Source organism: Delftia sp. PX-1 (assembly GCF_055797465.1).
On the sequence record NZ_CP184763.1, the window covers coordinates 6,295,001 to 6,351,836 of the forward strand.

The window sequence follows — 56,836 nt, forward strand, 5'->3', positions numbered from 1 at the left end:
AGCCGCCGCCAAGGCCTGTTCCAGAGCGTCGACGAAGAGGCTGGCCACGTCGCAGCCGGTCTGGTCATGGATCTCCTGGAAGCAGGTGGGGCTGGTCACATTGATCTCGGTGATGCACTGGCCGATGACATCGACACCGGCCAGCAGCAGTCCACGCTCCATGAGGAGGGGACCGATCTCTTCGGCCATGGCCTTGTCGTGCTGGCTCAGAGGCTGGGCCACGCCCTTGCCGCCCGCTGCCAGGTTGCCGCGCACTTCGTTGCCCTGGGGAATGCGTGCCAGGCAATAGGGAACAGGTTTGCCGCCGATGACGAGCACACGCTTGTCGCCCTCGGTGATCTCGGGCAGGAATTTCTGCACCATGACGCTGCTGGCACCGCCCTGGTTCAGGGTTTCGATGATGCTGCCCAGGTTGCGGCCGTCGGCGCCCACGCGGAAGATGCCCATGCCGCCCATGCCGTCCAGCGGCTTGAGGATGATGTCCTGATGCTCTTCATGGAAGGCGCGGATGTCCTGCGCGCTGCGCGTGACCAGGGTCGGGCCGATGAATTGCGGGAATTCGAGGATGGCCAGCTTTTCCGGATGGTCTCGCAACGCCCTGGGCTTGTTGAAGACCTTTGCGCCTTCGCGCTCGGCCTGTTCCAGCAGGTGCGTGGAGTAGAAGTATTCGGAATCGAAGGGCGGGTCCTTGCGCATGAGGATGGCGTCGAAGCCCGCCAGCTCCTCCAGGCCTTCCTTGGAGATTTCAAACCACTGCCGGGCATCTCCCGTGAGCTGGATGTGCCGCACCTGGGCGACGACCTTGCCGCCGCGCTGCCAGGAAAGCTGCCTGGGTTCGCAGGCCACGATGGAGTGGCCGCGCCGCTGCGCCTCGCGCATCATGGCGAAGGTGGTGTCCTTGTAGGTCTGGAACGATTCGAGCGGATCGGCGACGAAGAGGATTTGCATGGGTTGTGTGCAGAAGGCGGCGGCCCGTGCCTCGCCTGTATGGGAGGCGGAAGTGGGGTGCCCGGGCCTGGGCCGCGTATCAGTCAGCCCGTGCACGTCGGTAATGTTGCACAAATAGCGCCAGGCTGCCCGCGACCACGCCCCAAAACGCCGAGCCGACTCCGGCTATCACCACGCCGCTGAGCGTCACCAGAAAGGTGATCAACGCAGCCTCCCTGTGTTCCTCCCCCTTGAGAGCTGTCGCCAGGCCGCTGCCTATGGAGCCCAGCAGGGCCAGTCCCGCTAGGCAGACCACCAGTTCCTTGGGGAAGGCGGTGAGCAGTCCCGTGACCACGGCGCCGAAGATGCCGATGACTATATAGAAGAGGCCACAGATCGCCGCCGCCGTGTAGCGGCGGGATTTGTCCTCATGGGCCTCGGGGCCCATGCAGATGGCAGCGGTGATGGCACTGAGGTTGAGCGCGTAGCCACCGAAGGGGGCCAGCACCAGGGTGGCGATGCCCGTCATGCTGATGATGCGGGAGATGGGCAGGTCGTAGCCGGTGGCACGGATGACGGCCACGCCGGGCAGGTTCTGCGAGGCCATGGTGACGACGAACAGGGGCAAGGCCAGGCTCACCAGGGCGGGCACCGAGAACTGCGGCATGGTGAAGACTGGCCAGGCAAGGCCTGCATGCACGGCGGACCATTGCATTTGCCCGTTGAGCGCCACCCAGGCGATGGAGGCCACCAGCGTGGCGATGACCGCATAGCGCGGTGCCAGGCGGCGCGACAGCAGATAGGTCAGCAGCATGACCAGCACCAGGGGCAGCGCATCCCTGGCGGCGGCAAAGGCCTGCATGCCGAAGTTGGCCAGTACGCCCGCCAGGAGGGCGGCAGCGATTTCCATGGGGATGCGGTTCATGACGCGCTCGAACCAGCCTGTGGCTCCCACCAGGATGATCAGCCCCGCGCTGATGATGAAGGCGCCAACGGCCTCGCCCATGGAAAAGCCCCCGGCAAGCCCTGCCGTGGCAAGGACGGCTGCGCCTGGCGTGGACCAGGCGACCATGACCGGCATGCGCAGTATCAGCGAGGGCAGCAGAGAGCACAGGCCCATGCCCAGTCCCAGCGCCCAGATCCAGGACGTGATCTGCTCGGGCGTGGCATGGAAGGCCTGGGCGGCCTGAAAGACCAGGGCCACCGAGCTGGTGAAGCCCACGAGCACGGCCACGAAGCCGGCTGCGAAGGCAGAGGGACTCAAGTCACGGAAAAAGCGCATCGCGCGATTCTGTCACCACAGCCGCCGACCGTGCGATGCGCTGGCGACGCCTACAGCTCGATCTTGGAGCCCAGCTCCACCACGGAGTTGCTGGGCAGGTGCAGGAAGTCGGAGACACGGCTGGCGTTGCGGTGCATCTGGGCGAACAGCTTTTCGCGCCAGGGCGCCATGCGGTGGCTGATGCGCGGGATGATGACATCGCGCGACAGGAAGTAGCTGGTCTCCATGGCGTCGAGCTGGCAACCCCGGGGGCGCAGCAGGGACAGTGCCGCCGGCACGTCCGGTTCGTTCTTGAAGCCGTAGTTGATGATGACCTGCCAGCAGTCGCTGCCCAGCGCCTCGATCTCGGTGCGCTTGTCCAGGCCCACCCAGGGAATTTCATGGTTGCGCACCGTGACGAAGATGTTCTGGTTGTGCAGCACCTTGTTGTGCTTGAGGTTGTGCAGCAGGGCGTTGGGTACGGTGCCCGGTTCGCCGGAAAGAAAGACGGCCGTGCCCGTCACGCGCGCCGGCGGATGGCGCCAGACCGATTCGAGGAAGCTCTTGAGGTCGATGGCATCGGCCTGCAGCTTTTCGTGCAGCAGCTCGCGGCCCTTGCGCCAGGTCATCATCAGCGAGAACACCGTGCCGCCAATCAGCAGCGGGAACCAGCCGCCGTCGAACAGCTTGAGCAGGTTGGACGAGAAGAAGGCCAGGTCCACCAGGAAAAAGAATCCGGTGGCCGCGATGCACAGGGCCAGCGGGTAGTTCCAGCGGTAGCGGATCACGAAGAAGGTCAGCGTGGTGGTGATCAGCATGTCCAGCGTGACCGCAATGCCGTAGGCGGCCGCCAGGTTGCCGCTGGAGCGGAACAGCACCACGGCCAGCGCAATCGCCACGAACAGGCTCCAGTTGACCAGGGGCATGTAGATCTGGCCGGTCTCGCGCACGCTGGTGTGGCGCACTTCCAGGCGCGGCAGATAGCCCAGCTGTATGACCTGGCGCGTGACGCTGAAGGCGCCCGTGATCAGGGCCTGCGAAGCGATGACCGTGGCCATGGTGGCCATCAGCACCAGGGGCAGCAGCGCCCAGGCCGGGGCCATCATGTAGAAGGGATTCTTCACGGCGGCCGGGTTGGCCAGCAGCAGCGCACCCTGGCCGAAGTAATTGAGCGTGAGGGCAGGCATGGCCACGGAGAACCAGGCCAGGCGGATGGGCTTCTTGCCGAAGTGGCCCAGGTCGGCATAGAGCGCCTCCGCCCCGGTCACGCACAGCACGACGGCGCCCAGGATGATGAAGCTGGTGCCGGGGTTGTCCCAGATGAAGCGCACCGCGAAGTGCGGGCTGATGGCCGCCAGGATTTCGGGATGGCCCGCGATCTGGTGCACCCCCAGCGCTGCGATGGTGGCAAACCAGACCAGGGTGATGGGGCCGAAAAACCGACCGATCCCCGCCGTGCCGTGCTTCTGGAACCAGAACAGCAGGAACAGGATGACCAGGGTCAGCGGGATCACCGCCTTGGTGAAGTGCGGGGACACCACTTCCAGGCCTTCGACGGCCGAGAGCACGGAGATGGCCGGCGTGATCACGCCATCACCATAGAACAGCGAAGTGCCGAAGATGCCGATGAGCAGCAGCACGTTGCGCAGGCGGGGCTTGTCCTTGACGGTCTGCGAGGCCAGGGCCAGCATGGCGACCAGGCCGCCTTCGCCGTTGTTGTCGGCACGCAGCACCAGGACCACGTACTTGAGCGAGACGATGACCGTCAGGGTCCAGAACAGCAGCGACAGGACGCCGTAGATGTTCTCCTGGGTGAACGGCACATGGCCGGAGCCGAAGACCTCCTTGACCGAATACAGCACGCTGGTGCCGATATCGCCATAGACCACGCCGATGGCGCCCAGGGTGAGCGCGGCCAACGAAGATTTGGTTTTCTGCACAGGTCTATGCGCCATCCCGTGGGGAGATGGCTTCAGTCAATTGAAAATGCCGGCATTGTCCGCTGTCCTGATGACGAGCGCATCGGACAGCACCCCGATCAGTCGTAGATTTCCGCGTTGGGGTTGGTCGCCTCCAGCTCATAGCTGGCCGCCAGCATGGCGACCCGGGCCACCACGCCATACATGTAGAAGCGGTTGGGCATGCTGGCACCCGGGCGCGCGCCGATCTGGGGCAGCTGGGTGCTGTGCTGGAAGGCCAGCGGCACGAAGCCGGCGCCGGGCGCGTTGAGGTTTTCGTCCACATCGCGTTCGGGATGCATGCGGTAGAAGCCGCCGACCACGTAGCGGTCCATCATGTAGACCACGGGCTCGGCCACGGCGTTGTTCATGCGCTCCTGGGTGAGCACGCCTTCCTGGATGATCACGTCGTGCACGGTCTGGCCGTCCTTGATCATGCCCATCTTGTTGCGGCTCTTGCGCGGCAGCTCGGCCAGCTCCTTGGCATCGCGCACGGTCATCACGCCCATGCCATAGGTGCCGTTGTCGGCCTTGACGATGGCAAACGGCTTTTCCTTGATGCCGTACTCCTTGTACTTGCGGCGCACCTTGGCCAGCAGCACATCGACCTGTTCGGCCAGGCCTTCCATGCCCACGCCATTGGCGAAGTCGATGCCTTCGCTGCGCCCGAACAGCGGGTTGATCAGCCAGGGATCGATGCCCAGCAGCTTGCCGAAGCGCTTGGCCACTTCCTCATAGCTCTGGAAATGGCGGCTCTTGCGGCGCACGCTCCAGCCTGCATGCAGGGGGGGCAGCAGGTATTGCTCGTACAGCTCCTCGACGATGCCCGGGACGCCGGACGACAGGTCGTTGTTGAGCAAGATGGTGCAGGGATCGAAATCCTTGAGACCGATGCGGCGCTTGCTGCGGATCACCGGCTCCAGCGTCACCGTGTCGCCATGCGGCAGGGTGACGGTGGTGGTCTTCTTCACATCGGGGCTGATGGAGCCGATGCGCACGTTCAGACCGGCCATGTTGAAGATGCGCTTGAGCTGCACCACGTTGGCCAGGTAGTGCGTGTTGCGCGTGTGGTTCTCGGGAATGATGAGCAGATTGCGCGCTTCGGGGCAGATCTTCTCGATCGCCGCCATGGCCGCCTGTACGGCCAGCGGCAGCATTTCGTCGGTCAGGTTGTTCCAGCCCCCGGGGAAGAGGTTGGTGTCCACGGGTGCGAGCTTGAAACCGGCGTTGCGGATGTCCACCGAGCAATAGAAAGGCGGCGTGTGTTCCATCCATTCGAGCCGGAACCAGCGCTCGATCGCCGGCATGGAGTCGAGGATGCGCTGCTCAAGCTCGTTGATCGGGCCGGTCAGGGCCGTGATGAGATGTGGAACCATAAAGACCCTCTGGGTACGACGGTGGGGGGCAATTGTAGAGATTGGACCATGGTCTAGGTGTTTTCCCCAGTCTTTGCAGCGTCAGCGGCGCCAGAAAGCCGGCGAAAGCAAGGCCATGAAGCTGAGGATTTCCAGGCGTCCCAGCAGCATGGCCAGGGTGCAGACCCAGGTCTGGAATTCGGTGAGCACAGCATAGTTGGAGGACGGGCCCACCGCGCCCAGGCCCGGCCCCATGCAGTGCACGCTGGCCAGCACGGCGGAGAAGGCGGTCACCGGGTCCAGGTCGGTGAGCAGCAGCACCATGCTGAGTGTGATCACGGTGGCGCCATAGACCAGCATGAAGGCCAGCACCGAGAAGATCATGCGGTTGTCCACCACGCCGGTGCCCAGCCGCACGGGCTGCAAGGCGCGCGGATGCGCAAGCCGCGTGAGTTCACGCCGCGCCTGCTTGAGCAGGATGAGCATGCGCACCATCTTGACGCCGCCGCCCGTGGAGCCCGCACTGGTGGCCACACCCGACATCAGCAGCATGAGCACGGGCGCAAAGACGGGCCAGGTCAGGTAGTCCACCGTGGTGAAGCCGGTCGTCGTGGCCACCGAGACCACATGGAAGAGACCGTAGCGCAGGGCCTCCACGGGCCCGTACACGCCCTTGGCCCACAGCAGCAGCGCCACGATCAGCCCGCCCCCCAGCAGCACGGCCAGCGTGGCGCGCATTTCCGGATCGCGCCAGAAGCCGTCCCAGCGGCCCTTGCGCATGGCCACGAAGTACAGCGCGAAGTTGCAGCTGGCCAGCAGCATGAAGACCAGGGCGGTCAGTTCGATCAACGGCGAGTCGAAATACGCAAAGCTGGTGTCATGCGAGGACAGGCCACCGAGGCTGACGGTGGCGAACATGTGCATCAGCGCATCCAGCGGCGACATGCCTGCCGCCCAGAAGGCCAGCAGACAGGCCAGCGAGAACACGCCGTACACGCCCCACAGGCCCTTGGCGGTCTCGGTCACGCGCGGCGTCAGCTTGGTGTCCTTGATGGGACCAGCGGCTTCGGCACGGAACAGCTGGGCGCCCCCCACGCCCAGCAGGGGCAGGATGGCCACGGCCAGGATCAGGATGCCCATGCCGCCCAACCATTGCAGGAAGGTGCGCCAGACATTGATGGACACGGGCAGCGCATCCAGCCCCGTGAGCACGGTGGCGCCGGTGGTCGTCAGGCCCGAGACGGCCTCGAAATAGGCATGGGTGAAGCTGATGCTCAGCCCCACATGGCCCATGCCCAGCACCAGGGGCAGCATGGCGCACAGCGGCAAAACCACCCAGACCAGGGTGACGAGGATGACGCCGTGGCGCGGCTGCAGCTCGCGCCGGAAGTGGTCCAGGCCTATCCACAGCGACAGCCCCGCCGCCGCCGTGATGCCGATGGCCCAGGGGTAGATGCGCCAGATGCCGTCGTCGGTGAACCAGGACACTGCAAAGGGCAGCAGCATGGACAGCGCAAACATGACCATGAGCATGCCAAGCACGCGCAGGACGGGTAACAGGTCGCGCATGGTGTCGGCTCAGAAGAAGGTGGCGCTGACGCGAAACAGGTTCTCCACGTCCCGTACCAGCCGCTTGTGGGGCAGGAAGAAGATCACGTGGTCGCCGCTCTCGATCACGGTGGTGCTGCGCGGGATGATGACCTCGGGCTCGGCACCGGCCGCGATTTCGTCGGCCGGCACGCCTTCGGGTATGCCGCGCACGATGAGGCCGATGTGGGCATCCTCGGGCACGCGCAGGTCCTCGACCTTGCGGCCGACCACGCGCGAGCTTTTGCGGTCGCCGCGCGCCACGATCTCCAGCGCCTCGGCCACGCCCCGGCGCAGGCTGTGCACGGCCTGCACGTCGCCGCGGCGCACATAGGCCAGCAGTTCGCCAAGCATGGCCTGGGCCGGCGACAGCGCAATGTCGATCTGCGTGCCGTGCATCAGGTCGGCGTAGGCACGCCGCGTGATCAGCGACAGCACGCGCCGCGCGCCCATGCGTTTGCCCAGCAGGCTGGCCATGATGTTGTTCTCATCGTCGTCGGTCAGGGCCAGGAACAGGTCCACGTCCTCCACGCTTTCATCGGCCAGCAGGTCCTCGTCGGTGGCATCGCCGTGCAGCACCAGCACCTCGGCCGGCAGCAGCGAGGCCAGGTCCTGGCAGCGCTGCTCGTCGGGCTCGATGATCTTGATGTGGAAGCGGCCCGGCACGCGCGACAGCTGCAGCGCCAGGCGCTGGCTGACCTGGTCACCGCCGGCGACCATGATGCGGTAGACCGGGCGCGAAGGCCGGCCGGCAGGCTGGTGGATGGCACGCAGCACCTCGGCCACATGCTCGCGCGCGGCCAGGATGAAGACCTCGTCGCCGGGCTCGATGCGCGTGTTGCCGTCGCAGCGGACGAAGCGGTCGGGCTCGTCCAGGAAACGCCGGTAGATGGCCACGATGCGCATGGCCAACTCGGGCATGCAGTCGCGCAGCTCGCCGATGTGCTTGCCGACGGCGGGGGCGCCGTCGCGCGCGCGCACCGAGGCCAGTGCGGCCCGCCCGCCCGCGAAGGCACGCACCTGCATGGCTTCGGGAAACTCGATGAGCTTGCTGATGTAGTTGGTCAGCGATTCCTCGGGGCAGATGATGCGGTCGACGCCAAAGCCTTCCTTGCCCAGCAGCGCCTCGTCCTCGCCAAAGCCCGAGGAGCGCACGCGCGCGATGCGTGTGGGAATCTCGAACAGGACCTGGGCCAGCTTGCAGCACACAAGGTTGGTTTCGTCGAGCGCGGCGCAGGCGATCAGCAGGTCCGTGTCCTTGGCACCGGCCTCGGCCAGCACATGGGGATCGATGCCGCTGCCCACGACGCCACGCAGGTCGAAGCGCGACTCCAGCTCGCGCAGGCGCCGTGCGTCGGTGTCGATCACCGTGATGTCGTTGCGTTCGGACACCAGGCTTTCTGCCACGCTGTAGCCCACACGGCCGGCGCCAAGAATGATGATTTTCATGGATTCATTGCAGTGCTGCGGTGCCGGCGCGGGGCATTCCGGCGCGCAGCACGGCTCGGTCAGGTGCGGACTTCGCCTTCACCCAGCACCACGTATTTGAGCGAGGTCAGACCTTCGATGCCCACAGGACCGCGCGCATGGAACTTGTCGGTGCTGATGCCGATTTCCGCGCCCAGGCCGTACTCGAAGCCATCGGCAAAGCGCGTGCTGGCATTGACCATGACGCTGGCCGAGTCCACTTCGCGCAGAAAGCGCTGGGCGTGCATATGGTCGCGCGTCAGGATGGCGTCCGTGTGGTGGCTGGAGTAGCGGTTGATGTGGGCGATGGCCTCGTCCACGCCGGACACGATCTTGACGCTGATGATGGGCGCCAGATATTCCTCGCTCCAGTCCTGCTCGGTGGCCTCGGCCAGTTGAGCACCGGCCACAGACTTCAGGATGGCCAGCGATTCGGGGCAGCCGCGCATCTCCACGCCCTTGGCGGCGTAGATGGCGCCGATCTTCGGCAGGAATTCGGCGGCCACGCCGCGCGCCACCAGCAGGCTTTCACTGGCATTGCAGGGGCTGTACTTGTTGGTCTTGGCGTTGTCGGCCACCTTGACGGCCATGGCGATGTCGCAGGGATCATCGACATAGGTGTGGCAATTGCCGTCCAGGTGCTTGATGACGGGCACCTTGGCCTCGCGGCTGATGCGCTCGATCAGGCCCTTGCCGCCGCGCGGGATGATGACGTCCACGTAGTCGGGCATGGCGATGAGCTGGCCCACGGCCTCGCGGTCCGTGGTCTGCACCAGCTGCACGCCGTGCTCGGGCAGGCCGGCTTCGGCCAGCGCCCTGGCGACGAGGGCAGCCAGCGCCTTGTTGGAGTCGATGGCCTCGGAGCCGCCGCGCAGGATGCAGGCGTTGCCGCTCTTGATGCTGAGGCTGGCCGCCTCGATGGTCACGTTGGGGCGGCTTTCGTAGATCATGCCGAACACGCCGATCGGCACACGCATCTGGCCTACGCGGATGCCGCTGGGCATTTGCTTCATGCCGATGATCTCGCCGATCACATCGGCCATGGAGGCCAGCTGCTCACATCCCTGGGCACAGGTTTCCAGCACCTTGGGCGTCAGGCGCAGGCGGTCCACCATGGGAGCGGACAGGCCGTTGGCCACGGCGCGGTCGAGGTCACGGGCGTTGTCGGTCTGCAACGGCTCCACGTTCTCCCGCAGCAGGCGCGCCAGCGCCAGCAGGGCGCGGCTTTTGACGGCAGCCGAGGCTCGGGCCATCTGGGCGGAGGCCACTTTGGCCTGAACGCCCAGGTTGTGGGTGTATTCGACGATATTGAGCGCGTTCATTCCGAGATTCTCGCCGAGTTGCGCCCATTTGCGCACCGAGAGCGGGCATGCCCCGCGCCAACATGCGGCTGGGATGCGTCCTCGCACGGCCACCAGAGGGCAAACCCCGCGTTCCGGCGGCCGGCAGGATGTCGCGGCCACCCTACACTGCTGCCCAGTACGCAGAGGTTTTCCCGCCATGTCCACCAGCCACGACACTCTTCTCGCCGCCCAGCAGCTCGCACAGTTGCGCGCGGGCTTCGCCCAACTGGCACAGCAGCAGCTGCCGGCCGCCGTGCTCGGGCAGCAGGCCAGGGCTTCCTCGGAGTTGCTGCAGGCCCTGCCGCCGCGCTACGGCGAAGTGCTGCTCAATCTGCTGGACCGATTGGAATCCAGCGCGCTGTTCAGCGAGGAAAGCTGCTCCTTCAGCCAGAAGGACCTGCTGGACAACCTCGAGACCTGGGCCACCAAGGCCCAGGCGCAGCTGGAAAAGACGCGCTAGGAACGGTACGTCAGCCCTTGGCGCCGGCCTGGGCCAGGTCCATGGCCAGGCGGCGCAGGGCCTGCCAGCCGTCGCGGGGCCAGCCCTCGAAGGCCAGGCCCTTGACGATGCCGTCCACCGCGTGGGCCGATTGCAGCAGGCGCGCGGCCTGGGCGTCGGTGATGCGCGGCAGCAGGCGCTCGAACAAACGCTCCTTGACGCCCCAGACGCGCTGGGCGCGCAGGGCCATGGGCAGGGGCTGACCTGCGGCCATGGCGTCCTTGACGCGGCAGATGGAGCGGATGTCCTCGGCCAGGGTCCAGTGCACCAGCACCTCGGCCGTGCCCTCGGCCTGCAGGCCGTCGAGCATGCGCGAGACGCGCGCCAACTGGCCGGACAGCACGGCCTCGGACAGCTTGAACACGTCGTAGCGCGCCACATTGAGCACTGCCTGCTCCACCTGCGCCTGGCTCAGCTCGCCGGCGGGGTGCAGCAGGGCCAGTTTCTGGATCTCCTGGTGTGCGGCCAGCAGGTTGCCCTCGACGCGGTCGGCAAAGAACTGCAGCGTGCGCTGGCCTTCCTCGCCGGGTGCCACGCGCTGGCCCTGGGCTGCCAGGCGCTGGGCAATCCAGGCCGGCAGCTGGCCGCGCTCTATGGGATCGATCTGCAGCGTCATGCCCTGGGCTTCCAGCGCGCTGAACCAGGCGCCGGTCCTGGTGGCCTTGTCCAGGCGCGGCAGCATGACCAGGGTGAGCGTGCTGTCATTGCCGCGCGCCGCCTCGGCGATCTGCTGCAGCGCGGCGCCGCCGTCCTTGCCGGGCTTGCCCGAGGGAATGCGGATCTCGATGATCTGCCGATCGGCAAACAGCGACAGCGAGCCACCGGCCGCCAGCACGGCGCTCCAGTCGAAATGGGCGCCGGCCACGGTGTAGCTGCTGCGCTCGGTGTAGCCCGCGGCGCGCGCGGCGGCACGGATGGCGTCGGCAGCCTCCTGCTGCTGCAGCGGCTCGTCGCCGTGCAGCACGTAGAGCGAGCGCAATCCCTTGGCCAGATGGCCGCCGAGCTGGTTCAGGGCAAGCTGCATGGGGCTCAGGTCAGGCTCTTGACGGCCGACAGGCGGCGCAGCAACTGCTGGACGATGTCGGTACGCATGTCCTTGTAGAGCATGGCCTCCTCGGCCTCCTTGGACAGCGCATTGGTTTCGTTGTACGTCACGTCGCGCTGCTGCAGGATCTCGGTCTCGGGGATCGGCTCGTCTCCATTGGGCGTGCGCAGCTTGAAGCGCACGCGCAGGCGCAGCTGCAGCTCGCGCACCTGGCCCAGCGCGTTCATGCCGACGATGACCCGCTCCTGCCGCTCGCTGATGATCTGGAAGATCGCATCCGCATCGTCGGGCGATGCCGGATCGCGCAGCACGGTCAGCTTGTCGCTGGCACTGGCCAGGTTGCGCGACAGCTCCCGCGCCACCGGAGAGCCCCGGCCCGCCTGGATGTAGAGCGAGCGGAACACGAAGGTCGGCACCCCCCGCAGGCGAAAGCCGCAGGCCCCCAGCAGCGGAGCCAGGGCCAGGGCGGTGAGCAGGGTACGTTTTTGCATATCAGTTCTCCAAGGCGCTTGCGCCACTCACAGCCCTTGCAACGGTCGCGCCCAAAGCGAGGGACACCGAGCAAGGGCCGCCCCGCAGCGAGGGTGTCGTCCCCCCCCCGAAGCGAGAGGGGGAAGGCGCGCAGCGCCTCAGGGGGCATGCCATGGCCTAGACCACGACGTTGACCAGGCGGCCCGGCACCACGATCACCTTCTTGGGCGCCGCGCCATTGGTGAACTTCTGGCATTCCTCGTTGGCCAGGGCAATGCGCTCGATCTCGGCCTTGTCGGCCGTCGAGGACACGAGGATGGCCCCGCGCAGCTTGCCATTGACCTGCAGCACCAGAGAGATCTCGTCCTGCACCAGGGCCAGGGGATCGACCTGGGGCCAGGGCGCGTCCAGCACATCGCCCAGGTGGGCGGCGTAGCCCAGTTCGCTCCACAGCACATGGGCCAGGTGGGGCGTTGCCGGATAGAGCACGCGCAGCAGGATGCCGAAGCCTTCGATCAGCGCCACCTGGGCGCCCGCGTCGTCGTGGGACTTGAAGTCCTCCAGCGCGTTGATCATCTTCATGGCGCCCGAGACCACGGTGTTGTACTGCATGCGCTGGTAGTCGTACTCCACCTGCTTGAGCACGGTGTGGATCTCCAGGCGCAGCGCCTTGGCGGCCTTGCCGAATGCCACGTCGTCCAGCGACTTGGCGCCGGCCACGCTCTGCACGGCGCCGGCCATGTCCATCTGCGACAGTTTGGCGCCGAAGTTGTAGACGCGGCGCAGGAAGCGGTAGCTGCCTTCGACGGCGGCATCGTTCCACTCCAGCGTCAGCTCGGGCGGCGCGGTGAACATGGTGTACAGGCGCGCGGTGTCGGCGCCGTACTTCTCGATCAGCTCCTGCGGATCGATGCCGTTGTTCTTGGACTTGGACATGGTGCCCACGCCCTCGTAGTCGATGTCCGTGCCCACGGGCAGCAGGCCGTCGGCGCTGTCCACCTCGGCCTTGAGCCTGGCGCCCACGATCTTGCCGGTCTCGTCGAACACATGCTCGACATCCTTGGGCCAGAAGTACTCCTTGGCACCCTTGGCCGTGCGGCGGCTGTAGATGTGGTTGAGCACCATGCCCTGGGTCAGCAGCTTGGTGAAGGGCTCATCGACCTTGACCAGGCCCAGGTCGCGCATGACCTTGGTCCAGAAGCGCGCGTACAGCAGGTGCAGGATGGCGTGCTCGATGCCGCCGATGTACTGGTCCATGCCGCTGCCGCCGGTGGCGGCATGCTGGTCCCGCATCCAGTAGTCCGTGCCCTTGCCCACCATCTGCTCGCTGTTCCTGGCGTCGCAATAGCGCATGAAGTACCAGGACGAGTCCACGAAGGTGTCCATGGTGTCGGTCTCGCGGCGCGCGCTCTTGCCGCAGCAGGGGCAGACCACGCCGGCGTGGAAGGCTTCGCTCTTGACCAGGGGGTTGCCCGAGCCATCGGGCACCAGGTCCTGGGGCAGGACCACGGGCAGGTCCTTGGCAGGCACGGGCTGGGCGCCGCAGTCCTCGCAGTGGATGATGGGAATCGGCGTGCCCCAGTAGCGCTGGCGGCTCACGCCCCAGTCGCGCAGGCGCCAGGTGGTTTTCTTCTCGCCAAGGCCCTTGGCGGCCAGCAGTTCGGCCACCTTGTCCACGGCAGCCCCATGGGGCAGGCCGTCGAGTTCGCCGGATTCGATGCAGACAGCGCGCTGCTTGTCGCCGTACCAGTCGGCCCATGCCTCGGTGCTGAAGGTCTCGCCCTCGACCGCGATGACCTGGCGGATGGCGATGCCGTACTTCTTCGCAAAGGCGAAGTCGCGCTCGTCATGCGCGGGCACGCCCATGACGGCGCCGTCGCCGTAGCTCATGAGCACGTAGTTGCCGACCCAGACCTCGACCTGGGCACCCGTCAGCGGATGGGTGACGAACAGGCCCGTGGGCAGGCCTTCCTTTTCCTTGAGCGCGAGTTCGGCCTCGGTGGTGCCGCCCTTCTTGCATTCTTCGATGAAGGCCGCGAGCTTGGGCTGCGATGCCGCGGCATGCTGGGCCAGCGGGTGCTCGGGCGCCACGGCGCAGAAGGTCACGCCCATGATGGTGTCGGCGCGCGTGGTGAACACGTACAGGCGGCCGTCCTGGATGGGCTGGCCGTCGGCGCCACGGATGTCATGGGTGAAGGCGAAGCGCACGCCCGCGCTCTTGCCGATCCAGTTTTCCTGCATCAGGCGCACTTTTTCAGGCCAGCCGGTCAGCGTGGCCTTGTCGCCGCCCACCTGGACATGGTCCAGCAGCTCCTGGGCGTAGTCGGTGATCTTCAGGTAGTAGCCGGGGATTTCGCGCTTTTCGACCGGCGCGCCCGTGCGCCAGCCGCGGCCGTCGATGACCTGCTCGTTGGCCAGCACGGTCTGGTCCACCGGGTCCCAGTTCACGATCTGGGTCTTGCGGTAGGCAATGCCCTTTTCCAGCATCTGCAGGAACAGCCACTGGTTCCACTTGTAGTAGTCGGGATCGCAGGTGGCCACTTCGCGGCTCCAGTCGATGGCCAGACCCATCGCCTGCATCTGCTTTTTCATGTAGGCGATGTTGTCGTAGGTCCACTGCGCAGGCGGCACCTTGTTCTTGAGCGCCGCGTTCTCGGCCGGCAGGCCGAAGGCATCCCAGCCCATGGGCATGAGGACGTTGTAGCCCTTCATGCGCAGCTGGCGCGCCAGCATGTCGTTGATGGTGTAGTTGCGCACATGGCCCATGTGCAGCTTGCCGCTGGGGTAGGGCAGCATGGAGCAGGCGTAGAACTTGGGCTTGGCCTGGTCTTCGGTCACGCGGTAGGCGTCGCGGGCGGACCAGTGGTCTTGCGCTGCGCGCTCAACGTCGATGTGGTTGTATTTCTCTTGCATGGTGCTGCGGCCCCAAGGGCCGGACAAGGTGGCCGGACGAGCCGGATGGCCGGAATCAACCGACGATTTTAGGGCCCCGGCCCGCCGGTGCCGCAAGCAGCCCACAAGCCCGCAGGCGGTACTGCGCCATCGGCACCCGGTTGCCCGGCCGCCGCGCGGGGAAAAGCCGCGCTGCGTATGCTTGGCACCCTCTGTGGCAGTGCGCCGCAGACGTTCCGCCATCGCCAGCCCGGACTTGCGCAGGAACGGATACGGACATCCCGGGCATGCCGCTATCGCGCGGCAGGTTTTTCCGCGCCCTGGAGTTTTCTCTTGCTGAACTGGTCTTTGATTTCCGGCTGGGATCCCGTCATGCAGGCCCTGGCTGCGCTGTGCGCGCTGGTGCTGCTGGCCCGCTCCGCGGGTTTTGTCGTGCAATGGCTGCTGTTGCGCGTGCTGCCACGCATGCGCAGCACGCTGGTGGAGATGGAGTGGGCCCAGGTGCTGCTGCACGACACCGTGCTGCAGCGGCTGGCCAAGGCCGTGCCTTCGCTGGTCATGCAGTCCGGCGTGCAGGCCATACCGCAGCTGCAGCCGCAGTGGGCCACCCTGATCCTGAACCTGGCCATCGCCTGCACCATCTACCACGTGGCCCGCGTGATCAGCGCCCTGCTCAATGCCATGAACGAGGCGCACGACCTCAAGGAAGAGCGCAAGGCCACGCAGGCGCACTCGATCAAGAGCTATGTGCAGCTGGGTAAGCTGCTGGTGTTCCTGATCGCCATCGTGCTCATCGTCGCCACCCTGGTGGACCGCTCGCCGCTGCTGCTGCTGTCCGGCCTGGGCGCGGCCTCGGCCGTGCTGATGCTGATCTTCAAGGACACCATCATGTCCTTCGTGGCCGGCGTGCAGCTGGGCTCCAACGACATGCTGCGCGTGGGCGACTGGATCGAGATGCCCCAGGTCGGCGCCGACGGCTTCGTGATCGACATCGCGCTGCACACGGTCAAGGTGCAGAACTGGGACAAGACCATCACCACCATTCCGACCTGGCGGCTGATGAGCGACAGCTACAAGAACTGGCGCGGCATGTTCGAGTCGGGCGGGCGCCGCATCCGCCGCTCGCTGCACATAGACGCCCACACCATCCGCCTGCTGACGGCAGAGCAGCGGCAGAAATTGTCTTTGCTCGAGCCCCTCAAGGACTATTGGAGCAGTGATGGCGGCCTGCGCATGGCCGATGCGCCGGCGGGCAGCGAGATGGCAGCGCAGCATCTGAGCAATCTGGCCGCGTTCAAGGCCTATGCATACGCCTACCTGCTGCGCCATCCGCACATCCACAAGACACCGAACATGTTCCTGCTGGTGCGCACCATGGAGCCTTCTCCCATGGGGGTGCCGCTGGAGCTGTTTTGCTACACCAGCACCACGGTCTGGGTGGAGTACGAGGCCATACAGGGCGCGATCTTCGATCACCTGATCGGCATGCTGCCGCTGTTCGGGCTCAGTCTGTACCAGCGCTCCTCGGACCATGGCCAGCATCTGCGGCTGGCGGGCAACGAGCGCTGGCCCGAAGGACAGGACTAGGTTCGCGGGCGCAGGCCCGGCGGCGCTTGAGCGCCTGATCGCTTCAGCGCCCGGCGCCGGTGGGACCCAGGACGGCTGCGGGTTTTCCATCCTGGTTTCGCGCCGGCTCGGCCACGAAGCCTATGCGCGTCAGCCCTGCCGCGTGGGCCCAGCCCATGAGTTCGGCCACGCGGCCATAGGGCACGGCCTGGTCGGCACGCAGTTGCAGTTCTGCCTGGGGGTTGCGCGCGCCGAGCTGAGCGAGGCGCTCACGCAGCGCATCCGCCGTGGCGGGCTGGCCCTGCATCCAGAGCGCGCCCTTCGCATCGACCTCCAGCAGCAGCGCATCGTCCTCGCCCGCGGCGGCCATGGGCTGGGTGCCCTGGGCCTGGGGCAATTGCACGCGCAGCGAGGCGGCCAGCATGGGTGCCGCGAGGATGAAGATGACGACGAGCACCAGCATCACATCCACCAGCGGGGTGACGTTGATGGCGTGCATGGGCTGGGAGGAGCTTTCCTTGCCGCTCAGTCGTCCAAAGGCCATGTGCGCTCCTGGCGAGCCGCCCCGTCAGGGCGCTTCCATGGGGCCGGCAGGCAGGCCGGCGACGGCCATGCCGTCATCGTGCGGCGCCTGCTCGGCCGGCTGGGTGCCGAACATGGCCTGCAGGTCATGGGCAAAGCCTTCCAGCAAGGCCTCCATCTGGGCCGCAGCCCGGCCCAGCAGGTTGTAGGCCAGCACGGCCGGCAGGGCCACGGCCAGTCCGGCCGCCGTCATCACCAGGGCCTCGCCCACCGGGCCGGCCAGTTGTTCGATGCCGATCTGCCCGCTGCCCGCCAGCGTGGCCAGCGCGTGGTGAATGCCCCAGACGGTGCCCAGCAGGCCGACAAAAGGTGCCGTGGCGCCCACCGTGGCCAACAGGGTCTGGCCCCATTGCAGCTGGTGGCTGGCCGATTGCAGCGCCTGGCGAAGCCCCCGCGTCAGGCGGACGGAATGCGCCGCGCGTCCCGCAAGCGCCAGGCCGCTGCCCATGGGTGCCAGCGCCTGTGTCACGGCCTCGGCCATGGGTGCCACCAGTTGCTGGCGATCCCCCTCGCCCATGCGGGCCTGGCCCGAGGCCAGGTCCGGCGCGCTCCAGAAGGCCGCAATGGCCTGGGGAACGCGGCGCCGGCTGGCGGCCATGAACCAGACCTTCCAGACGATGACCACCCAGCTGGCCACCGACAGCGCCAGCAGCAGCAGCGCCGTGCCGCGCGCGACGGCATCGCCTTGCTGCCACCAGAGCCAGAGTGGACCGCTCATGGTCTTACCTTGCCCGTGCTGCGAGCCTCGTCACAGGCCCAATACGGCGTACATGTCGTACTGGCCGCTGGTCTTGTCCGCCAGGAAGCGCGCGGCACGCAGGCTGCCCTGGGCATAGCCGGCACGGCTGCTGGACTTGTGCGAGATCTCGATGCGCTCGCCCGTGCCCGCAAACAGCACCGTGTGGTCGCCGATGATGTCGCCACCGCGCACGGTGGCAAAGCCGATGGTGTTGTCCTCGCGCGCACCGGTGTGGCCGAAGCGCTCGTAGACGGCGCGGTCGGCCAGCTTCGTGCCCTGGGCTTCGGCGATGACCTCGCCCATCTTGAGGGCGGTGCCCGAAGGCGCATCCACCTTGTGGCGGTGGTGGGCCTCGACGATCTCGATGTCGTAGCCGCTGGACAGGGCCTTGGCCGCCATCTCCAGCAGCTTGAAGGTCACGTTCACGCCCACGCTCATGTTGGGCGACAGCACCACGGCCGTGCGCTGGGCGTACTCGGCGATGCGCGCCTTTTGCTCGTCGCTGAAGCCCGTGGTGCCGATGACCAGCCTGACGCCCAGTTCGGCGCAGATGGCCAGGTGCTCCAACGTGCCCTCGGGGCGCGTGAAGTCGATCAGGCAGTCGGCCTTGGACAGCGCGGCGCGCACATCGCTTTCGATGACGATGCCGCTGGCCAGGCCCAGGAAGGCCGAGGGATCGGTGCCCAGCGCAGGGCTGTCGGGACGGTCCAGCGCGGCGGTCAGCGCAAGGTCATCGCTTTGCGCGATGGCCTCGATCAGCATGCGGCCCATGCGGCCGGAGGCGCCGGCCACGGCCACGCGCAGGCGCTGGTTGTTGCTGGAGGAAGTGGCGGTCGTGGCGTTCATGTCGGGAAAGAGATGCAAAGGCTCAATGCGTGGAAAGTGGACTGCCCGGGCGCACGGCAGGCACCGCGGCAGCCGCCATCCACGGAAAAACGCCCGCATGCCTTGCGGCGCGCGGGCGGCGATATCAGCGGGCGCCGGGCTCCAGTGGCGGATAGCTGGCCGCCGCGGGCGGCGGCTCGGCGGCCACGGGCTCTTCGACCGGCTTGGCAGCGGGGAACTTGGACAGTTGCTCCTCGCTGGCTTCCAGCTGAGGAACCTTGCCCAGCTTCTTCTTGGAGCCCAGGCTGGCGACGAATTCGGCCTCGGTGGGCATCTCGTCGCCTTCGGAGCGGGCGAACAGGTCGCCGTTGAAGAAGACGGTCAGCTTGCGCACCTGGGAATCGACGCCGGGACGCTTGATGGTGAACACATATTCCCAGCGGTCGGCGTGGAATACGCTGGTGACCAGCGGCGTGCCGAGGATGTCACGCACCTGCTGGCGGCTCATGCCGGGCTGCAGGGCCTCGACCTGTTCGCGGGAGACGAAGTTGCCTTGGACGACCTCGACCTTGTAGGGAGTGACGACATTGGCGACTCGGTGCGCGGCGCCATCGAGGCTGCTGCAGCCTGCCAGCGCCACCCCGATCAACAGCATCAGGGCCGCACTGGCGCGGCAACGGGCTTGAACATGCATTGGTATCAGCATAGGGATATGATCGTGGATCATTGTAGCGGCTGGTCCCTGGGGCTTGCGATCATGCGACGCCCCTGGCACCAGGGCCATTTTGTTCGCCGTCCCGCACCTGCCGTGGTGGCAGCCCAGCGGGCAGTCTCTGCCAAAGACCCAGACATGAAGAACATCGACGAACTCAAGAGTACCGGCCTGAAGGCCACGCTGCCCCGCCTGAAGATCCTGGAGATCTTCCAGACGGGTGCGCAACGCCACATGACGGCCGAAGACGTGTTCCGCGTGCTGCTGGACGAGCGTTCGGACATCGGCCTGGCCACGGTCTACCGCGTGCTCACGCAGTTCGAGCAGGCAGGCATCCTCATCCGCAGCAATTTCGAGAGCGGCAAGGCCGTCTACGAGCTCAATGAAGGCCAGCACCACGACCACTTTGTCTGCACCAGCTGCGGCAAGGTCGAGGAGTTCTACGATCCCGATATCGAAAAGCGCCAGAACCTGATCGCCAAGGCCAAGGGCTGGGTGATCCAGGACCATTCGATGGCCCTGTACGGACAGTGCGCTGAATGCGCGAGCCGGCCCAGCAAATAAGGCCGGGTCCCTCAGAAAAAGCGGAGTGTGGAACACTCCGCTTTTTTTTGCCTTTTACTTTTTGCTACCGGCGCTTTACAGGGCGAAGCACATGGGTGGAGGATGCTGGCGTCCAATGGATGCCCCCTACCCACCGAGACACCATGCGCCGCACTTCGCCGTTCGCCATCGCTCTCACTTTCTCCGCCATCGTCCTGGCCACAGGCTGTGCGCCCTTGCAGGCCCCGCCGTCGTCCGCAGCGGCCGCGCTGCAGGGAGTGGCCGAGGCACCGCTCACCGCCGCGCAGCGCCAGCAATGGCTGGACCGCGTCACCTGGGGCGCCACCGACAGCGAGGATGCGCAGCTGCAGCGCCTGAGCCTCAAGGCCTGGCTGGCACGGCAACTGCAGCCGGGGCCTCAGCCACTGCCTGCGCAGGCGCAGCAGCGCATTGATGGGCTGGGCATCAGCCAGCGCCCCATGGACCAGGTGCTGCTGGAGCTGGGCGACCAGCGCAAGGCCGTGCAGGACGCCGCATCGGCCGATGAAAAGGCCGCGCGGCAGCAGGCCTACCAGCGCACGCTGAACCAGCTGGGCAGCGATGCCCAGAAGCGCTTCGTGATCCGCGCGCTGTACTCGCCGGCACAGCTGCAAGAGCAGATGACCTGGTTCTGGATGAACCATTTCAGCGTCAGCCTGCGCAAGGCCGATATCCGCGCCTGGGTGGGCGACTACGAGGAGCAGGCCATACGCCCGCATGCGCTGGGCAGTTTCCGCAGCCTGCTGGAGGCCTCGCTGCGCCACCCGGCCATGCTGCGCTACCTGGACAACGCCAGCAATGCGGCGGGCCGCATCAACGAAAACTACGCGCGCGAGCTGCTGGAGCTGCACACCATGGGCGTGGGCAGCGGCTACACCCAGGCCGACGTGCAGGAGATGGCGCGCATCCTGACAGGCGTGGGCATCAATCTGCAGCCGGCCGGCACGCCGCCGCCGCGCATGCGCGGCGGGCGCCAGGGCGACTACCTGCGCTCGGGATTCTTCGAGTTCAATCCCAACCGGCACGACTACGGAGCCAAGACCTTCCTGGGCCAGCCCCTGCACGCGCGCGGCATGGCCGAGGTCCAGGAGGCGCTGGACCGCATCGTCGCCGCGCCGGCCACGGCGCAGTTCATCGCGCACAAGCTGGCGGTGTTCTTCATTGCCGACGATCCGCCGCCGGCCCTGGTGCAGCGCACGGCACAGGCCTTCACGCGCAGCCGGGGCGACATCGCAGCCACCGTGGCAGCGCTGCTGACCGATCCGGAGGCCGCGCGCTTTGGCCGCAAGTTCCGCGATCCGCTGCACTACGTGCTGGCCGCCACGCGGCTGTCGGTGGACCAGCGCGTGGCGGCCGACGTGGCGCCCGTGCTGGGCTGGATCAACCGGCTGGGCCAGAACCTCTACGCGCATGAGACGCCGGACGGCTACCCGCAGATGCAGTCCGACTGGGCCAGTTCGGGCCAGATGGCGGCACGCTTCGAGGTGGCGCGCCAGATCGCCACGCGCAGCGCCGTGCTGTTTCGCGCCGACCCCAAGGAGGCGCTGGAGAAGCCGCCCTACCCCATGCTGTCGGAACGGGCCAGCGTGCGCCAGCGCCTGCCCCAGTGGAGCCAGGCCACGCAGGCGGCACTGGCCCAGGCCCGCAATCCGGCGGACTGGAATACCTACTTCCTGTCCGCACCCAAGATGATGTTCCGCTGAACCCCGGAGACTTTCCATGCAGCGACGCCACTTCCTGACCATGGCATCGGCCCTGCCCTTTGCCGCCCACCTGGGCCGGCTGCAGGCGGCCGCCCTCCAGCCAGCCACGCCGCGCCTGCTGCTGGTGTTTCTGCGCGGTGCCTATGACTGCAACAGTCTGCTGGTGCCCACGCACAGCGACTTCTACTACGAGGCCCGTCCCAGCATTGCCATCCCCCGTCCCGGCGAGGCCGGCGGCGCGCTGGCGCTGGATGGCCGCTGGGGCCTGCACCCGATGCTGGAGGACAGCATCCATCCGCTGTTCCAGGCCGGCCAGGCCTGCTTCGTGCCCTTTGCAGGCACGCACGACCTGTCGCGCAGCCATTTCGAGACACAGGACTCCATCGAACTGGGCCAGGGCCTGGACGGGCGCCGCAGCTACCAGTCGGGCTTTCTGAACCGGCTGGCCCAGGTGCTGGGGCAGGACGGGCGGGGCCCGGTGTCGCCCATGTCGTTCACGCCCCAGTTGCCACTGCTGCTGCGTGGCAGCCTGCCGTCCGCCAACATGGCCCTGGCGTCCGTGGGCAAGGGCGGGCTGGACGATAGACGCAGCCAGGCCATTGCCGCCATGTACGCAGGCACTGCCCTGGGCACGGCCGTGCAGGAGGGCTTTGCCGTGCGCGATGCGGTGCAGCGCAGCGTGCAGGAAGAGATGGACCAGGCCGGGCGCGACGCCATCAGCGCGCGAGGCTTTGCGCTGGTGGCGCAGCGCATGGCGGCCCTGATGCGCGAGCGCTTCGACCTGGGCTTCGTCGATGTAGGCGGCTGGGACACGCATGTGGCCCAGGGCGGCGCCACAGGCGCGCTGGCCGGACGGCTGGACGAGCTGGGCCGGGGCCTGGCCGGTTTTGCCCAGGAGATAGGTCCCGAGGCCTGGCGCCATACGGTGGTGGTGGTGATCAGCGAATTCGGCCGCACCTTCCGCGAGAACGGCAACAAGGGCACGGACCACGGCCACGGCACGACCTACTGGCTGCTGGGCGGCGGGCTTTCCGCGCGCGCGGGCGGTCGCATCGTGGGAGAGCAGGTCGAGGTCAACCAGAAAAACCTGTTCCAGAACCGCGACCATCCCGTGCTCAACGAGTACCGCGCCGTGCTGGGCGGCCTGTTCCAGCGCATGTATGGACTGAGCCCGGCCCAGCTGCAGCGTGTCTTCGAAGGCGCGACGCCCCGCGACCTGCAACTCGTCTGACTACGGCAGCGCCTGCGGCGGCACTGGCACGCCGGACAGCTTGTCGGGATTGCGCAGCGTGTAGATGCGGCGGATCAGGCCGTCTTCGACCAGCAGCGTCTGCACGGATTCCAGCTCGCCGTCGATGCAGCGCAGCAGGCCCGGCAGGCCGTTGATGCGAGCCAGGTGCAGGGTCTGGCGCTGGCCGTTGCGCCGCATGCGGCGCGTGGTGGCGAAGTACAGCAGGGCCAGGCGCCGGCCGGTCTCCAGCACGCGGCCGAACGAGGGCACCTTGCCGCCGCCGTCGCTGATGAGTTCGGCATCGGGCGCGAACAGCGCCTGGATCTGCGCAAAGTCCCCACCCTGCACGGCCTGCGCAAAGCGCTGCAGCAGCGCGGCATGGGCCTCGGGCGGCGCCGCAAAGCGCGGGCGGCCGGCCTGAACATGGGTGCGGGCGCGGTGCACGAGCTGGCGGCAGGCGGCCTCGCTGCGGCCCAGGGCCTGGGCCACCTCGGCATAGTCGGCATCGAAGACCTCGCGCAGCAAAAAGGCGGCGCGCTCGTCGGGCGTGAGCTGCTCGAGCACGAACATCAGCGCCGTGGACACGTCGTGGGCACGCTCCAGCAGGTCTTCGGCCGAGGGTGCGGACTCCTCGGCCCAGGGCTGGACCAGGGGCTCGGGCAGCCAGAAGCCCTGGTAGTGCTCGCGCTCGGCGCGCAGGCGGCGCAGCCGGTCTATGGCCAGGCGCGTGGTCACGGAGACCAGCCAGGCCTCGGGCTGCTCTATGCCGGCGCGCTCGGCGCCATGCCAGCGCAGCCAGGCCTCCTGGACCAGGTCTTCGGCATCGGCGCGCTGGCCGAGCATGCGGTAGGCCAGGCCGAACAGGCGCGGGCGGTGGCGCTCGAACAGGGCCAGGGGATCGTCGGTGGCGGAGGAGGTCTGCATGCCATCAAGACGCGGGAGCGTGGCGTTGTGTGACAGACAGGGCCGGCATGGTGCTCGGTGCCTTGGTGACTCAGTGGGGCTGCGGAGCCTGCAGCACGCTGGGATCGGTGTGGATCAGCTCCAGCGGGTAGCGGCGGCCGGCCAGGTAGTCCTCTATGCTTTGCATCACCAGCGGACTGCGGTGCTGGGCGGTGCAGGCCTTGAGTTCGTCCAGCGTCATCCAGACCGTGCGGATGATGCCGTCGTCCAGCGGCTGGCCGGCCCGGAAGTCACCCAGCTCGCCCGTGAAGGCAAAGCGCAGATAGGTGATGTCGGAGCCGGTGCGCGTGCGAACGAAGCGGTTCAGGTAGACGCCGACCAGGGCCGTGGGCACGAAGTCGTGCGCCGTCTCCTCATCGACCTCGCGCACACAGGCGGTGATGGGCGACTCGGCAGGGTCGAGATGGCCGGCGGGGGTGTTGTAGCGCACGCCATCGGCCGTGTCTTCTTCCACCAGCAGAAAACGGCCATCGCGCTCAATGATGGCCGCCACAGTGACATTGGGTTTCCAGCGATCGGGCATGGCGCGCATTATGACCAGAGGCGGCCGGCCCGTCCCCGGCCAAAAACCCCATCACCGCGCCTTGCAGACCACCACGCGACACGGCGCCCTGTAGCGCCCCATAGCACCGCCCTACAGCGGCCGGGCCATGTACAGCGCACCGTCGCCGTAGCTCATCAGGCGCTGCTGCTGCAGCGGATCGGTCAACGCCTGCACGGCATAGCCATGGCGCTCCCAGTAGCCGCGCGAGCCCTGCACCGACACCAGGGCCGTGTGGCGCAGGCCCTCGGCGCGCGCCCGCTCCCACAGCGGCGCCAGCAGCGCACGGGCCAGGCCCTGGCCTGCGGCCTCGGGGTGCACGGCCATGTCGTGCAGGTACAGGGTGTCGGCCTGCTCGACGGCCTCGAAGTCACCGTGCAGCGGCGTGATCTTGGCCATGAGGCTGCGGTAGGCCGCGAGATAGGCGCGCACCCGGCCGCCCTGCTCCAGTGCCAGCGAGCAATGGGCCGTGCCGGCCAGGCGCCGCGCAAAGACCTCGCCGCTCTCGGCATAGTCCTCGCCATAGCAGGCCCGCTGGATGTCCAGCAGACCGGGCAGGTCGGCGGCGGTCAGTGCGCGGACATGGAAGCGGTCAGCGGCAGGCAAGGAAGAGGATGGAGAAGGCGAACAAGACATGGGCAGGACAGGCAGGTGCCGGAGACAGGCCGCCCAGGGTAAGCGATTGCCCAAGCCCCGGCGCACCCTGCCGGAATCGGTTCCCCGTCAATCCTTCCAGCGCTCGCGTATGTCTTCCAGCTGCGGGCGCAGGCCGATGAACAGCGGCACCAGGCGCGGGTCGAAGTGGGCGCCGGCCTGCTGCTCTATGTGATCCATGGCGTCGTCCACCGTCCACGCGTGCTTGTAGGGGCGTTCCGTGGTGAGGGCATCGAACACGTCGGCCACGGCCACGATGCGCGAGGCCAGCGGGATGTCCTCGCCCGCCAGGCCCTGCGGATAGCCCGTGCCGTCCCATTTCTCGTGGTGGGTCAGCGCGATGCTGTAGGCCATCTGCAGCACCTGGGAATCGTGCTCGCCGATGATCTCGGCGCCGATCTGCGGATGGCGGCGCATGACCGTCCATTCCTCGGCCGTCAGCGGGCCGTTCTTGAGCAGGATGGCATCGGGGATGCCGATCTTGCCCACATCGTGCATGGGCGCGGCGTTGAGCAGGTCGTCCGCCCATTCGTCGGTGCAGCCGGCCGCCAGCGCCAACGTCTTTGCGTAGTGGCTCATGCGGATCACGTGCATGCCGGTTTCGTTGTCGCGGTACTCGGCCGCGCGGCCCAGGCGCTGCACGATCTGCAGCCGCGTGCTGCGCAGCTCGTCGAGCTTGACCAGCGACAGGTGGTTGCGCACCCGCGCCCGCACCACGGGCGCGCGCACGGGCTTGACGATGTAGTCCACCGCGCCCGAGGCAAAGCCCAGGGCCTCGTCCTGTCCGTCAGACAGGGCGGTGATGAAGATCACCGGGATGCGGGCCGTGTCGGCCTGCGCCTTGAGCTGGCGGCACACGGCGTAGCCGTCCAGCTCGGGCATCATGATATCCAGCAGGATCAGGTCCGGCTGGTGCTGGGCCAGCTGCAGAGCCTTGCGCCCGTCCGTGGCGAACGAGAGCCGGTAATCCTCGCCCAGGATCTGGCGCAGCACATGCAGGTTGGTCGGGTCGTCATCGACCAGCAGCAGGCGCGGGCGCTTGTCCGTTGCCAATAGATTGGGCGCATTCATGCTCTGTCTCCATCGTTCGAGGGCAGTTGCTGCTGCAACTGCTGGGCGCATTCCTGCGCGCGCTCGAAGTCGAAATTATCCAGTGCCTGCTGCAGCGGCTGAAGCTGTTCGGCCGTCAGCATGCGCACGAGGGCCTGCATGGCCTGCCCGTCCAGCTCCCCGCTGTGCAAGGCGGCCACGATGCGCTCCAGCCAGGGCCGGGCATCGGCAGGCAGGGCGGGTGCGCCCGCCTGGGGCGCCGCATCGCCCTCGGCCTGCGCCCACGCATGGCCCTGCGCCTGGCCCGGCGCCTCGCCCGATGCCGCCCCCTGTGCCTCGGCCATCGGCATGGCGGCCGGGTGGCGCTGGCGCAGCTCGCGCGCTACGGCATCCAGCGCCTGGTGCAGCTGGTCGATGAGGGCAAGCAGCTGCGGCTGCCCGGCGCCCTCCTGCGCCAGGCCTTCCAGGCGCGATGCCAGCCGGTACACGGCCTGCAGGCCCAGGTTGCCGGCCGCGCCGCGCACGCGGTGCGCCAGGCCGATCAAGGCCTCGGGTCCGGGGCGCTGCAGGGCACGGCGCAGGCGGTCGGCCAGGTCCAGCTGTTCATTGAGGAAACGCCGAATGGCGGCCACCAGCGGATCGACCCGGCCCCACAGCGCAATGCCCGAGGCCCAGTCCACCGTGACATCAGGCAGCCCCGGCTGGGCGCTGGCGGGCGCGGGCGGCCTGGCCTCCTTGAGCGCCACCTGCAGCGACAGCAGGCGTGCGATCTCGGCCTGCAGCCGCGCCATGTCCAGCGGCTTGGAGGCAAAGCCGTCCATGCCGGCGGCGGTGGCGTCGCTGCGGTCCTTCTCCAGCACGCTGGCCGACAGCGCGACGATGGGCACGGGCCGGCGCTGCAGCTGCCGCTCCCAGACACGGATGGCGCGCGCCGCCGCCAGGCCGTCCATGCCCGGCATCTGCAGGTCCATCAGCACCACGTCGAAAGGAGGCTCCTGCGCCTGAACGCAGCGCAGCGCCTCGGCACCGTCGTGGGCCAGCACCATCTGGTGGTTCTGGCTGGAGAAGTTGATCTGCAGCAGCTCCAGGTTCTCGGGCACATCGTCCACGGCTAGGATGTGCAGCGGCGGCAGGCCGCGGCTGGCCGCCCCGCGCTCGGACAGCGGGCTCTCGCCGACCGGCAGGGGCAGGCGCACCTCGAACACCGTGCCCACGCCCACCGTGCTGTGCAGCTGGATGCTGCCGCCCATGAGTTCGGCCAGCTGGCGCGAGATGGTCGTGCCCAGGCCCGTGCCGCCGAAACGCCGCGTGGTCGAGGCGTCGGCCTGGGCAAAGGGGTCGAAGATGCGGTGGATCTTCTCGGCCGCGATGCCTATGCCCGTGTCATGCACATCGAGCTGGAGCACGCCCTGCTCGTAGCGCACGCGCAGCAGCACATGGCCGCGTTCGGTGAACTTCACGGCATTGCCCAGCAGGTTCACCAGGATCTGCTGCACACGCATGCCGTCGCCGCGCAGCGCGGCCGGCGTGTGCGGGTCGTAGTCCAGGCGCAGGTCCAGGCCCTTGCGATCGGCCGTGATGCGCAGCGATGCCAGGATCTGCTGGCACAGCTCGCGCACCGAGAAGTCCTCTATCTCCAGCTCCACCGCGCCCTTGTCGAGCTTGGCCGTGTCCAGGATGTCGTTGAGCAGGCGCAGCATGGAGCGCGCCGCGTAGTGCACCGTGTCCAGGTAGCGCGCCTGCGTGGGCTGCAGCGCGGTTTCGCGCAACGCCTCGGTGAAGCCGATGATGGCGTTCATGGGCGTGCGGATCTCGTGGCTCATGTTGGCCAGGAAGGTGCTGCGCGCGGCGGCCGCGGCTTCGGCATGCTCCTTGGCCAGCACCAGCTCCTGGGCCAGTTTGCGCTGGGCGCTGATGTCGGTGAGCAGCTTGACGATTTTGTAGGGCCGGCCGTCGGCACCGCGTATGGGGTTGTAGGTGGCCTGCACCCAGATGCGCCGCCCCTCGTGCCCGCAGCGCAGGAACTCGCCGGCCTGGAACTCGCCCTCGGCCAGGCGGCGCCAGAACTGCACATGCTCGGGCGAATGCGCATAGCCGGGCTCGCAGAACATGCCGTGGTGGCGGCCCGCGACCTCGTCGAGCCGGTAGCCGAACAGGTCCAGGAAATTGCGGTTGGCGCGCAGCACATGGCCGCGCAGGTCGTACTCGATGGTGGCCAGCGACAGGTCGATGGCGCGCACCGTGCCCTCGAACTCGGCATTGCGCGCGCGCGCCGCCGTCTGGTCCATGATCACGCCGTCGATCCAGGTCAGTTCGTCCTGTTCGTTGAAGACGCCGCGCCCGGTCTCGGACACCCAGCGCGTGCTGCCGTCGCGGTGCAGCAGGCGGTAGTCGGCGTTGTAAGTCTGGCGCCGCGCCAGAGAATGCGCCACCGCAGCCTCCAGCCGGTCGCGGTCCTCGGCGTGGATGAGCCGGTCCCAGCCCGTGAGGCCATCGGTGAAATCCTGCTCGGTCCAGCCCGTCAACTCCTCGATGGAGCGGCTGAGCAGCAGCGGCGTCCATTTGCCGTCGTACAGGCAGCGGAACGTGGTGCCGGGCACGTTGTTGATCAGGGTGCGGTACTGCTCCTCGCTGCGGCGCAGCGACTGCAGCATCTGGCGGCGCTCGCGGATATCGGTCACAAAGCCCACGTACAGCGGATCGCCGGCAATCGCCACCCGCCCCACGGCCAGGCGCACGGCGATCTGCGTGCCGTCCTTGTGCATGGCGTTGATATCGCGGCTGGAGCCCAGCAGGCCCGCAAAGCCCGTGGCCAGATGCTTTTGCAGCGAGCCGCCATCGCCATCGCAGCCCGACGCGGGCATGAGCAGGCTTGCGCTGCGGCCCACCACCTCCTGCGCCGTCCAGCCCAGCAGCCGCTCGGCCGCGCCGTTGAACGACACGATGCTGCCGCGCCCGTTGATCATCACGATGCCGTCCACTGCCGTCTCCACCACGGCGCGCAGGCGCGATTCGCTGCGCTGCACCTGGCGGTAGATCTGGCGGTAGCGCAGCGTCATGTTGACCGCGAACACCAGACCGAAGATCAGCACCACCATGCCGACGATGGAGAACACCAGCAGCGCGTGCGTGGGCGACTCCACCTGCGCCAGCACATCGATCTCGGGCTTGAGGCGCAGTGCATACAGGCCCGCATAGTGCATGCAGGAAATGGCCAGGCCCATGACGATGCCGGCCACCAGCGTGGGCCACAGCCGGCCCGTGTTGCCCAGCCTGAAGCGCACCCACAGCGACAGCACGGCCATGCCTGCCGCCACGATCACCGACAGCAGCACGCCCCAGGGGTCGTAGAGCATCGAGGTCCAGGTCTGGGCCGCCGCCATGCCGATGTAGTGCATGGAGCCAATGCCCAGCCCCATGAGCACGCCGCCGCCCACCAGCGCCTGCGTGGACAGCTGCGGCCGCACCATCAGCGTCAGCGCCAGCCAGGACGCCAGCATGCTGGGCAGCATGGACAGCGTGGTGATCCAGGGGTCGTAGTCGCCAAAGGTGCAGGGCACGAAGGCCAGCATGCCGATGAAGTGCATGGCCCAGATGCCCGCGCCCAGGCAGAAGGCGCCCGTGAGCACGCCCACGCGGCGTATGCGCGGCGACGCGGCATCGCGCGCCAGCCCAGCAATCTGCATGGCCATCACCGACGTGGCCACGGCCACCAGCACCGACAGCGTCACCAGGCCCGGATGCAGCCACTGGAACCACTGCGGATGCGGCGCCCAGCCGAGCACGAAAATCTGGTCCCAGCTCATGGCGCGCCCCCCGCATGGCACAAGGCCGCAGCACGCAACCGCCGGCCATCGATAGTATTTATAACTTTGATGATCATTTTCGATTGGCCATAACTATTCCTCGCACCTAGCATGGAGTCTCATCCCGAGGAGAGCCCCATGAGCCGCATCCGCCAGACCCTTCACCACCACCGACGCACGCTGTTGAAGACCGCCAGCTACTACGTCATCCATGTCACCGTGGCAGCGGCCGTGGCCTATGCCGTGACCCGCAATCTCTGGGCCGCGCTGACGCTCAGCCTGTTGGAGCCCACGGTGCAGGCCGTGGCCTTCTTCTTCCATGAAAAGCTGTGGGAGCGCGGCCTGCGCCGCCGTGCCGACGCGGGCGCCGGCATGGCGCCGCCCGCAGCAGCCACTGCGGCTGCGGCCTGAACCCGCCAGGAGCACGAACATGCCCACGCCCCTGCGGTCCTTCAGCGCGGACGCCTCATTCGGCAATTGGCTGACCGAAACCCTGGCAAGGATGGTCGATGGCGGCACGGGCTGAAACCCGGCCCTGCCGTGGCGGCAAGAGAGGTGGACATGGCGGCGCATGGTGGCAAGAACCCGGGAAATGCGAAATCGTTGGTATCAAGGCGCTGCCCGTGCGGCCCATGGCCGGCACGGAATCCATACATGCCTTTCGACCGCATCGGGGCGGACTGAAGCCCCGGCGCCGGTCACAATGCCAAACATTGTCAAGCGCATACGCTGGAAAATATGTGCACAAGCTGTGTGAAAAGCTGTGCATAGCCTCTTCGCAAACCTGTGATTTTCCTCTTGCCAAGGCTGTGGCAAAGCCGTTCATTCACGGTGCACGCCCAGCAGCGCGTCGATGAACACACGGGCTGCACGGCCAGGCACCACGGCACTGCGCCAGACCGCGAAGAAATCACAGAGATAGAAGAACCGGTGGGGGGCCACGGCCTGCAGCAGACCCTGGCCCTCCATGGCCTGTGCGTAGTGGTCGGGCAGAAATCCCAGGTAGCGGCCCGAGCACACCAGCATGGCAATGGCCTCCTGGTCAAAACCCGTGGCCTGGCGCTGCAGGCCGGCCTGGTGGCTGAGCGCCATATTGGGTGACTGGTAGCCCAGGCCTGCAAAGGCATGTGCGCCCAGGCTGTCCCAGTCCAGCCCGCCATGGTCGGCGCCATGCAGCGGATGGCCGGGAGCGCAGTACAGCTGCATGCGCTCGCCGAACAACCGGGCACTGTCCAGCGCGCTCGAACTGGGTGCAGAGGGCAGCACGCCCACCTGCCAGCGCCCCTCCATCAGTCCGCGCTCGATGGCCTGTATCGAGGCCACGTGCAGCCGCAGGTGCAGTTGCGGCGCCTGATCGTGCAGCAGGCCTATCGCCTCGGGAATGCGTGACTGCGGATTGCCCACGGTCTTGTCGAACAGCGCCACGTCCAGCGTACCGGCCAGCCGGCCATGGATGTCGTCCACCTGGCCCAGAAACCCCTCCACGCCGCCCAGCAGCTGCAGCGTGGCCTCGTAGATGCGGTGGCCTTCGGGCGTGAGCGCGAAGCCGGCGCGCCCGCGCCGGCACAGCGTCAGGCCCAGGCGCTCTTCCAGGTCCTTCATGTGGCGGCTCAGCGTGGAGCTGCCGATGTTCAGCTCCAGCTCGGCAGCCGACATGCCGCCGCACTCGACCACGGCCTTGAACACGCGCAGCAGGCGCAGATCCATGTCGCCCAGCTGGCCCAGCGCCGCGCGCGCACGGCCATCGCGTGCCCGGCGGCTCGCAGGGGTCTCCAGAGAAAATTCCGCCATCGCCATTCGCCTCCCGGTGTGCTTGCCGGACATGGCCACCGCTACAGGGGAGCCACTATAGGGGAGCCACGGGGCGGCAGTGGCGACGGATTCCCCCAATGCGCGCACGCCATGCCGCGACCGGCAGGCGCTTGGTCACTTGCAGAAATATGCAAGTAAACCTCGATATCGTGCTCTTCGCGAAATCAAACAGCGCGCTCACAATGGGCCGATCCACATTTCTTCCCTAGGCTCGAGGAGATCGCCATGACCCTGGTTCCCACCGAACAAAGCGCCGCCCCCGCCACGCGCACCGATGCCGCCTGGCTCGAGGCCCACTGGATGCCCTTCACCGGCAACCGCGAGTTCAAGGCGCGCCCGCGCATGATCACCAGCGCCCAGGGCGCGTACTACACCGATGCCGACGGCCGCAAGATCTTCGACGGCCTGTCGGGCCTGTGGTGCTCGGGCCTGGGCCATGGCCGCCGCGAGATCGCCGAAGCCATCGGCCGCGCGGCCCAGCAGCTGGACTATGCGCCGGCCTTCCAGTTCGGCCACCCGGCCTCGTTCGCGCTGGCCAACAAGATCAAGGAGCTGACGCCCGCAGGCCTGGACCATGTGTTCTTCACGGGCTCGGGCTCGGAAGCCGCCGACACGGCGCTGAAGATGGCACGCGCCTACTGGCGCGCCAAGGGCCAGGGCGGCAAGACCCGGCTGATCGGGCGCGAGAAGGGCTACCACGGCGTGAACTTCGGCGGCATCTCCGTCGGCGGCATGGTGGGCAACCGCAAGACCTTCGGCCAGGGCGTGGAGGCCGACCACCTGCCGCACACGCAGCCGGCGCTGGGGTCCTTCCACAAAGGCATGCCTGCCACCGATGGCCGCGCGCTGGCCGACCGGCTGCTGGACCTGATCGCCCTGCATGACGCCAGCAACATCGCGGCCGTCATCGTCGAGCCCTTCTCGGGCTCGGCCGGCGTGGTGATTCCGCCGGCCGGCTACCTGCAGCGCCTGCGCGAGATCTGCACGCAGAACAACATCCTGCTGATCTTCGACGAGGTCATCACGGGCTTCGGCCGCTGCGGCGCCATGACGGGAGCGGAGGCCTTCGGCGTCACGCCCGACATCATGAACATCGCCAAGCAGGTGACCAATGGCGCCCAGCCCCTGGGCGCCGTGGTGGCCAGCAAGGAGATCTACGACACCTTCATGGCAGCGGGCGGCCCCGAGTACATGCTGGAGTTCCCGCACGGCTATACCTACTCGGCCCACCCCATTGCCTGCGCAGCGGGCGTGGCCGCGCTGGACCTGCTGCAGCGCGAGGACGGCCCGGGCCGCGTGCGCGCGCTGGCCCCGTTCTTCGAGCAGGCCGTGCACAGCCTCAAGGGAGCAAAGCATGTGGCCGACATCCGCAACTTCGGCCTGGCTGCGGGCTTCACCATCGAGTCGCTGCCCGGCGAGCCGGCCCGCCGTCCCTACGAGATCGCCATGAAGTGCTGGGACAAGGGCTTTTACGTGCGCTACGGCGGCGACACCATCCAGATCGCGCCGCCCTTCATCAGCGAGAAGGCCGAGATCGAGCGGCTGGTCAGCGCCCTGGGCGATGCCCTGACCGAAACGAACTGAGCATCTCCGGCACATGAGAAAAGCCCCTGGGCCGTGAGGCCGCAGGGGCTTTTTGCATGGCAACGGCAAGGCTGCGAAATCAGTCCAGCGTGATGCCCGCGTTCTTGATCACATCGCGCCACTTGTCCACTTCCACGCGCAGGAACTGGGCCGAGGCATCGGGCTTGAGGCCCGAGGGCAGCACGCCCATGGCGTCCAGCTTTTCCTTGACCTCGGGCGCGGGCAGGGCCTTGGCGATCTCGGCGTAGAGCCGGTCCACGATGGGCTTGGGCGTGCCTGCGGGCACGGCCGCGAGGAACCAGGCATCGGCCGTGAAGTCCTTGAGGCCGGCCTCCGACATGGTGGGCACGTCGGGCATGGACTGCAGGCGTTCGTTGTGGGCCACGGCCAGCGCGCGCACCTTGCCGGCCTTGAGCTGCGCGGCAATGGTCACGGCCGTGAGAAAGCCGAAGTCGGTCTCGCCGGCGGCCAGCGACACCACCGAAGGCGCGCTGCCCTTGTAGGGCACGTGGCCGATCTTGACCTTGGCCTGCATGGCATACAGCTCGGCGCCCAGATGGTTGGGTCCGCCCGTGCCCGACGAGGGGTAGTTGAGCTTGCCGGGCTGGGCCTGGGCCGCCGCCGTCAGCTCCTTGAGCGAGTGGAACGGGCTTTGCGCTCCCACGGTGAGCACCAGCGGGCTGCGCGCCACCAGGCTGATGGGCGCGAAGTCGCGCAGCGGGTCATAGGGCAGCTTGGTATACAGGCCCTTGGCCATGGCCATGCAGCCCACGTCGCCCAGCACCACGGTGTAGCCGTCGGCCGGCGCCTTGGCCACCAGGTCGCAGCCGATGGTGCCGTTGGCACCGGGCTTGTTGTCCACCACCACCGTGGTGTGCATGCTCTCGCCCAGCTTTTGCGCCAGCAGGCGGCCCAGGATGTCGGTGGAGCCACCGGGTGCGAAGGGCACGACCAGGCGAATGGTCTTGGACGGATAGCTGCCTGCGCCCTGGGCATGGGCAAGGGGCGCCGCCAGCGTGGCCGCCAGCGCAAGGCCGCCGGCCAGGGCGTGCCACAGGGCTGCGCGGCGCACCGGGGTGCGGGAGGATGCGAAAGGGGTTTGTCTCATGCTGTTGTCTCGTGAGGGGAATGCGTGAAGGCCAAGCGCGCGGCAGCATACCAGCAGCGGGCAGCGCGAAACGCGTGGCGTGGGGCGCCGATGACCGGTGCGGGACAGCTCAGGAGGCCGCGCGCTTGCGTGCGGCAGCAGGACGCGCGGACGTGGCCTTCGCAGGCGACTTTGCCGGAGTCTTCGCAGCCGTCTTTGCGGAGGCCTTTGGGATGGTTTTTGCGGGGGCCTTTGCCGGGGCCTTCGCGGTGGTCCTTGCGCTCGCCCTTGCCGTTGTTTTTGACGCAGTCCCTGGCGCTGTCGCTGCGGCCTTTTCCACCGGCTGCACGGCGCGTCGCGGACGCGGGCTGCGCAGGCTGTCGGCATCGAGGATGAGCCGGCCCTGGATGCGGCCCTTCATGCGCTTGACGCTGCTGGCCGCATCGCGCATGTGCTCCTGCATCAATGCGCGCACCTTCGCAGCATCGCGCTCGCGCGCGGCCTGCACGATGCTGCGGTGGAACTGCGCATTGGCCTCGCCGAAGCGCCGGTGCTCGGCCTGCGGAGTACGGTTGGCGAAGACGATGAGCTGGCGGATCATCTCGTTGATCAGCTCGCAGGTGAAGCGCAGGAACGGGTTGGGGTTGGCGGCCGCCAGGATGTCGTGGAAGTTCACGTCCTCGCGCCGCTGGCTCACCAGGTCGTCGCTGCTTTGCGTGGGATCGCAGCAGGCGATGCTGTGCTCCAGGGCCTCGAAATCGGCCTCGGTCAGATGGGGCACGGCGCCTGCCGCCAGCTCGGGCTCCAGCATCTGGCGCACCGTGTAGATGTCGTCGATGGTCACCTCCTGGAAGAACAGGTAGTTCTGCATGAACTGCAGCGTGCGGTCCAGCGGCACCTCCACGACCATGCCCCCGCCCGAAGGGCCCGTGGAGATGGTGATCAGCCCCTGCACTTCCAGCGACTTGAGAGCCTCGCGGATCGTTCCCTTACTGACCTGGAACTGGGCCTGCAGCTCGCTTTCGCGCGGCAGGCGGTCGCCGGGGCTGAGGTTCTTTTCGGTGATCAGGCGCTTGATCTCCTGGGCCACCAGATCCGGGCGCTTGAGCTGCCGGATCGCCAGGGGGGCCGACTTGGGTGTAGCCATTGTTGTGTTCTCCGGAAGGGCACCGGATCGTGTCCGCGCCCAGTCTGCATACGGGTTTGGTGCAGTATGCACCGCCATGGCGCGTGGGCGTTTGCGCCTAGGGTTAGCACGCGCCCTATTCCTTGTATTTATCACTATAAATATGAATCAAGGAGCCTGCACGCACCCGTTTCGACTGGCATGCAACTTGCTCTGAAAAGCGTACCCGGGCCGCAGCGCCTTCAGTCCCCATCACGGAGATCCCATGCAACGTCGTCACCTCCTGCAACTCTCGGCACTGGGCGCATTGCCCGCATCGCTGGGCCTGGGCCGCAGCGTCTGGGCGCAGTCCAAGGACAGCATCCAGTTCGCCTGCCCCGTGCCCATGTCGGGCGCCTTCGCGGCCAACGGCAAGTACGCGGACCTGGGCATGAAGCTGGCCATAGAGCAATACGGCAAGGCGCTGGGCCGCCCGCTGGCCTACACCGTGCTGGACACCGAGGGCAAGCCCGCCACGGCCGTGCGCAAGCTGCAGGAGTCTTCGCAGCAGCAGGGCACGCGCTTTTTCGCAGGCGGCATCCTGTCGTCGGAGGCGCTGGCCATGGGCAAGGAGGCCGAGAAGGCCGGCGGCATCTTCATCACCACCGCAGGCGCAGACGAGATCACGGGCAAGGACTGCAACAGCGCCACCTTCCGCTGGTCGGCACCCACCTTCGGCGCCATCGAGCAGACCGTGCGCCCGCTGATCGAATCCCTGCCCAAGGCCAAGCGCTGGTACACCATCACGCCGCAGTACGTGTTCGGCGACGGCCTGCTGACGGCGGCCAAGAACATCTTCAAGGAAAAGGGCATCGAGCATGTGGGCAACAGCTACCACTCGCTGACCGAAAAGGAGTTCAGCGGCTACCTGACCAATGCCGTGGCCGCCAAGCCCGACGTGCTGCTGCTGCTGAACTTCGGCGCCCAGTCCTCGGACACGCTGCGCCAGGCCATCAGCTTCGGCATGAACAAGAACATGACCATCCTGATCGCCTGGGCCTCGGGGCTGGAGCAGTTCGAGTCGCTGGGCGCCGACCTGTGCGACGGCGTGTACTTCGGCGCCCAGTACTGGCACACGGTGGACACGCCGCTCAACCGTGATCTGGTGCAGCGCTGCAACGACAAGTTCAAGGCCAATCCCAACTACAGCCTGGCCGGCCACTACATCTGCACCAAGCTGATGATCGATGCCATCGTCAAGGCCGGCACGGTCGACCCCAAGGCCGTGGTCGCCGCGCTGGAAGGCATGAAGTACCAGGGCCTGACGGGCGAGGAAGAGGTGCGCAAGGCAGACCACCAGGTGCTCAAGAACTACTACCTGCTCAAGGGCAAGGCCAAGTCCAAGATGAAGAACAAGGACGACTACGTGGATGTGGTCAGCTCCGGCAAGTCCTTCCTGCCCGTAGACCAGACCGGCTGCAAGCTGGTTTAGAGCTCCCCCTGAGGCGCTGCGCGCCTTCCCCCTCTCTCGCTTCGCGGGAGGGGGACGACACCCTCGGTGCGGGGCGGCCCTTCCTCGGTGTCCCTCACTTAGGCTGCGCCAGTTTCATAGGCACAGCACCATGACCGGCGTGCTTCAGAGCCACCGGGCACTTCGCCTCCTTCGTCCATCGTTTCGGACCCTGTATGAGCATCTATCTGCTTCAGACCATCAACGGGATCGGCATAGGCATGCTGTATTTCCTGTTGGCCGTGGGCCTGTCCATCGTTTTCGGCCTGCTGCGTTTCGTGAATTTCGCGCACGGTGCCTTCTACCTGCTGGGCGCCTATTTCTGCTACCAGATGACGCGCTGGGGCATGAGCTTCTGGCTGTCCCTGATCGTGGTGCCGCTGGCCGTGGGCGCGCTGGGCTGGCTGGTGGAAAAGCTCATGCTGCGCCATGTGTATGCCAAGGCGCATGAGTTCCACATCATCGTCACCGTGGGCCTGGCCCTGGTGGTGCAGGAGCTGGTGATCGTGCAATGGGGCCCGCTGGGCGACAGCGTGGCCGTGCCCGATCTGCTGCAGGGCGTGGTGATGTGGGGCAGCTTCGTCTATCCCAAGTACCGGCTGTTCGTGATCGGCTTCACCGCCGTGCTGGCCGTGCTGCTGTGGTGGCTGCTGGAAGGCACGCGGCTGGGCAGCGCGGTGCGCGCGGGCAGCGAATCGACCGAGATGGTGTCCCTGCTGGGCGTGAACGTGCTGCGCATCTTCAGCCTGGTGTTCGCGCTGGGCGCCGCCACGGCGGCGCTGGCCGGCGTGCTGGCCGCGCCCATACGCGGCGCAGAGCCCTTCATGGGCGTGGAGGCGCTGGGCGTGGCCTTCGTGATCGTGGTCGTGGGCGGGCTGGGCAGCTTCGGCGGCGCACTGGTCGGCGGCCTGCTGATCGGCATCGTGCAAAGCGTGATGAGCACGCTGTGGCCCGAGGGCGCGCGCCTGATGATCTACGTGGCCATGGCCGCCGTGCTGCTGCTGCGACCCCATGGCCTGCTGGGCCGCAAAGGATGAAGACCATGACCAGGCATTCCCATCTCCTTCTCGCGCTGGCCATCGTGGTGGCCATGCCGCTGTGCATGCAGTCGGGCTCGCTGGCCAGCGAAGTGCTGATCTTCGGCCTCGCGGCCATGGGCTGCAATCTGCTGCTGGGCTACACGGGGCTGCTGTCCTTCGGGCAGGGCATCTTCTTCGGGCTGGGCAGCTACACCATCGCCCTGCTGCTGACACGCTGGCCCCTGCCCATGCCGCTGGCCCTGCTGGCCGCCACCGCCATGGGCGCCGTGGGCGCGGCCATCGTCGGCTGGGTGGCCATACGCCAGCGCGGAACCTATTTCGTGATGCTCACCCTGGCGTTTGCGCAGATGTTCTACTTCATCGCCTACTCGGCCACGGACATCACCGGCGGCGACAACGGCCTGCTCGATGTGCCCCGCCCCGCCCTCGCGGTGGCCGGCCAGACGCTGTGGCCGCTGGCCACGCCCTGGCAGTACTACGGCTTTGTGGCCGTGCTCTTTCTGGTGGTGTTCTGGCTGCTGCGCCGCGTCTGCGACTCCATGTTCGGCCGCACGCTGCTGGCCGTGCGCGACAACGAGGAGCGCGCCGCCGCCGTGGGCTACGACCTGAGGCTGCTGAAGCTGCAGGCCTTCGTGATCTCGGGCGCAGTCACGGGCCTGGCCGGCGCGCTGCACGCCATGATGACGGGCATCGCCCCGCTGTCCAATGCCGAGTACCACACCAGCGAAATGATCCTGGTGATGACCGTGATCGGCGGCACGGGCAACCTGCTGGCCTCGGTGCTGGGCGCGGCCTTCTATGTGCTGCTGGGCGACTGGCTGTCCACCCTGTGGCCACGCTGGCTGCTGCTGCTGGGCGTGGTGCTGATGATCGTGAGCCTGGGCCTGCAGCGCGGCCTGTGGGGCCTGGGCGAGAGCCTGTGGGCCCTGGTGCGCCGCAAAGGGCCGGCAGATGCCGAGGCGGCCGCTGCAGAAACCAAAGGAGGCCAGGCATGAGCGCCGCAGCATCTCCCATCCTGCTCGAGGCCGTGGGCGTCGAGAAGCGCTATGACAAGTTCGTCGCCCTGGGCGGCGTGGACCTCAAGGTGCGCGCCCATACCGTGCACTCGGTGATCGGCCCCAACGGCGCGGGCAAGACCACCCTGTTCCACATGCTCACGGGCACCAAGAGCGTGAGCGGCGGGCGCATCGTGTTCGACGGCCACGACGTGACGCGCGAGCCCGACCACCGCCGCGTGCGGCGTGGCATGGCACGGTCCTTTCAGGTCACCAGCCTGTTCCTGACCCTGCCCGTGCGCGAGAACCTGCGCCTGGCCGCCCAGGGCGTGGCGCCCGCCAGGGCGCTGGACTGCTGGAACGCGCCCGTGGGTGCTCGCGCCCTGGCCGACACCGTGGCCAGCGTGCTCTCGCGCCTGGGCCTGGAGCGCCATGCGGACACGCCGGCCGGCAACCTCTCGCACGGCCAGCAGCGGCGGCTGGAGGTGGGCATGGCCCTGGCCGCGCGGCCCAAGGCCATCTTCCTGGACGAGCCGACCTCGGGCATGGGCATCGATGACCTGGACGAGATGAAGCGCCTGATCCAGGGCCTCAGGGATGAGCACACCGTGGTGCTCATCGAGCACAACATGAACATCGTCATGGACATCTCCGACACCATCACCGTCATGCAGCAGGGCCGTGTGCTGGCCGAAGGCCTGCCCCACGAGATCCGCGCCGACGAGCGTGTGCGCAGCGCCTATCTGGGCAACATGATCACGGGAGGAAAGGCATGAGCGGTCCCCTGCTTTCGGTCGAGGGCATACACGCCCACTACGGCAAGAGCCATGTGCTGCAGGGCGTGTCGCTGCAGGTGCAGGACGGCGAACTGGTCACGCTGCTGGGCCGCAACGGCGCGGGCAAGACCACCACGCTCAAGTCCATCGCGGGGGTGATGCAGCCCTCGCAGGGGCAGATCCGCTTCGGCGGCGAGCCCGTGCACCGGCTGGCCACGCACCAGGTGGCCCAGCGCGGCATCTGCCTGGTGCCCGAGCACCGCGGCATCTTCAAGCTGCTCACGGTGGAGGAGAACCTGCTGCTGGGCCAGCGCAAACGCTCGCCCTGGCAGCTGGCCGACATCTACCGCATCTTCCCGCGCCTCAAGGAGCGGCGCGGCAACGGCGGCGGGCAGCTGTCGGGTGGCGAGCAGCAGATGCTGGCCATAGGCCGCGCCCTGATGAACGCGCCGCGCCTGCTCATGCTGGACGAGCCCGTCGAGGGCCTGGCGCCCGTGATCGTGGAGGAGATCGTGGCCCAGCTCAAGACCATCAAGGCCGCTGGCGTGGCGATCTTGCTGGTGGAGCAGAACCTGGAGGTCTGTACCCAGCTGGCCGACCGCCACTACATCATCGAACAGGGTGCGATTGCGCACGAGGCAGGCAATGCCGCTTTCCTGGCCGATGACGCCATCAAGGACCGGTATCTCGGTGTAGGGATCGCCTGATCAACCGCCTTTCGCATTCCCAGGAGTCATTCATGGATCTCAGTACCCCTCTTGCAGCCGCCGCCGTTGCGGCCGGGCTGCGCACCGACGGCGCCCGCCTGTGGCAATCGCTGATGGACCTGGCGCGCATAGGCGCCACACCCAAGGGCGGCGTGTGCCGCCTGGCGCTGACGGACCTGGACCGCCAGGGGCGCGATCTCTTCGTGCAGTGGGCGCGCGAGGCTGGCTGCAGCATCCGCGTCGATGCCATCGGCAACATCTTCGCGCGCCGCGCAGGCCTGGACGATGCGCTGCCGCCCGTGATGACGGGCAGCCACATCGACACCCAGCCCACGGGCGGCAAGTTCGACGGCAACTACGGCGTGCTGGCCGGGCTGGAGGTGCTGCGCACGCTCAACGATGGCGGGGTGCGCACGCGCGCCCCGTTGGAAGTGGTCGTGTGGACCAACGAGGAAGGCTCGCGCTTCGTGCCTGTGATGATGGGCTCGGGCGTGTTCGTCAATGCCTTCACGCTGGAGCATGCGCTGGCCCAGCGCGATGCCCAGGGCGTGAGCGTGGACGAGGCGCTGCGCGCCATCGGCTATGCCGGGCCGGCCGGCCCGGCGCCTGCGGTGGGCGCGTATTTCGAGGCCCATATCGAGCAGGGCCCGGTGCTGGAAAACCATGAACGCGTGATCGGCGTGGTCAGCGCCGCGCTGGGCCAGCGCTGGTACGACGTCAGCGTGCAGGGCATGGAGGCCCATGCCGGCCCCACGCCCATGGAGCTGCGCCGCGACGCCCTGCTGGCCGCCAGCTGCATTGTGGCCGAGGTCAACCGCATCGCCCTGGACCGCCTGCCGCATGCGCGCGGCACCGTGGGATCGCTGGAGGTGTTTCCCAACTCGCGCAACGTGATCCCGGGCGGCGTCAAGCTCAGCGTGGACCTGCGCGCGCCGGACGACGGCCAGTTGCTGGACATGGATGCCGCACTGCGCGCGGCCTGCGAGCGCATTGCCACCGCGCGTGGCGTGACCATTGGCGTGGAGCAGGTCGTCTACTTCCCGCCCCAGCCCTTCACGCCGCACCTGGTGGAGGCCGTGCGCGCCAATGCGGCCGACCTGGGCTACAGCGCCATGGACGTGGTCAGCGGCGCGGGCCACGATGCCGTCTACCTGGCGCGCGTGGCGCCTGCCGCCATGATCTTCGTGCCCTGCGCCGACGGCATCAGCCACAACGAGATCGAGGATGCCGAGCCCGCCCACCTGGAGGCCGGCTGCAACGTGCTGCTGCGCGCCATGCTGGCGGCCGCGGGCGTGGTGCAGGCAGCGGACGGCGGGGTGCCGGCATGAAGATCCTGATCGCCCGGCTCAACCACGAGACCAATACCTTCTCGCCCGTGCCCACGCCCATCGAGGCGTTTGCGCCCACCTATGGCGAGGCGGCCTATTCGGCCAACAAGGGCATGCGCACGGCCATGGCCGCCTTCATCGACCTGGCCGAGGCGGCGGGCGCCACCCTGGTCACGCCGGTATCGGCCACCTCCAATCCCAGCGGCCCCGTGCATGCGGCCGCCTATGACGAACTCACGCACCGCATCGTGGCGGCCGCGCCGGGCTGCGATGCCATCTTGCTGGACCTGCACGGCGCCATGGTGGCCGAGAACAGCGCCGACGGCGAAGGTGACCTGCTCGAACGCGTGCGCGCCGCCGCGCCCGGCGTGCCCGTTGGCGTGGCGCTGGACCTGCACGGCAACATCACCGAAAAAATGGTGGGCAATGCCGACGTGATGGTGGGCTTCAAGACCTATCCGCACATCGACATGTACGAGACCGGCGAGCATGCGGGCCGCCTGCTGCTGGACATGCTGGCCGGCCGCGCGCGCTACGCCGTGTGCTGGCACCGCCTGCCCCTGATGAGCCATACGCTGCGCAGCACCACGCTGGACGGCCCCATGCTGGACGCCGTGAACGCAGCGCGCGCCCTGGAAGCGGAGGGCCTGCCCGCGGTCTCGGTGTTCGGCGGCTTCTCGCTGGCCGACATCGCCGCGCCCTGCGTGAGCGTGGTCGCCACCTGCAGGACTGACGAACGCGCGGCCACCCAGGCGAGCGTGGACGCGCTGGCCGCCCGGATCTGGCAGCGCCGCGCCGACTTCGTCTACCGCAGCGAGCCGCTGGCCGATTCGCTGCGCCGCGCCCAGGCCCTGGCCGACGGCGCCGACCGCCCCGTGCTGCTGCTCGACCATGGCGACAACTGCATGTCCGGCGGCACCTGCGACACCATGGACGTGCTGCAGACCGCGCTGGAGCTGGGCCTGTCAGGCATTGCCGTGGGCCCGCTGTGCGACCCCGAAGCGGTTGCCTCGCTCACGGCGGCGGGCGAAGGCGCCGAGGTGGAGATCGCGCTGGGCAACAAGGTCTCGCTGGAACGCATCGGCCTTCACAAGCAGCCGCTGCGGCTGCGCGGCACGGTGCGCGCCGTCAGCGACGGCGCCTACACGGTCAGCGGCCCCATCTACACCGGCCAGCGCTGCCACATGGGCCGCACGGTCTGCCTGGACACGGGCGCAGCGCAGATCGTGATCACCGAGCAGACGCACGAGCCCTGGGACCTGGGCGTGTTCCACTGCGTGGGCATGGACCCGACGCGCTTTCGCTTCGTGCTGCTCAAGTCGCGCATGTATTGCCGGCCCGTCTTCGTGCCGCTGTCGGCCGGCCTGGTCGAGTGCGACAGCCCCGGCGTGACCACCTCGGACTATTCGCGCTTTCCGTTCGCCCAGGTCAGCCGCCCGGTGTTTCCGCTGGACGCCATCTGATGGACGCCATCTGATTGCCCGGCTTTGCGGCGCCGCGCAAGCAAAGACCGCCGCCGCCGCGGGACATTGGGCAACCAGGCATCACAACAGTTTCACAGCAGGGCCCGGCTATTGCCTGTCGGCCTACAATCGGTTCCCCCCTACCTCGGCCGACGGCACGCGGGCTGATCCGCGCGTGCGTTGGCCATGCCTTCGCTGGAGACGCTTGATGTCCGACAACACGGCCCCGACCCCTTCCGATAAACGTGCCCAGCTGCGCCGTGCCGCACTCGAATACCACGAGTTTCCCAAGCCCGGCAAGCTGACCATCGTGCCGACCAAGCCCATGGCCAACCAGCATGACCTGGCCCTGGCCTACTCGCCCGGCGTGGCAGCGCCCTGCGAAGAGATCGTCAAGGACCCGGCCGCCGCCTTCAAGTACACGGCGCGCGGCAACCTGGTGGCCGTGATCTCCAACGGCACGGCCGTGCTGGGACTGGGCGACATCGGCGCGCTGGCCTCCAAGCCGGTGATGGAAGGCAAGGCCGTCCTGTTCAAGAAGTTCGCGGGCGTGGACGTCTTCGACATCGAGATCAACGAGAAGGACCCGCAAAAGCTGGTCGACGTGATCGCCGCGCTGGAGCCCACCTTCGGCGCCATCAACCTGGAAGACATCAAGGCGCCCGAGTGCTTCTTCGTGGAGCGCGAACTGCGCCGCCGCCTGAAGATCCCCGTCTTCCACGATGACCAGCACGGCACGGCCATCACCGTGGCTGCGGCCATGGTCAACGCGCTCAAGGTCGCGGGCAAGAAGATCGAGGAGGTCCGGCTCGTCGCCTCGGGCGCGGGCGCCGCTGCCCTGGCCTGCCTGAACCTGCTGCTCAAGGTCGGCCTGCGCCGGGAGAACGTGTTCGTCACCGACCTGGCCGGCGTGGTCTACGAAGGCCGCACCGAACTGATGGACGAGGACAAGGCCCAGTTCGCACGCGCCACCGAGCTGCGCACCCTGGGCCAGGTCATCGAAGGCGCCGACGTCTTCCTGGGCCTGTCCGCTGGCGGCGTGCTCAAGCAGGACATGGTGGTCAAGATGGCCGCGCGCCCGGTGATCTTCGCGCTGGCCAATCCCAACCCCGAAATCGTTCCCGAAGATGTCAAGGCCGTGCGCAGCGACGCCATCATCGCCACGGGCCGCTCGGACTATCCCAACCAGGTCAACAACGTCCTGTGCTTCCCGTACATCTTCCGCGGTGCGCTGGACTGCGGCGCGACCACCATCACCACCGAGATGGAAATCGCCACCGTCCACGCCATCGCCGAACTGGCCCAGGCCGAGCAGAGCGAGGAAGTGGCGGCAGCCTACGTGGGCGAGCAGCTGAGCTTCGGTCCTGAGTACCTGATCCCCAAGCCCTTCGATCCGCGCCTGATGATGAAGATCGCCTCGGCCGTGGCCCAGGCTGCCGCCGAATGCGGCGTGGCCCAGCGCCCGATCCAGGACATGGATGCCTACCGCGCCCATCTGCAGACCTTCGTCTACGCCTCGGGCACGATGATGAAGCCGCTGTTCGCCACGGCCAAGAAGGCCACCAAGAAGCGCGTGGCCTATGCCGAAGGCGAGGAAGAGCGCATCCTGCGCGCCGCGCAGATCGTGGTGGACGAGCGCATTGCGCGCCCCACGCTGATCGGTCGCCCGGCCATCATTGCCCAGCGCATCGAGAAGTTCGGCCTGCGCCTGAAGGAGGGCCAGGACTACGACGTGGTCAACGTCGAGCACGACGAGCGCTACCGCGACTTCTGGCAGACCTACCACCGCATGACCGAGCGCAAGGGCATCACCGTGCCCATCGCCAGGATCGAGATGCGCCGCCGCCTGACCCTGATCGGCTCCATGCTGCTGCACAAGGGCGAAGTGGACGGCCTGATCACCGGCACCTGGGGCCAGACATCGCACCACCTGCAGTACGTGGACCAGGTGATCGGCCGCCGCGCCGGCGTGCAGACCTATGCCTGCATGAACGGCCTGCTGCTGCCCGACCGCCAGGTCTTCCTGGTGGACACCCACGTCAACTACGACCCCACGGCCGAGCAGCTGGCCGAGATCACCATCATGGCCGCCGAGGAAATGATGCGCTTCGGCGTCAAGCCCAAGGCCGCCCTGCTGTCGCACTCCAACTACGGCTCCAGCAACCAGCCCAGCGCCGTCAAGATGCGCCAGACCCTGGAGCTGCTGCGCGAGCAGGCCCCCTGGCTGGAAGTGGACGGCGAGATGCACGGCGACGTGGCCCTGGACGGCAAGGCCCGCGCCCAGCTCATGCCCAACAGCACGCTGCTGGGCAATGCCAACCTGCTGGTCATGCCCAACATCGACGCGGCCAACATCAGCTACAACCTGCTCAAGCAGGCCGCTGGCGGCGGCATTGCCATCGGCCCCGTGTTGCTGGGCGCCGCTCGTCCCGTGCACATCCTCACGCCGAGCACGACGGTGCGCCGCATCGTCAACATGACGGCGCTGACGGTGGCGGACGCTAACGCTAACCGTTAAGCACCCCCTGAGCGGCTTCGCCGCTTCCCCCGTGTGCACGGCGCCCTCTCTCGCTTCGCGGGAGGGGGACGACACCCTCGCTGCGGGGCGGCCCTTGCTCGGTGTCCCTCGTTTTGGCCGCGCGCGTTTTTGAGACAACGGGCGGCATTTGCATTGAATGGAAGGCAACTCAGGCGCAGAGTTGCCTTCTCACTGTTCAATCCCCAGACATTTCCTCGGTCAAGCTGCCTGTTTTTTAGGCAGAACTTGCATTTTGAGGGGTGTTCCGTCACACTAGCGGGTCGAGATTTCAGGGCTTCCCTGGATTTCTGAAAGGTGTAGTTGATGCTGAAGGCAGCCGCCGCCAAGGCGTACCAGTCCGGTCTAGCGCTCATCGTCGGGGCCGCCTTTGTGCTGTCGCCCTCGCTCGCTGATGCGCGCCGCTCGGCGCCCGAGAGCGCGGATTCGACGGCGGCCATGGCCACCGTCACCCTGTCAGAGCTGCCGCGCGAAGGCCGTTCCACCTATACGCTGATCCTGCGCGGCGGGCCTTTTGCCCACGACAAGGACGGCACGGTGTTCGGCAACCGCGAGCGCATCCTGCCGCGCCAGTCGCGCGGCTACTACCGTGAGTACACGGTGCGCACGCCCGGCTCGCGTGACCGCGGAGCCCGCCGCATCGTCTGCGGCGGAGAGCCCCAGCAGCCCGATGCCTGCTACTACACCAGCGACCACTACAGCAGCTTTCGCAAGATCATCGAATGACCTCGACCCAGTCTTTGCAGCCAGTTCGACCCTCCGCGTCCGACGCAGTGCGCTGGCAGGGGTCTGCATTTCATCCACAGCCCGGGGACGCCGCAGGCCAGGTGCCCGTACCCGCAGGCCACATCCACGTTAGAGAAAGAGCCACGGAGATGGATGCACCACTTCGTAAGATCCCGGACACCCCTTTGCGGAACGTGCGCGCCAACATCGTGCAGTCCATCCGCGCCTACAGGGTGGAGGATCTGCAACAGGCGGCCGAGACGCTGGGGTGCCATTTCCTGTATGCCAACCTGGCCCATGCGCAGACCAAGGCCGACATCCTGGAGCTGCTGGCCACGCAGTTCTTCTTCCCCGCGCATTTCGGCAAGAACTTCGACGCGCTCTACGACTGCCTGACCGACCCCATCCACAAGGCCGGCCCGCAGCCGGGCTTTGTGCTCGTGCTCGACCAGATCCCGACCACGCCCAAGTTCGACAAGGAAGTGCGCGAGCAGCTGCTGGACAGCTTCCGCGACGCGGCCGAGTACTGGGCCGAGCGCAAGATCCCGTTCCGCTGCTTCTACTCTTTCCTGTAAGAGCCGCACATTGATTGCACGGCGCCAGCGTCCCATGTGGGCGCTGGCGCCGTGCGCCACCTGCGTCTAGCTGCGCGTGAACCGGGCTGCAAGTGCCTCGTACTCGGACACCGGCACTTCCTCGGCGCGGCGCTGCAGGTCGAACTCCCCGTCAAAGCCCTTGGCTTCCAGCCAGCGCCCCAGCGTGTTGCGCAGGATCTTGCGCCGCTGGCTGAAGGCCACCTGCACCATCTCCTCCAGCAGCTTCGCGTCCAGGGCCGCCGGCGCCTCGCGCGGGACCATGCGCACGACGGCGCTGTCCACCTTGGGCGGCGGATTGAAGCTCTCGGGCGGCACGTACAGCACGCTCTCCATCGCATAGCGCCACTGCAGCATGACCGTCAGCCGCCCATAGGCGGCCGTGGCCGGAGAGGCCACCATGCGGTCGATGACCTCCTTTTGCAGCATGAAGTGCTGGTCCTCGACCACGTCCACCTGCTCGAGCAGGTGAAAGAGGATGGGGCTGGAGATGTTGTAGGGCAGGTTGCCCGCAATGCGCAGCTTGGGCACGCCCAGGCGCGCAGCGATGGCGCGAAAGTCCACCTTGAGCACGTCGGACTCGACCACGTCGAGCTGCTCGTGCAGGCGCAGGCGCACGGCCAGGTCGCGGTCCAGTTCGATCACGGTGAGCCGGCCCAGGCGCTCGACCAGGGGCTGGGTCAGGGCCATCAGGCCCGGACCGATCTCGACCATGGACTGGCCCGGCCGGGGATCGATGGCACGCACGATGCCGTCGATGATGCCGCCATCGGTCAGGAAGTTCTGGCCGAAGCGTTTGCGAGGAATGTGTTTCATAGAAAAAGCAAGGCGGTGCGCCATGGCACCGCCTTCCATTGTGGACTGCCGCAGCCATGGCTGCTTGGGGGGTGTCTTATTGCGGGGGCTCGCGGTACTCGACGTAGGCGCGGCCACGCAGCTCCTGCAGCCAGGTCTGGTAGTCAGTTTCGAGCTTGCGCTCGCGCACCACGTTGCGCACCATGTCGCGCTGCTCGCGCGGCGTCAGCGCGGCCTGGCGACGCTCGATGAGCTGGATCAGGTGCACACCGAAGCGCGAGACCAGCGGGTCGCTGACCTGCCCGGGCTGCAGCGCATTGAGCACCTGCTCGAACTCGGGCACGAACTGGCCGGGCGAGGCCCAGCCCAGATCGCCGCCGTTGCGCGCGCTGCCGTCCTGCGAGAACTCGCGGGCCAGCGATTCGAAGCTGGCCTGGCCGCTGTCCACGCGGCGCTTGTAGTCGGCCAGGCGCTTGGCGGCATCGGCCTCGGTCATCTGGTCGCCGATGCGCAGCAGGATGTGGCGCGCATGGTTTTGCGTGACCACGGAAGGCATGCCGGCCTGCGACTTCTCCAGCACCTTGAGCACGTGAAAGCCCGCGCCCGAACGGAAGGGGCCGACGATGCCGCCCTGCGGCGTCTGGCCCACGGCCTTGGTGAACAGTTCGGGGTAGCGGTCCAGCGGGCGCATGCCCATGGCGCCGCCGCCCTGGCCGTCGGGCACATCGGAGAACTCCTTGACCACGGCCAGGAAGTCGCCTTGCGTGCGGGCCGCCTCGGCAGCCTGCTTGGCGCGGGCTTCGCGCTCGGCCACTTCGGCGGGGCTGGCATCCTCGCGAACGGCGATCAGGATGTGGCCCAGGTTCACGGCCGCCGGCGCCTTGTCGGCGCCGCCGCTGCGCTGCTCGGCCAGGTAGCGGTCGATGTCGGCTTCGGTCACGCGCACGCGGCCGTCCACATCGCGCTCGCGCAGGCGCTGCAGCGTGATCTGGCGGCGCAGTTCTTCGCGGAACTGCTTTTCGTTCACGCCCTCGGCCCGCAGGCGTGACTGCAGGCCGGCCTTGTCCAGGCCGTTTTGCCGCGCCACATTGGTCAGCGCCTGGTCCACGGCGTAGTCATCCACGCGCAGGCCCGTGTCCTTGGCTTCCTGCAGCTGGGCCTTTTCCACGATCAGCCGCTCCAGCACCTCGCGGGCCAGCAGCGCCTCGGGCGGCATCTGGCCGCCCTGCTCGGCAATGTTCTGCGCCACGCGCGCCATGCGGGCCCGCACCTCGTTGTTGGTCACGGGCTCGGAGTTGACCACGGCCACGATGTAGTCGGCCGAGCGCACGCCGGCATTGCCGCCGCGATCACGCGACAAGGGCTGGTTGGTGGCGTCCAGCGCGCGCGAGACGGAGGCATCGCCGGCCTGGGGCGCCCTGGACTGGCCCGGAACACGCAGGCCTTGCGCCTGGGCTGTGGTGGCCAGCAAGGCCAGCGCCACAGCGGCCGCTGCGCAGCAATGGGTCTGGGAAAGAAAACGCATGGGAGAGATGCCTTGCAAAAAGCGTGTTTGGAGCCTTGGCTCTAATCGTAATTGGTGAAGCGGCTGGGCGGCGTCACCGACTCGCGCAGGTATTGGTAGCGCGGCACATTCTGCTTGAGGCTGCGCTGCGGGTCGGCACCCAGGCTCAGCCGCGAGAAGCCTACGAACTCGATCTGGAACAGCAGCCGGGTGTTGGACTGGGTGATGGAGCTTTGCAGGCGCTCCAGCACCACGCGGCCAATCCAGCAGCAGCCGTCGTACTCCAGCCCGACCACGGTATCGACGAGCTTGCGGTCCTTCAGGCTGTAGTTCAGCCGGCCCACCGTGTACCAGCGGCCGCCGCCCTGGCCACGGCCGGCCCCCAGGTCACGGCCCTTGTCGCCCCAGAGGTCGTTGATGGGCCATTGCCAGCCCACATCGACCAGCTTGCTGGCATCGGTGCGTGCCACGGTGTCGTACTGGGTACGGTAGGCCACGTTCACCGTGCGGTAGGAGCTGGGGCTGTAGCGCGCGCCGAAGGTGGTGCGCACCGGGCGGTTCAGGTCGCGGTTGTACTGGGTCGTGCCTTCGGTGGACCAGGCATCGGTCCAGTTGATGGCCGCACCCAGCAGCACGTCGGACAGCCGGCTGGTGGCAGGCACCTCGCCGGGCAGGATGACCTTCTGGTCGGAGAAACGCACGCGCTGCGCAATGCCGAAACGCGCCTTTTCCGCGCCCGTGGCCCCGTCGATCAGGCGTGTGGTCGCGCCCAGGGTCAGCAGGTGGTTGTCGGCAATGCGGTCCTGGCCGTTGTAGTCGTTTTCGGAGTAGATGCTCGCGAAGTTGAAGTCGTTGCGCGCCGTGTCGTACAGCGGCAGAAAGCTCTGGTCGCGGTAGGGCGTGTAGGTGTAGAAGGCGCGCGGCTCGAAGGTCTGCAGCAGCTGGCGGCCGAACAGCGTGGTGTCGCGCTCGAACACCAGGCCGCTGTCCACACTGACCGTGGGCAGCGTGCGCGAGGCATTGCGGCTGCCGTTGCTCATCAGGCGGTCCACCTGGTAGTTGCTGGTGTGCAACTGGATCCTGGGCGTGATGAAGGCGCCCGGCGACAGGAAGGGACGGCTCAGCTGCGCCTGCATGTAGCTGCGCTGGCCGTTGTTGTAGGTCATGCCGGCCAGGGGCTTGTCGATCTCGAAGCGCGTGGTGTCGGCCACGAAGCTGAAGTCCAGGCCGTGCGGCAGGTCCAGCGGCGTGTAGCGCCATTGCAGCTGCGGCTTCATGCCGTAGGGCGGGGCAATGGGCGCCGATGCGTCCTGCATGGTCTGCCAGTACAGGCTGCGCAGGGTCAGCACCCCGTCGCCACGCGCCCAGGATAGGTTCACGTCGCTGGGCAGCAGGCGCTCGCGCAGCGTACGGGCGGCCAGCGGGAAATCACGCCAGTAGTTGTCGTCGCTGACGCGGTTGAGGTTCATGTTCAACCCCAGGCCGCCGATGGGCGAGTTGATGACGCCCCGGTGCTGCAGCGAGTAGGCCCAGCGGTCACGGTCGCGCTGGCGGTCGCCCGGCATGTAGGCCGCGTAGGCCTCGCCCGAATAGGTGGGCTCCAGATAGCGGAACTGGGCGCCCAGGTTGACGCCGCGCTTGCTCATGACCGAGGGATACAGGGTCATGTCGCGGTTGGGCGCGAGGTTCCAGTAGTAGGGCTGCGTGTATTCGATGCCGCTGAGCTTGTCCAGGCCCATGGTGGGGGGCAGCAGGCCCGACTTGCGCTTGTCCGACAGCGGAAAGCTCATGCGCGGCACGGGCAGCACGGTCACGCCCTTGAACTGCAGGGCCGCGCCTTCGGCCACGCCGACTTCCTCGGCCATGTCGATGTGCAAGGTCCGGGCGCGCAGCATCCAGGCCGGCTGCCAGGTGGCTTCGTCATCGCGCTGGCAGGTGGTGTAGGTCGCGTCATGGACCACGGCATGGTCGCGGTCGATGAAGTCCACGCGCGAGGATTTGCCGTAGGCCCCGTTGGCCAGGAAGCGGTAGCCGGCGTTGTCGAAAAAGCCCTTGAAGGCATCGACCTGCAGGTCCAGCTGCGAGCCTTCGTAGACATTGCCGGCCTGGTTGATGTGCACGGCGCCCGAGGCATTGACGCGGTCGTCGGGCACCTGGTATTCGAGCCGGTCGGCGCGGATCATGGTGTCGCCGCGGCGCAGTTCGGCATTGCCCTCGATCACCGCATTGATGTCCGGCTGGCCGCTGAGCGCGTCGCCACGCACGTAGACGGGCTGCTGGGAGCGGACCGCCTCAGGGTAGGTTTCCTGCATCAGCGTGCTGGGGCGCAGCGGGCGCACCTGCTGCAGCCGGCCTTCATCGGCCGCAGCGGGCTGGGCCTGGGCCAGCGTCGAGCCACCGGCCCATGCGAGAGCCACAAGCCAGGCCAGCGGGCGTACAGCGGGGCGCGCGGGCGCGCGGGCAGCCAGCGGATCGGGGAGCGGCGGTCGGAGGTACACGGTGGTCAACAGCGGCGGGTGGACAAAGGCGCAAGCCTAGCATCACCGCCGGGCATTCGCCGGGGTGGCGGTTTGTAGAATCGCGATTATCCATGAGCCATCCAAACACCCCCACGGCCGGCGTTGTCTGGGCCGACCCCGCCCGCCATGCCGCCTTCGACGCCTGGCTGGCCCCGCTGTCCGCCCGCCACGCGCTGCGCCCCGAAACCCTGCGCCCTGCCTCGGCCGATGCCAGCTTTCGCCGCTATCTGCGCCTGGACACCGCCGCCGGCGCCAGCCTCATCGTCATGGATGCACCGCCGGACAAGGAAGACTGCGCGCCCTTCGCCAAGGTGCAGGCGCTGATGGCCTCGGCCGGCCTGGCCGTGCCGCAGATCCTGGACTGGGACGCCGTGCACGGCTTCATGCTGCTGTCCGACCTGGGCGGCCACACCGTCATCGAGGCGCTGGACCCGGAAAAGCCCCAGGACGCGGAAGCCTGGTACCGCTCGGCGCTGGAGGTGCTGCTGGCCTGGCAGACCGCCTCGCTCCCCGACGTGCTGCCCGCCTATGACGGCGCCCTGCTGCGCCGCGAACTGCAACTGTTCCCCGACTGGTACATCGCGCGCCACCGCGAGACCGTGCTCGACGACAGGCAGCAGGCCACGCTGGCCAAGGCCTTCGACCAGATCGTGGCCCACAACCTGGCGGCACCCAGCGTCTTCGTGCACCGCGACTTCATGACGCGCAATCTCATGCAGCCCGTGACCGCCAGCGGCCCGCTGGGCGTGCTGGACTTCCAGGATGCGGTCTACGGCCCGGTGACCTATGACATCGCCAGCCTGCTGCGCGATGCCTTCATCAGCTGGGAAGAGGACTTTGTCATCGACATTACCGTGCGTTACTGGGAAAAGGCACGCAAGTCGGGATTGGTGGGCGCGCGCAGCCAAAGCGGCTGGGGCGACGATTTCGGCGAGTTCTACCGTGGCGTGGAGTGGATGGGGCTGCAGCGCCACCTCAAGGTGGCCGGCATCTTTGCACGGCTGACATTGCGAGACGGCAAGCCCCGCTACCTGGCGGATACGCCGCGCTTCATCCACTACATCCGCGCCACCTGCAGCCGCTACCGCGAACTGACGCCGCTGCTGCGCCTGGTGGACCAGATCGAGAACATTCAGCCCCAGGTGGGCTGGGCCTACGGGCGCGTTTGAGGACAGGTACGCCATGCCACGCTTTCACTGCCCCATCGCGCTGCGCAGCGGCGACGACATCGAACTGCCGCCCGGTGCGGCGCGCCATGTGCAGGTGCTGCGCCTGCAGCCCGGCGACGGCATCACCCTCTTTCAGGGCCGTGCCGGCGAGGGCTTCAGCGGCGGCGAGTTCGAGGCCACGGTCCTGCGCATGGGCCGCAGCGACGTGGCCGTGCGCATAGGCGCGCACCACGCCGTGGAACGCGAACCGCTGCGCCCCGTGCACCTGCTGGCAGGCATCACGGCCAACGAACGCATGGACTGGCTGGTGGAGAAGGCCGCCGAGCTGGGCGCCGCCAGCATCACGCCGCTGGTGGCCGAGCGCAGCGTGCTCAAGCTCAAGGGCGAGCGCGCCGAGAAAAAGCTGGCGCACTGGCAGGCCGTGGCCGTGTCGGCCTGCGAGCAGTGCACACGCAACCGCGTGCCGCCGCTGCATGCGCCCACCGACCTGCAAGACTGGCTGGAGGGCGGCGCGAAACAGCTGCCGCCCGGCACGCTGCGGCTGCTGCTGTCGCTGGGCGAGGGAACCCGGCCGCTGGGCGAGATCGTGGACGCCATGGCCGAGGATGCGCCCGTGGTCTTTCTATCGGGCCCCGAAGGGGGCCTCTCTCCGGCCGAAGAGGCCCTGGCCCGCGCCCAGGGTTTCGTGCCCGTCACGCTGGGTCCACGCGTTCTGCGCGCGGAAACCGCGCCCTTGGCCGCGCTGGCGGCGCTCACGCTGGACTGAACCGGCCCAGCCACTGCCGCAGCCTTGCGAACACGGGCGCGGCGAAGGCATCGCTTTCGTTGAACAGCTCGTGGTAGGCGCCGTCAAAGCACTGCGCCTGCACCACGGCCGGCGGCGCACGGTCGGAAAAGGCCTGGCTGCCGGCCGGCGCCACCAGCCTGTCGTCCCCTGCCCACAGCAACAGGCTGGGCACACTCCAGCTGCCCGCACGGGCCAGCACCTGCGGGCCGCCCTGCGCCAGAAAGCGCGCCAGCCGTGCGCTGATGCGGTCGTGGCACAGCGGATCGGCGCGGTAGGCATCGCAGACCGCCACGTCATGCGAGAGATACGGAATCTGCAGGCCGTTGGACACGCGCAGATCGGGCAGCAGGTGCGGCAGCGTGCCAACGAGCAATTTCTGGATCGGCGACAGACCCACATCGAGGGCTGGCGAGGACAGCACCAGCGCATCGACAGGCCGGATGGCCCGGGCCACGAACAGCGCCGCCACCAGACCGCCCAGGCTGTGGCCCAACAGCACCAGCGGCTGGCCGGCCGGTTGCCGGGCGCGCGTGTCATCCACCACGGCCGCCAGGTCGTCCAGAAGCCGGTTGTCGCCCGTCAGGCCACCGCGCGGCCCTGCCGAGCGTCCGTGGCCATATTGGTCGTAGCCGCGTACGGCATAGCCCCAGGCATTGAGCCGCTGGGCCAGTGCCGCATAGCGGCCGATGTGCTCGCCCAGGCCGTGCACCAGCAGCACGGTGGCGCGCGCCGGGCCCTCGCCGGCAGGCCAATCGCACAGTGACAGCTCGGCGCCGTCGCCGGATGCCAGGCGTGTGACCTGGCCTTCCGGCGCGGGGGCAGACGCTGCCATTACGCCACGCCGGCAGTGCCGGCACCGGCTTCGGAAGCTGCCTGCGTCACGGCCATGGCGGCGATCACCTGGGCCACGGCGGCCGTGAGCTTCTTGGCATAGGGCACGTGCAGGAATTCATTGGGGCCGTGGGCGTTGCTCTTGGGGCCGAGCACGCCGCAGACCATCATCTGGGCCTTGGGAAAGCCCTGGCTGAGCATGTTCATCAGCGGAATCGTGCCGCCCTGCCCGATGTAGCCGCAGGAGGCGCCGAAATGCGCCTGGCTGGCGGCGTTGAGCGCGTCCTCGAACCAGCCGTCCATGGCTGGCGCATTCCAGCCGCTGGCACCCGACAGCCCTTGCCAGGTCACACGGGCCTGGTAGGGCGCGTTGTCCTCCAGCAGCGCCTTCATCTCCTGCACGCAGGCGGCGGCATCGACCAGGGGCGGCAGGCGCAGGCTGAGCTTGAAGGCCGTGTAGGGCCGCAGCACGTTGCCGGCATCCTGCAGCGCGGGCAGGCCCTCTGCGCCTGTGACACTCAGCGTGGGCTCCCAGGTGCGCTTGACCAGCGCCTGCACCGGGTCGGTGGTGGTGGGCAGGGCAAACAGCGTGGAGCCGCCGCAGTCGTAGTGCGCCCAGGGAAAGCGCGCATAGGTCTCCTCGCCGAGGATGGCCGCCGTGGCGCGCATCTGGGCCATGCGGTCGGCCGGGACCTCGCAGTGGAAGCTGGCGGGCAGCAGGCGCCCGGTCTTGCTGTCCTCCAGACGGTCCAGCACCTGGCGCAGGATGCGGAAGGACGACGGCACGACGCCCGAGGCATCGCCCGAGTGCACGCCCTCCGTGAGGATCTCCACCTTCAGCGTGCCGCTGGCCATGCCGCGCAGGCTGGTGGTCAGCCACAGCTGGTCGTAGTTGCCGGCGCCGCTGTCCAGGCAGATCACCAGGCCCACATCGCCCAGGCGCGGACGCAGGGCATCGACATAGGGCAACAGGTCGCGCGAGCCGCTTTCCTCGCAGGTCTCGATCAGGCCCAGGATGCGCGGGTGCGGCACGCCCTGGCGCTTGAGCTCCTGCACGGCGGCAATGCTGGCGTAGACCGCGTAGCCATCATCGGCACCGCCGCGCCCGTACAGCTTTCCGTTCTCGTACTTGGGCGTCCACGGACCCAGGTCGCTGCGCCAGCCGTCGAACTCGGGCTGCTTGTCCAGATGGCCGTACATCAGCACCGTGGGGCTGGAGGCCGCCTTGTCCTGCGTGCCTTCCACCTCGAAGAACAGCACTGGCGTGCGGCCCGGCTGACGCACGATCTCCAGCGTCAGGCCGGCCACCTTCTGCGCCTGCACCCAGTCGGCCGCATTGCGCAGCACGGTCTCCAGGTGGCCCTGCTGCTCCCAGTCGGGCGCGAACATGGGCGACTTGGCGGGAATGGCGATGTACTCGGTCAGCGCCGGGACGATGCGCTCGTCCCAGGAGCGGCTGATCCGGTCCAGCGCGGCTGCGGGCTGCAGCAGTTGTGAAGGAGTGCGTGCATTCATGGTGGGTCCTCGTGTCAGGGATGGGCGCACCGTTCGAGCGAAGCCAGCGCCGCGATCCGGTCATTGTGCGCCAACGCCATGCAGACCATGAGAGCCCGGCGCCAGCGACTACGATCACGCCCCATGTATATCGGAGAACTCGCCCGACGCGCCGGCTGCTCGCCCAAGGCCGTCAGGCTCTATGAATCACGGGGCCTGCTCGGTGCCGTGGCGCGGGCAGGCAGCTACCGCGTGTATGGACAGCAGGATCTGGTGCTGGTGCAGCGCATCCGCCAGGCGCTGGGGCTGGGCTTTCGACTCGACGAGCTGCATGGCCTGCAGCGCCTGGACCACGCCGACAGCTGGGACGCGCTGGCCCGGCTGCTGCGCGGCCGCCGCGAGCAGGTGCAGGCGCAGATGCAGCACCTTCAGGGACTGCAGACGCAGCTGGCCGCACTGGAGCGTGAGCTGCTCGAATGCCGCCTGGAGCCGGCGGATTCCAGAGAACGCGCCTGCGAAACCGCCATGGCTTGATCCAGGGTCTTGACCCTGCCCCTTGGGGCAAGGCGAACATGGCCGCCATGTCTCCAAGCACCACGCACCCCCATCATCCCCAGCGCATCCTGATCATCCTCGGCCACCCGTCGGCCGGCAGCCTGTGCGCCGGCCTGGCCGATGCCTACGCCCAGGGCGCACGCGACAGCGGTGCCCAAGTG

General features: G+C 67.8%; 48 protein-coding genes (2 of these 48 cut by a window edge). 21 read left to right on the top strand and 27 right to left on the bottom strand.

What is annotated here, in order from left to right; genetic code table 11:
* The 7 genes from gshB to ACN20X_RS28740 form a co-directional block, all read right to left on the bottom strand.
* On the bottom strand, window positions 1–948 hold the 5' portion of the coding sequence (gshB, locus tag ACN20X_RS28710; RefSeq protein WP_016454229.1) for a glutathione synthase. It extends 3 nt beyond the left edge of the window; the window shows 948 of its 951 coding nt (coding positions 1–948); its start codon is at window positions 946–948; its stop codon lies beyond the left edge, outside the window.
* A gap of 79 nt (window positions 949–1,027) precedes the next feature.
* Complete coding sequence (locus ACN20X_RS28715; protein WP_016454228.1) at window positions 1,028–2,209, bottom strand: benzoate/H(+) symporter BenE family transporter; 1,182 nt, start codon at window positions 2,207–2,209, stop codon at window positions 1,028–1,030.
* 50 nt (window positions 2,210–2,259) lie between these two features.
* Window positions 2,260–4,128: a potassium transporter Kup gene (locus ACN20X_RS28720; protein WP_026062036.1), complete on the bottom strand. Its 1,869-nt coding sequence runs from the start codon at window positions 4,126–4,128 to the stop codon at window positions 2,260–2,262.
* Between the two features lie 98 nt (window positions 4,129–4,226).
* A complete protein-coding gene (gshA, locus tag ACN20X_RS28725) occupies window positions 4,227–5,522 on the bottom strand; it encodes a glutamate--cysteine ligase (protein ID WP_012207794.1) in 1,296 nt (431 codons plus the stop codon).
* Between the two features lie 81 nt (window positions 5,523–5,603).
* Window positions 5,604–7,070, bottom strand: coding sequence for a TrkH family potassium uptake protein (locus ACN20X_RS28730; protein WP_016454227.1), 1,467 nt, complete (start codon window positions 7,068–7,070; stop codon window positions 5,604–5,606).
* A 9-nt stretch (window positions 7,071–7,079) separates the two neighbouring features.
* On the bottom strand, window positions 7,080–8,537 hold the full coding sequence (trkA, locus tag ACN20X_RS28735; RefSeq protein ID WP_016454226.1) for a Trk system potassium transporter TrkA: 1,458 nt from the start codon (window positions 8,535–8,537) through the stop codon (window positions 7,080–7,082).
* Window positions 8,538–8,596: 59 nt separating this feature from the next.
* Window positions 8,597–9,877 carry a glutamate-5-semialdehyde dehydrogenase gene (locus tag ACN20X_RS28740; RefSeq protein ID WP_016454225.1) on the bottom strand — a complete coding sequence of 427 codons (1,281 nt, stop codon included), beginning with the start codon at window positions 9,875–9,877 and terminating at the stop codon, window positions 8,597–8,599.
* Window positions 9,878–10,055: 178 nt separating this feature from the next.
* Here ACN20X_RS28740 and ACN20X_RS28745 point away from each other — a divergent pair, with 178 nt between their 5' ends.
* A complete protein-coding gene (locus tag ACN20X_RS28745; RefSeq protein WP_016454224.1) occupies window positions 10,056–10,358 on the top strand; it encodes a hypothetical protein in 303 nt (100 codons plus the stop codon).
* Window positions 10,359–10,368: 10 nt separating this feature from the next.
* Here the strand turns inward: ACN20X_RS28745 and holA are convergent, their stop codons facing one another.
* From holA to leuS, 3 genes are all read right to left on the bottom strand, one after another.
* The gene (gene holA / locus ACN20X_RS28750; protein ID WP_016447205.1) at window positions 10,369–11,421 is read right to left on the bottom strand and encodes a DNA polymerase III subunit delta; all 1,053 of its coding nucleotides are present in this window, start codon (window positions 11,419–11,421) and stop codon (window positions 10,369–10,371) included.
* Between the two features lie 5 nt (window positions 11,422–11,426).
* Window positions 11,427–11,933, bottom strand: a complete 507-nt coding sequence (locus tag ACN20X_RS28755) for an LPS-assembly lipoprotein LptE (RefSeq protein ID WP_016447206.1) — start codon at window positions 11,931–11,933, stop codon at window positions 11,427–11,429.
* Between the two features lie 157 nt (window positions 11,934–12,090).
* Window positions 12,091–14,826, bottom strand: coding sequence for a leucine--tRNA ligase (gene leuS, locus ACN20X_RS28760; RefSeq protein ID WP_016454223.1), 2,736 nt, complete (start codon window positions 14,824–14,826; stop codon window positions 12,091–12,093).
* A 351-nt stretch (window positions 14,827–15,177) separates the two neighbouring features.
* Between leuS and ACN20X_RS28765 the strand changes: the two genes are divergently transcribed.
* On the top strand, window positions 15,178–16,392 hold the full coding sequence (locus tag ACN20X_RS28765) for a mechanosensitive ion channel family protein (protein WP_034348255.1): 1,215 nt from the start codon (window positions 15,178–15,180) through the stop codon (window positions 16,390–16,392).
* A 43-nt stretch (window positions 16,393–16,435) separates the two neighbouring features.
* Here ACN20X_RS28765 and ACN20X_RS28770 read toward each other — a convergent pair whose 3' ends face one another.
* The 4 genes from ACN20X_RS28770 to ACN20X_RS28785 form a co-directional block, all read right to left on the bottom strand.
* Window positions 16,436–16,915 (bottom strand): ExbD/TolR family protein, encoded by a 480-nt coding sequence (locus tag ACN20X_RS28770; protein ID WP_016447209.1) that lies wholly within the window; start codon window positions 16,913–16,915, stop codon window positions 16,436–16,438.
* A 24-nt stretch (window positions 16,916–16,939) separates the two neighbouring features.
* Window positions 16,940–17,671 carry a MotA/TolQ/ExbB proton channel family protein gene (locus ACN20X_RS28775; protein WP_016447210.1) on the bottom strand — a complete coding sequence of 244 codons (732 nt, stop codon included), beginning with the start codon at window positions 17,669–17,671 and terminating at the stop codon, window positions 16,940–16,942.
* 30 nt (window positions 17,672–17,701) lie between these two features.
* Window positions 17,702–18,538 carry a 4-hydroxy-tetrahydrodipicolinate reductase gene (gene dapB / locus ACN20X_RS28780; protein WP_016454221.1) on the bottom strand — a complete coding sequence of 279 codons (837 nt, stop codon included), beginning with the start codon at window positions 18,536–18,538 and terminating at the stop codon, window positions 17,702–17,704.
* Window positions 18,539–18,662: 124 nt separating this feature from the next.
* The gene (locus tag ACN20X_RS28785; protein ID WP_016454220.1) at window positions 18,663–19,211 is read right to left on the bottom strand and encodes an outer membrane protein assembly factor BamE; all 549 of its coding nucleotides are present in this window, start codon (window positions 19,209–19,211) and stop codon (window positions 18,663–18,665) included.
* 156 nt (window positions 19,212–19,367) lie between these two features.
* Between ACN20X_RS28785 and fur the strand changes: the two genes are divergently transcribed.
* The 3 genes from fur to ACN20X_RS28800 all read left to right on the top strand — a co-directional run bounded on the left by fur (window position 19,368) and on the right by ACN20X_RS28800 (window position 22,745).
* A complete protein-coding gene (gene fur, locus ACN20X_RS28790; RefSeq protein WP_013804774.1) occupies window positions 19,368–19,793 on the top strand; it encodes a ferric iron uptake transcriptional regulator in 426 nt (141 codons plus the stop codon).
* A 143-nt stretch (window positions 19,794–19,936) separates the two neighbouring features.
* The gene (locus tag ACN20X_RS28795) at window positions 19,937–21,514 is read left to right on the top strand and encodes a DUF1800 domain-containing protein (RefSeq protein WP_473210145.1); all 1,578 of its coding nucleotides are present in this window, start codon (window positions 19,937–19,939) and stop codon (window positions 21,512–21,514) included.
* Window positions 21,515–21,530: 16 nt separating this feature from the next.
* A complete protein-coding gene (locus ACN20X_RS28800; protein ID WP_017407283.1) occupies window positions 21,531–22,745 on the top strand; it encodes a DUF1501 domain-containing protein in 1,215 nt (404 codons plus the stop codon).
* Here ACN20X_RS28800 and sigJ read toward each other — a convergent pair whose 3' ends face one another.
* The 5 genes from sigJ to ACN20X_RS28825 all read right to left on the bottom strand — a co-directional run bounded on the left by sigJ (window position 22,746) and on the right by ACN20X_RS28825 (window position 29,759).
* Entirely contained in the window at window positions 22,746–23,669 is a 924-nt protein-coding gene (sigJ, locus tag ACN20X_RS28805) for an RNA polymerase sigma factor SigJ (protein ID WP_047219249.1), read from the bottom strand.
* Window positions 23,670–23,739: 70 nt separating this feature from the next.
* Window positions 23,740–24,240 carry an NUDIX hydrolase gene (locus ACN20X_RS28810; protein WP_017407282.1) on the bottom strand — a complete coding sequence of 167 codons (501 nt, stop codon included), beginning with the start codon at window positions 24,238–24,240 and terminating at the stop codon, window positions 23,740–23,742.
* Window positions 24,241–24,342: 102 nt separating this feature from the next.
* The gene (locus tag ACN20X_RS28815) at window positions 24,343–24,885 is read right to left on the bottom strand and encodes a GNAT family N-acetyltransferase (RefSeq protein ID WP_016447217.1); all 543 of its coding nucleotides are present in this window, start codon (window positions 24,883–24,885) and stop codon (window positions 24,343–24,345) included.
* Between the two features lie 87 nt (window positions 24,886–24,972).
* Entirely contained in the window at window positions 24,973–25,974 is a 1,002-nt protein-coding gene (locus ACN20X_RS28820) for an HD-GYP domain-containing protein (protein WP_016447218.1), read from the bottom strand.
* Window positions 25,971–29,759, bottom strand: coding sequence for a PAS domain S-box protein (locus ACN20X_RS28825; protein WP_473210146.1), 3,789 nt, complete (start codon window positions 29,757–29,759; stop codon window positions 25,971–25,973). The genes ACN20X_RS28820 and ACN20X_RS28825 overlap by 4 nt, the downstream gene beginning before the upstream one ends.
* Before the next feature lie 138 nt (window positions 29,760–29,897).
* Here ACN20X_RS28825 and ACN20X_RS28830 point away from each other — a divergent pair, with 138 nt between their 5' ends.
* The gene (locus ACN20X_RS28830) at window positions 29,898–30,170 is read left to right on the top strand and encodes a DUF2061 domain-containing protein (protein ID WP_016447220.1); all 273 of its coding nucleotides are present in this window, start codon (window positions 29,898–29,900) and stop codon (window positions 30,168–30,170) included.
* Between the two features lie 411 nt (window positions 30,171–30,581).
* Here ACN20X_RS28830 and ACN20X_RS28835 read toward each other — a convergent pair whose 3' ends face one another.
* A complete protein-coding gene (locus ACN20X_RS28835; protein WP_473210147.1) occupies window positions 30,582–31,550 on the bottom strand; it encodes a LysR family transcriptional regulator in 969 nt (322 codons plus the stop codon).
* Between the two features lie 246 nt (window positions 31,551–31,796).
* On the opposite strand from ACN20X_RS28835, the gene aptA reads away from it, so the two are divergent.
* Window positions 31,797–33,155, top strand: a complete 1,359-nt coding sequence (gene aptA, locus ACN20X_RS28840; protein ID WP_016447223.1) for an omega-aminotransferase AptA — start codon at window positions 31,797–31,799, stop codon at window positions 33,153–33,155.
* Between the two features lie 79 nt (window positions 33,156–33,234).
* On the opposite strand, the gene ACN20X_RS28845 is transcribed toward aptA, so the two are convergent.
* Together ACN20X_RS28845 and ACN20X_RS28850 are read right to left on the bottom strand one after the other, a co-directional pair.
* Window positions 33,235–34,263 (bottom strand): Bug family tripartite tricarboxylate transporter substrate binding protein, encoded by a 1,029-nt coding sequence (locus ACN20X_RS28845; RefSeq protein ID WP_016454212.1) that lies wholly within the window; start codon window positions 34,261–34,263, stop codon window positions 33,235–33,237.
* A 109-nt stretch (window positions 34,264–34,372) separates the two neighbouring features.
* A complete protein-coding gene (locus ACN20X_RS28850) occupies window positions 34,373–35,389 on the bottom strand; it encodes a FadR/GntR family transcriptional regulator (protein WP_160850968.1) in 1,017 nt (338 codons plus the stop codon).
* Between the two features lie 244 nt (window positions 35,390–35,633).
* On the opposite strand from ACN20X_RS28850, the gene ACN20X_RS28855 reads away from it, so the two are divergent.
* The 10 genes from ACN20X_RS28855 (at window position 35,634) to ACN20X_RS28900 (ending at window position 47,003) form a co-directional block, all read left to right on the top strand.
* Window positions 35,634–36,839, top strand: coding sequence for an ABC transporter substrate-binding protein (locus tag ACN20X_RS28855; RefSeq protein ID WP_034365479.1), 1,206 nt, complete (start codon window positions 35,634–35,636; stop codon window positions 36,837–36,839).
* Window positions 36,840–37,033: 194 nt separating this feature from the next.
* Window positions 37,034–37,894, top strand: a complete 861-nt coding sequence (locus ACN20X_RS28860) for a branched-chain amino acid ABC transporter permease (RefSeq protein ID WP_016447227.1) — start codon at window positions 37,034–37,036, stop codon at window positions 37,892–37,894.
* 5 nt (window positions 37,895–37,899) lie between these two features.
* Entirely contained in the window at window positions 37,900–38,892 is a 993-nt protein-coding gene (locus ACN20X_RS28865; RefSeq protein WP_016447228.1) for a branched-chain amino acid ABC transporter permease, read from the top strand.
* Complete coding sequence (locus ACN20X_RS28870) at window positions 38,889–39,668, top strand: ABC transporter ATP-binding protein (protein WP_012207823.1); 780 nt, start codon at window positions 38,889–38,891, stop codon at window positions 39,666–39,668. The genes ACN20X_RS28865 and ACN20X_RS28870 overlap by 4 nt, the downstream gene beginning before the upstream one ends.
* Window positions 39,665–40,375, top strand: coding sequence for an ABC transporter ATP-binding protein (locus ACN20X_RS28875; protein ID WP_013804788.1), 711 nt, complete (start codon window positions 39,665–39,667; stop codon window positions 40,373–40,375). Before ACN20X_RS28870 ends, ACN20X_RS28875 begins: the two co-directional genes overlap by 4 nt.
* Window positions 40,376–40,407: 32 nt before the next feature.
* Complete coding sequence (locus ACN20X_RS28880) at window positions 40,408–41,703, top strand: Zn-dependent hydrolase (protein ID WP_046984818.1); 1,296 nt, start codon at window positions 40,408–40,410, stop codon at window positions 41,701–41,703.
* On the top strand, window positions 41,700–43,166 hold the full coding sequence (locus tag ACN20X_RS28885; RefSeq protein ID WP_074921141.1) for a M81 family metallopeptidase: 1,467 nt from the start codon (window positions 41,700–41,702) through the stop codon (window positions 43,164–43,166). The genes ACN20X_RS28880 and ACN20X_RS28885 overlap by 4 nt, the downstream gene beginning before the upstream one ends.
* Before the next feature lie 208 nt (window positions 43,167–43,374).
* A complete protein-coding gene (locus tag ACN20X_RS28890) occupies window positions 43,375–45,684 on the top strand; it encodes an NADP-dependent malic enzyme (protein WP_016447231.1) in 2,310 nt (769 codons plus the stop codon).
* 324 nt (window positions 45,685–46,008) lie between these two features.
* Entirely contained in the window at window positions 46,009–46,428 is a 420-nt protein-coding gene (locus ACN20X_RS28895) for a guanyl-specific ribonuclease (RefSeq protein ID WP_016447232.1), read from the top strand.
* A gap of 149 nt (window positions 46,429–46,577) precedes the next feature.
* On the top strand, window positions 46,578–47,003 hold the full coding sequence (locus ACN20X_RS28900) for a barstar family protein (RefSeq protein WP_013804792.1): 426 nt from the start codon (window positions 46,578–46,580) through the stop codon (window positions 47,001–47,003).
* Between the two features lie 66 nt (window positions 47,004–47,069).
* Here the strand turns inward: ACN20X_RS28900 and rsmA are convergent, their stop codons facing one another.
* From rsmA to ACN20X_RS28915, 3 genes are all read right to left on the bottom strand, one after another.
* Entirely contained in the window at window positions 47,070–47,837 is a 768-nt protein-coding gene (gene rsmA / locus ACN20X_RS28905) for a 16S rRNA (adenine(1518)-N(6)/adenine(1519)-N(6))-dimethyltransferase RsmA (protein ID WP_017404994.1), read from the bottom strand.
* A gap of 76 nt (window positions 47,838–47,913) precedes the next feature.
* Entirely contained in the window at window positions 47,914–49,341 is a 1,428-nt protein-coding gene (locus tag ACN20X_RS28910; RefSeq protein ID WP_034365467.1) for a peptidylprolyl isomerase, read from the bottom strand.
* A gap of 41 nt (window positions 49,342–49,382) precedes the next feature.
* A complete protein-coding gene (locus ACN20X_RS28915) occupies window positions 49,383–51,818 on the bottom strand; it encodes an LPS-assembly protein LptD (protein WP_016454205.1) in 2,436 nt (811 codons plus the stop codon).
* A gap of 92 nt (window positions 51,819–51,910) precedes the next feature.
* Here ACN20X_RS28915 and ACN20X_RS28920 point away from each other — a divergent pair, with 92 nt between their 5' ends.
* Both ACN20X_RS28920 and ACN20X_RS28925 read left to right on the top strand, forming a co-directional pair.
* Window positions 51,911–53,008: an aminoglycoside phosphotransferase family protein gene (locus ACN20X_RS28920; RefSeq protein WP_473210148.1), complete on the top strand. Its 1,098-nt coding sequence runs from the start codon at window positions 51,911–51,913 to the stop codon at window positions 53,006–53,008.
* Between the two features lie 13 nt (window positions 53,009–53,021).
* Window positions 53,022–53,774, top strand: coding sequence for a 16S rRNA (uracil(1498)-N(3))-methyltransferase (locus ACN20X_RS28925; protein ID WP_016447237.1), 753 nt, complete (start codon window positions 53,022–53,024; stop codon window positions 53,772–53,774).
* Here ACN20X_RS28925 and ACN20X_RS28930 read toward each other — a convergent pair.
* Both ACN20X_RS28930 and ACN20X_RS28935 read right to left on the bottom strand, forming a co-directional pair.
* Window positions 53,761–54,627, bottom strand: coding sequence for an alpha/beta hydrolase (locus ACN20X_RS28930; protein ID WP_046241499.1), 867 nt, complete (start codon window positions 54,625–54,627; stop codon window positions 53,761–53,763). The two genes, ACN20X_RS28925 and ACN20X_RS28930, sit on opposite strands and share 14 nt — an antisense overlap.
* Window positions 54,627–56,141, bottom strand: a complete 1,515-nt coding sequence (locus tag ACN20X_RS28935; RefSeq protein ID WP_212645613.1) for a M20 family metallopeptidase — start codon at window positions 56,139–56,141, stop codon at window positions 54,627–54,629. The genes ACN20X_RS28930 and ACN20X_RS28935 overlap by 1 nt, the downstream gene beginning before the upstream one ends.
* A gap of 123 nt (window positions 56,142–56,264) precedes the next feature.
* Between ACN20X_RS28935 and ACN20X_RS28940 the strand changes: the two genes are divergently transcribed.
* The gene (locus tag ACN20X_RS28940; protein ID WP_016447240.1) at window positions 56,265–56,654 is read left to right on the top strand and encodes a MerR family transcriptional regulator; all 390 of its coding nucleotides are present in this window, start codon (window positions 56,265–56,267) and stop codon (window positions 56,652–56,654) included.
* Window positions 56,655–56,692: 38 nt separating this feature from the next.
* Window positions 56,693–56,836 carry the 5' portion of an NAD(P)H-dependent oxidoreductase gene (locus tag ACN20X_RS28945; protein WP_016447241.1) on the top strand. Its footprint extends 498 nt past the window's final position, so the window shows 144 of its 642 coding nt (coding positions 1–144); it begins with the start codon at window positions 56,693–56,695; its stop codon lies off the right edge, out of view.

Bases quoted from the DNA above. Each gene is read 5' to 3' on its own strand.
- ACN20X_RS28715 (WP_016454228.1), bottom strand. From the start codon at position 2,209: ATGCGCTTTTTCCGTGACTTGAGTCCCTCTGCCTTCGCAGCCGGCTTC.
- gshA (WP_012207794.1), bottom strand. From the start codon at position 5,522: ATGGTTCCACATCTCATCACGGCCCTGACCGGCCCGATCAACGAGCTT.
- ACN20X_RS28730 (WP_016454227.1), bottom strand. From the start codon at position 7,070: ATGCGCGACCTGTTACCCGTCCTGCGCGTGCTTGGCATGCTCATGGTC.
- trkA (WP_016454226.1), bottom strand. From the start codon at position 8,537: ATGAAAATCATCATTCTTGGCGCCGGCCGTGTGGGCTACAGCGTGGCA.
- ACN20X_RS28740 (WP_016454225.1), bottom strand. From the start codon at position 9,877: ATGAACGCGCTCAATATCGTCGAATACACCCACAACCTGGGCGTTCAG.
- ACN20X_RS28745 (WP_016454224.1), top strand. From the start codon at position 10,056: ATGTCCACCAGCCACGACACTCTTCTCGCCGCCCAGCAGCTCGCACAG.
- holA (WP_016447205.1), bottom strand. From the start codon at position 11,421: ATGCAGCTTGCCCTGAACCAGCTCGGCGGCCATCTGGCCAAGGGATTG.
- ACN20X_RS28755 (WP_016447206.1), bottom strand. From the start codon at position 11,933: ATGCAAAAACGTACCCTGCTCACCGCCCTGGCCCTGGCTCCGCTGCTG.
- leuS (WP_016454223.1), bottom strand. From the start codon at position 14,826: ATGCAAGAGAAATACAACCACATCGACGTTGAGCGCGCAGCGCAAGAC.
- ACN20X_RS28765 (WP_034348255.1), top strand. From the start codon at position 15,178: ATGCAGGCCCTGGCTGCGCTGTGCGCGCTGGTGCTGCTGGCCCGCTCC.
- ACN20X_RS28770 (WP_016447209.1), bottom strand. From the start codon at position 16,915: ATGGCCTTTGGACGACTGAGCGGCAAGGAAAGCTCCTCCCAGCCCATG.
- ACN20X_RS28775 (WP_016447210.1), bottom strand. From the start codon at position 17,671: ATGAGCGGTCCACTCTGGCTCTGGTGGCAGCAAGGCGATGCCGTCGCG.
- dapB (WP_016454221.1), bottom strand. From the start codon at position 18,538: ATGAACGCCACGACCGCCACTTCCTCCAGCAACAACCAGCGCCTGCGC.
- ACN20X_RS28785 (WP_016454220.1), bottom strand. From the start codon at position 19,211: ATGCATGTTCAAGCCCGTTGCCGCGCCAGTGCGGCCCTGATGCTGTTG.
- fur (WP_013804774.1), top strand. From the start codon at position 19,368: ATGAAGAACATCGACGAACTCAAGAGTACCGGCCTGAAGGCCACGCTG.
- ACN20X_RS28795 (WP_473210145.1), top strand. From the start codon at position 19,937: ATGCGCCGCACTTCGCCGTTCGCCATCGCTCTCACTTTCTCCGCCATC.
- ACN20X_RS28800 (WP_017407283.1), top strand. From the start codon at position 21,531: ATGCAGCGACGCCACTTCCTGACCATGGCATCGGCCCTGCCCTTTGCC.
- sigJ (WP_047219249.1), bottom strand. From the start codon at position 23,669: ATGCAGACCTCCTCCGCCACCGACGATCCCCTGGCCCTGTTCGAGCGC.
- ACN20X_RS28810 (WP_017407282.1), bottom strand. From the start codon at position 24,240: ATGCGCGCCATGCCCGATCGCTGGAAACCCAATGTCACTGTGGCGGCC.
- ACN20X_RS28815 (WP_016447217.1), bottom strand. From the start codon at position 24,885: ATGTCTTGTTCGCCTTCTCCATCCTCTTCCTTGCCTGCCGCTGACCGC.
- ACN20X_RS28820 (WP_016447218.1), bottom strand. From the start codon at position 25,974: ATGAATGCGCCCAATCTATTGGCAACGGACAAGCGCCCGCGCCTGCTG.
- ACN20X_RS28825 (WP_473210146.1), bottom strand. From the start codon at position 29,759: ATGAGCTGGGACCAGATTTTCGTGCTCGGCTGGGCGCCGCATCCGCAG.
- ACN20X_RS28830 (WP_016447220.1), top strand. From the start codon at position 29,898: ATGAGCCGCATCCGCCAGACCCTTCACCACCACCGACGCACGCTGTTG.
- ACN20X_RS28835 (WP_473210147.1), bottom strand. From the start codon at position 31,550: ATGGCGGAATTTTCTCTGGAGACCCCTGCGAGCCGCCGGGCACGCGAT.
- aptA (WP_016447223.1), top strand. From the start codon at position 31,797: ATGACCCTGGTTCCCACCGAACAAAGCGCCGCCCCCGCCACGCGCACC.
- ACN20X_RS28845 (WP_016454212.1), bottom strand. From the start codon at position 34,263: ATGAGACAAACCCCTTTCGCATCCTCCCGCACCCCGGTGCGCCGCGCA.
- ACN20X_RS28850 (WP_160850968.1), bottom strand. From the start codon at position 35,389: ATGGCTACACCCAAGTCGGCCCCCCTGGCGATCCGGCAGCTCAAGCGC.
- ACN20X_RS28855 (WP_034365479.1), top strand. From the start codon at position 35,634: ATGCAACGTCGTCACCTCCTGCAACTCTCGGCACTGGGCGCATTGCCC.
- ACN20X_RS28860 (WP_016447227.1), top strand. From the start codon at position 37,034: ATGAGCATCTATCTGCTTCAGACCATCAACGGGATCGGCATAGGCATG.
- ACN20X_RS28865 (WP_016447228.1), top strand. From the start codon at position 37,900: ATGACCAGGCATTCCCATCTCCTTCTCGCGCTGGCCATCGTGGTGGCC.
- ACN20X_RS28870 (WP_012207823.1), top strand. From the start codon at position 38,889: ATGAGCGCCGCAGCATCTCCCATCCTGCTCGAGGCCGTGGGCGTCGAG.
- ACN20X_RS28875 (WP_013804788.1), top strand. From the start codon at position 39,665: ATGAGCGGTCCCCTGCTTTCGGTCGAGGGCATACACGCCCACTACGGC.
- ACN20X_RS28880 (WP_046984818.1), top strand. From the start codon at position 40,408: ATGGATCTCAGTACCCCTCTTGCAGCCGCCGCCGTTGCGGCCGGGCTG.
- ACN20X_RS28885 (WP_074921141.1), top strand. From the start codon at position 41,700: ATGAAGATCCTGATCGCCCGGCTCAACCACGAGACCAATACCTTCTCG.
- ACN20X_RS28890 (WP_016447231.1), top strand. From the start codon at position 43,375: ATGTCCGACAACACGGCCCCGACCCCTTCCGATAAACGTGCCCAGCTG.
- ACN20X_RS28895 (WP_016447232.1), top strand. From the start codon at position 46,009: ATGCTGAAGGCAGCCGCCGCCAAGGCGTACCAGTCCGGTCTAGCGCTC.
- ACN20X_RS28900 (WP_013804792.1), top strand. From the start codon at position 46,578: ATGGATGCACCACTTCGTAAGATCCCGGACACCCCTTTGCGGAACGTG.
- rsmA (WP_017404994.1), bottom strand. From the start codon at position 47,837: ATGAAACACATTCCTCGCAAACGCTTCGGCCAGAACTTCCTGACCGAT.
- ACN20X_RS28910 (WP_034365467.1), bottom strand. From the start codon at position 49,341: ATGCGTTTTCTTTCCCAGACCCATTGCTGCGCAGCGGCCGCTGTGGCG.
- ACN20X_RS28920 (WP_473210148.1), top strand. From the start codon at position 51,911: ATGAGCCATCCAAACACCCCCACGGCCGGCGTTGTCTGGGCCGACCCC.
- ACN20X_RS28925 (WP_016447237.1), top strand. From the start codon at position 53,022: ATGCCACGCTTTCACTGCCCCATCGCGCTGCGCAGCGGCGACGACATC.
- ACN20X_RS28930 (WP_046241499.1), bottom strand. From the start codon at position 54,627: ATGGCAGCGTCTGCCCCCGCGCCGGAAGGCCAGGTCACACGCCTGGCA.
- ACN20X_RS28935 (WP_212645613.1), bottom strand. From the start codon at position 56,141: ATGAATGCACGCACTCCTTCACAACTGCTGCAGCCCGCAGCCGCGCTG.
- ACN20X_RS28940 (WP_016447240.1), top strand. From the start codon at position 56,265: ATGTATATCGGAGAACTCGCCCGACGCGCCGGCTGCTCGCCCAAGGCC.